The organism is Spirosoma pomorum (assembly GCF_054776615.1).
Map to the genome: position 1 here is coordinate 1 of NZ_BAAHBP010000035.1, position 53563 is coordinate 53563.

48 protein-coding genes are annotated in these 53563 nt (G+C 51.4%); 23 read left to right on the forward strand and 25 right to left on the reverse strand.

From position 1 onward, the window contains the following. Positions 1-290: 290 nt before the first annotated feature. The gene (locus tag ACYVAD_RS20820) at positions 291-1139 is read right to left on the reverse strand and encodes a hypothetical protein (RefSeq protein WP_461141467.1); all 849 of its coding nucleotides are present in this window, start codon (positions 1137-1139) and stop codon (positions 291-293) included. Between the two features lie 168 nt (positions 1140-1307). Continuing rightward, positions 1308-4442 (reverse strand): putative Ig domain-containing protein, encoded by a 3135-nt coding sequence (locus tag ACYVAD_RS20825; RefSeq protein ID WP_461141468.1) that lies wholly within the window; start codon positions 4440-4442, stop codon positions 1308-1310. Positions 4443-4676: 234 nt separating this feature from the next. On the opposite strand from ACYVAD_RS20825, the gene ACYVAD_RS20830 reads away from it, so the two are divergent. Beyond that, the gene (locus ACYVAD_RS20830) at positions 4677-4904 is read left to right on the forward strand and encodes a FeoA family protein (RefSeq protein ID WP_461141469.1); all 228 of its coding nucleotides are present in this window, start codon (positions 4677-4679) and stop codon (positions 4902-4904) included. 69 nt (positions 4905-4973) lie between these two features. Next, the gene (gene feoB / locus ACYVAD_RS20835; RefSeq protein WP_461141470.1) at positions 4974-7088 is read left to right on the forward strand and encodes a ferrous iron transport protein B; all 2115 of its coding nucleotides are present in this window, start codon (positions 4974-4976) and stop codon (positions 7086-7088) included. A gap of 466 nt (positions 7089-7554) precedes the next feature. On the opposite strand, the gene ACYVAD_RS20840 is transcribed toward feoB, so the two are convergent. Continuing rightward, positions 7555-9057 (reverse strand): NAD(P)H-hydrate dehydratase, encoded by a 1503-nt coding sequence (locus tag ACYVAD_RS20840; RefSeq protein WP_461141471.1) that lies wholly within the window; start codon positions 9055-9057, stop codon positions 7555-7557. 115 nt (positions 9058-9172) lie between these two features. Here ACYVAD_RS20840 and rplS point away from each other — a divergent pair, with 115 nt between their 5' ends. The 3 genes from rplS (at position 9173) to ACYVAD_RS20855 (ending at position 11435) form a co-directional block, all read left to right on the forward strand. Then, the gene (rplS, locus tag ACYVAD_RS20845) at positions 9173-9547 is read left to right on the forward strand and encodes a 50S ribosomal protein L19 (RefSeq protein WP_461141472.1); all 375 of its coding nucleotides are present in this window, start codon (positions 9173-9175) and stop codon (positions 9545-9547) included. A 126-nt stretch (positions 9548-9673) separates the two neighbouring features. Then, positions 9674-10453, forward strand: a complete 780-nt coding sequence (gene dapF, locus ACYVAD_RS20850; RefSeq protein ID WP_461141473.1) for a diaminopimelate epimerase — start codon at positions 9674-9676, stop codon at positions 10451-10453. 61 nt (positions 10454-10514) lie between these two features. Continuing rightward, a complete protein-coding gene (locus ACYVAD_RS20855) occupies positions 10515-11435 on the forward strand; it encodes a bestrophin family protein (protein WP_461141474.1) in 921 nt (306 codons plus the stop codon). A 4-nt stretch (positions 11436-11439) separates the two neighbouring features. On the opposite strand, the gene ACYVAD_RS20860 is transcribed toward ACYVAD_RS20855, so the two are convergent. Continuing rightward, on the reverse strand, positions 11440-11748 hold the full coding sequence (locus ACYVAD_RS20860) for a rhodanese-like domain-containing protein (RefSeq protein ID WP_461141475.1): 309 nt from the start codon (positions 11746-11748) through the stop codon (positions 11440-11442). Positions 11749-11800: 52 nt separating this feature from the next. Further along, positions 11801-12172 (reverse strand): hypothetical protein, encoded by a 372-nt coding sequence (locus ACYVAD_RS20865; protein WP_461141476.1) that lies wholly within the window; start codon positions 12170-12172, stop codon positions 11801-11803. Between the two features lie 154 nt (positions 12173-12326). On the opposite strand from ACYVAD_RS20865, the gene htpG reads away from it, so the two are divergent. Continuing rightward, positions 12327-14156, forward strand: a complete 1830-nt coding sequence (htpG, locus tag ACYVAD_RS20870; RefSeq protein WP_461141477.1) for a molecular chaperone HtpG — start codon at positions 12327-12329, stop codon at positions 14154-14156. A 100-nt stretch (positions 14157-14256) separates the two neighbouring features. Here htpG and ACYVAD_RS20875 read toward each other — a convergent pair whose 3' ends face one another. Together ACYVAD_RS20875 and ACYVAD_RS20880 are read right to left on the reverse strand one after the other, a co-directional pair. Then, positions 14257-14889 (reverse strand): DUF4126 domain-containing protein, encoded by a 633-nt coding sequence (locus tag ACYVAD_RS20875; protein ID WP_461141478.1) that lies wholly within the window; start codon positions 14887-14889, stop codon positions 14257-14259. A gap of 52 nt (positions 14890-14941) precedes the next feature. Then, complete coding sequence (locus ACYVAD_RS20880) at positions 14942-16441, reverse strand: ATP-dependent DNA helicase (protein ID WP_461141479.1); 1500 nt, start codon at positions 16439-16441, stop codon at positions 14942-14944. A gap of 144 nt (positions 16442-16585) precedes the next feature. On the opposite strand from ACYVAD_RS20880, the gene ACYVAD_RS20885 reads away from it, so the two are divergent. The 4 genes from ACYVAD_RS20885 to coaD all read left to right on the forward strand — a co-directional run bounded on the left by ACYVAD_RS20885 (position 16586) and on the right by coaD (position 19173). After that, positions 16586-17023 carry a CBS domain-containing protein gene (locus ACYVAD_RS20885; RefSeq protein WP_461141480.1) on the forward strand — a complete coding sequence of 146 codons (438 nt, stop codon included), beginning with the start codon at positions 16586-16588 and terminating at the stop codon, positions 17021-17023. A gap of 127 nt (positions 17024-17150) precedes the next feature. Then, positions 17151-17651, forward strand: coding sequence for an NUDIX domain-containing protein (locus ACYVAD_RS20890; protein WP_461141481.1), 501 nt, complete (start codon positions 17151-17153; stop codon positions 17649-17651). A 68-nt stretch (positions 17652-17719) separates the two neighbouring features. After that, on the forward strand, positions 17720-18610 hold the full coding sequence (locus tag ACYVAD_RS20895) for a DUF3822 family protein (RefSeq protein ID WP_461141482.1): 891 nt from the start codon (positions 17720-17722) through the stop codon (positions 18608-18610). Positions 18611-18720: 110 nt separating this feature from the next. After that, a complete protein-coding gene (coaD, locus tag ACYVAD_RS20900; RefSeq protein WP_461141483.1) occupies positions 18721-19173 on the forward strand; it encodes a pantetheine-phosphate adenylyltransferase in 453 nt (150 codons plus the stop codon). 16 nt (positions 19174-19189) lie between these two features. Here the strand turns inward: coaD and ACYVAD_RS20905 are convergent, their stop codons facing one another. Further along, complete coding sequence (locus ACYVAD_RS20905) at positions 19190-19888, reverse strand: NUDIX hydrolase (RefSeq protein ID WP_461141484.1); 699 nt, start codon at positions 19886-19888, stop codon at positions 19190-19192. Between the two features lie 118 nt (positions 19889-20006). On the opposite strand from ACYVAD_RS20905, the gene ACYVAD_RS20910 reads away from it, so the two are divergent. Both ACYVAD_RS20910 and ACYVAD_RS20915 read left to right on the forward strand, forming a co-directional pair. After that, positions 20007-21293, forward strand: coding sequence for a hemolysin family protein (locus tag ACYVAD_RS20910; RefSeq protein WP_461141513.1), 1287 nt, complete (start codon positions 20007-20009; stop codon positions 21291-21293). Positions 21294-21358: 65 nt separating this feature from the next. Continuing rightward, entirely contained in the window at positions 21359-21682 is a 324-nt protein-coding gene (locus tag ACYVAD_RS20915) for a hypothetical protein (protein ID WP_461141485.1), read from the forward strand. 72 nt (positions 21683-21754) lie between these two features. Here ACYVAD_RS20915 and ACYVAD_RS20920 read toward each other — a convergent pair whose 3' ends face one another. The 3 genes from ACYVAD_RS20920 to metG form a co-directional block, all read right to left on the reverse strand. Then, positions 21755-23833, reverse strand: coding sequence for a glycoside hydrolase family 97 protein (locus ACYVAD_RS20920; RefSeq protein ID WP_461141486.1), 2079 nt, complete (start codon positions 23831-23833; stop codon positions 21755-21757). 143 nt (positions 23834-23976) lie between these two features. Beyond that, positions 23977-25752 carry an ABC transporter ATP-binding protein gene (locus tag ACYVAD_RS20925; protein WP_461141487.1) on the reverse strand — a complete coding sequence of 592 codons (1776 nt, stop codon included), beginning with the start codon at positions 25750-25752 and terminating at the stop codon, positions 23977-23979. 270 nt (positions 25753-26022) lie between these two features. Then, positions 26023-28089, reverse strand: coding sequence for a methionine--tRNA ligase (gene metG / locus ACYVAD_RS20930; protein WP_461141488.1), 2067 nt, complete (start codon positions 28087-28089; stop codon positions 26023-26025). 142 nt (positions 28090-28231) lie between these two features. On the opposite strand from metG, the gene ACYVAD_RS20935 reads away from it, so the two are divergent. From ACYVAD_RS20935 to ACYVAD_RS20950, 4 genes are all read left to right on the forward strand, one after another. Further along, positions 28232-29278 (forward strand): NAD-dependent epimerase/dehydratase family protein, encoded by a 1047-nt coding sequence (locus ACYVAD_RS20935; RefSeq protein WP_461141489.1) that lies wholly within the window; start codon positions 28232-28234, stop codon positions 29276-29278. Between the two features lie 119 nt (positions 29279-29397). Next, a complete protein-coding gene (locus tag ACYVAD_RS20940) occupies positions 29398-30801 on the forward strand; it encodes a tetratricopeptide repeat protein (RefSeq protein WP_461141490.1) in 1404 nt (467 codons plus the stop codon). 126 nt (positions 30802-30927) lie between these two features. Next, positions 30928-31293 (forward strand): DUF2200 domain-containing protein, encoded by a 366-nt coding sequence (locus ACYVAD_RS20945; protein ID WP_461141491.1) that lies wholly within the window; start codon positions 30928-30930, stop codon positions 31291-31293. A 181-nt stretch (positions 31294-31474) separates the two neighbouring features. Continuing rightward, positions 31475-31891: a hypothetical protein gene (locus tag ACYVAD_RS20950; RefSeq protein ID WP_461141492.1), complete on the forward strand. Its 417-nt coding sequence runs from the start codon at positions 31475-31477 to the stop codon at positions 31889-31891. Between the two features lie 32 nt (positions 31892-31923). Here ACYVAD_RS20950 and dnaE read toward each other — a convergent pair whose 3' ends face one another. Together dnaE and ACYVAD_RS20960 are read right to left on the reverse strand one after the other, a co-directional pair. Further along, complete coding sequence (gene dnaE, locus ACYVAD_RS20955) at positions 31924-35562, reverse strand: DNA polymerase III subunit alpha (RefSeq protein ID WP_461141493.1); 3639 nt, start codon at positions 35560-35562, stop codon at positions 31924-31926. A 213-nt stretch (positions 35563-35775) separates the two neighbouring features. Next, positions 35776-35973: a DUF4177 domain-containing protein gene (locus ACYVAD_RS20960; RefSeq protein WP_461141494.1), complete on the reverse strand. Its 198-nt coding sequence runs from the start codon at positions 35971-35973 to the stop codon at positions 35776-35778. Positions 35974-36490: 517 nt separating this feature from the next. Between ACYVAD_RS20960 and ACYVAD_RS20965 the strand changes: the two genes are divergently transcribed. Next, the gene (locus ACYVAD_RS20965; RefSeq protein ID WP_461141495.1) at positions 36491-37984 is read left to right on the forward strand and encodes a carbohydrate-binding domain-containing protein; all 1494 of its coding nucleotides are present in this window, start codon (positions 36491-36493) and stop codon (positions 37982-37984) included. An 80-nt stretch (positions 37985-38064) separates the two neighbouring features. Here ACYVAD_RS20965 and ACYVAD_RS20970 read toward each other — a convergent pair whose 3' ends face one another. After that, entirely contained in the window at positions 38065-38484 is a 420-nt protein-coding gene (locus tag ACYVAD_RS20970; RefSeq protein WP_461141496.1) for a hypothetical protein, read from the reverse strand. A gap of 74 nt (positions 38485-38558) precedes the next feature. Between ACYVAD_RS20970 and ACYVAD_RS20975 the strand changes: the two genes are divergently transcribed. Then, a complete protein-coding gene (locus tag ACYVAD_RS20975; protein WP_461141497.1) occupies positions 38559-38681 on the forward strand; it encodes a hypothetical protein in 123 nt (40 codons plus the stop codon). Here ACYVAD_RS20975 and ACYVAD_RS20980 read toward each other — a convergent pair. From ACYVAD_RS20980 to ACYVAD_RS21010, 7 genes are all read right to left on the reverse strand, one after another. Further along, positions 38674-39660 carry an amidohydrolase family protein gene (locus tag ACYVAD_RS20980; protein ID WP_461141498.1) on the reverse strand — a complete coding sequence of 329 codons (987 nt, stop codon included), beginning with the start codon at positions 39658-39660 and terminating at the stop codon, positions 38674-38676. The two genes, ACYVAD_RS20975 and ACYVAD_RS20980, sit on opposite strands and share 8 nt — an antisense overlap. A gap of 29 nt (positions 39661-39689) precedes the next feature. Beyond that, entirely contained in the window at positions 39690-40001 is a 312-nt protein-coding gene (locus ACYVAD_RS20985; RefSeq protein WP_461141499.1) for an AtuA-related protein, read from the reverse strand. After that, entirely contained in the window at positions 39998-41323 is a 1326-nt protein-coding gene (locus ACYVAD_RS20990) for an acyclic terpene utilization AtuA family protein (protein ID WP_461141500.1), read from the reverse strand. Before ACYVAD_RS20990 ends, ACYVAD_RS20985 begins: the two co-directional genes overlap by 4 nt. A gap of 43 nt (positions 41324-41366) precedes the next feature. After that, positions 41367-42662, reverse strand: coding sequence for a CitMHS family transporter (locus ACYVAD_RS20995; protein ID WP_461141501.1), 1296 nt, complete (start codon positions 42660-42662; stop codon positions 41367-41369). A 12-nt stretch (positions 42663-42674) separates the two neighbouring features. Then, the gene (locus tag ACYVAD_RS21000; RefSeq protein WP_461141502.1) at positions 42675-44804 is read right to left on the reverse strand and encodes an alpha/beta hydrolase domain-containing protein; all 2130 of its coding nucleotides are present in this window, start codon (positions 44802-44804) and stop codon (positions 42675-42677) included. Between the two features lie 75 nt (positions 44805-44879). Further along, a complete protein-coding gene (gene modA, locus ACYVAD_RS21005; protein ID WP_461141503.1) occupies positions 44880-45614 on the reverse strand; it encodes a molybdate ABC transporter substrate-binding protein in 735 nt (244 codons plus the stop codon). 175 nt (positions 45615-45789) lie between these two features. Further along, positions 45790-46386 (reverse strand): molybdopterin-dependent oxidoreductase, encoded by a 597-nt coding sequence (locus tag ACYVAD_RS21010; protein ID WP_461141504.1) that lies wholly within the window; start codon positions 46384-46386, stop codon positions 45790-45792. A 261-nt stretch (positions 46387-46647) separates the two neighbouring features. Here ACYVAD_RS21010 and ACYVAD_RS21015 point away from each other — a divergent pair, with 261 nt between their 5' ends. The 3 genes from ACYVAD_RS21015 to ACYVAD_RS21025 all read left to right on the forward strand — a co-directional run bounded on the left by ACYVAD_RS21015 (position 46648) and on the right by ACYVAD_RS21025 (position 49026). Beyond that, a complete protein-coding gene (locus ACYVAD_RS21015) occupies positions 46648-47142 on the forward strand; it encodes a hypothetical protein (protein WP_461141505.1) in 495 nt (164 codons plus the stop codon). Positions 47143-47176: 34 nt separating this feature from the next. Next, positions 47177-48496, forward strand: coding sequence for a serine hydrolase domain-containing protein (locus tag ACYVAD_RS21020; protein WP_461141506.1), 1320 nt, complete (start codon positions 47177-47179; stop codon positions 48494-48496). Between the two features lie 62 nt (positions 48497-48558). Beyond that, the gene (locus ACYVAD_RS21025; RefSeq protein ID WP_461141507.1) at positions 48559-49026 is read left to right on the forward strand and encodes a nuclear transport factor 2 family protein; all 468 of its coding nucleotides are present in this window, start codon (positions 48559-48561) and stop codon (positions 49024-49026) included. A gap of 96 nt (positions 49027-49122) precedes the next feature. Here ACYVAD_RS21025 and ACYVAD_RS21030 read toward each other — a convergent pair whose 3' ends face one another. Further along, on the reverse strand, positions 49123-49653 hold the full coding sequence (locus ACYVAD_RS21030; protein WP_461141508.1) for an acyl-CoA thioesterase: 531 nt from the start codon (positions 49651-49653) through the stop codon (positions 49123-49125). A 64-nt stretch (positions 49654-49717) separates the two neighbouring features. On the opposite strand from ACYVAD_RS21030, the gene ACYVAD_RS21035 reads away from it, so the two are divergent. Then, positions 49718-50137 (forward strand): recombinase family protein, encoded by a 420-nt coding sequence (locus tag ACYVAD_RS21035; RefSeq protein ID WP_461141514.1) that lies wholly within the window; start codon positions 49718-49720, stop codon positions 50135-50137. Between the two features lie 349 nt (positions 50138-50486). Next, on the forward strand, positions 50487-51023 hold the full coding sequence (locus tag ACYVAD_RS21040; RefSeq protein WP_461141509.1) for a hypothetical protein: 537 nt from the start codon (positions 50487-50489) through the stop codon (positions 51021-51023). A gap of 13 nt (positions 51024-51036) precedes the next feature. Here ACYVAD_RS21040 and ACYVAD_RS21045 read toward each other — a convergent pair whose 3' ends face one another. From ACYVAD_RS21045 to ACYVAD_RS21055, 3 genes are all read right to left on the reverse strand, one after another. Then, the gene (locus ACYVAD_RS21045) at positions 51037-51573 is read right to left on the reverse strand and encodes a hypothetical protein (RefSeq protein ID WP_461141510.1); all 537 of its coding nucleotides are present in this window, start codon (positions 51571-51573) and stop codon (positions 51037-51039) included. A gap of 86 nt (positions 51574-51659) precedes the next feature. Continuing rightward, entirely contained in the window at positions 51660-52589 is a 930-nt protein-coding gene (locus ACYVAD_RS21050; RefSeq protein WP_461141511.1) for a hypothetical protein, read from the reverse strand. Positions 52590-52629: 40 nt separating this feature from the next. Beyond that, entirely contained in the window at positions 52630-53100 is a 471-nt protein-coding gene (locus tag ACYVAD_RS21055) for a DUF6932 family protein (RefSeq protein WP_461141512.1), read from the reverse strand. Between the last annotated feature and the right edge of the window lie 463 nt (positions 53101-53563).

Genomic DNA, 53563 nt, shown 5'->3' on the forward strand with positions numbered 1-53563 from the left:
TTAGCCAACATTCAGATTATGTTACAACGTGGTCAGGCTCAGCACCAAACATAATTCCCCAACACGTTCTTAACATAAAAACTCTTATACAACTTGGCTGAGAAAAGTACTATTTATTATTAGCTGATAGATTCATGTAGTGGTCCCACAACACCTCTCAATTTGACCTTTACTTCTTAAGAAGAGTTGACTTGCTTTTACTTTGAGTAGCCATGCTAACTCTACTTAGCCATGTGGGCCTTCTCGCCAAAAGCTCCCAACTGAGACCAGTGTGCCTTAACAGATTAGCTTTATTGATCCGTTTTGGGATTACGATTGGCTAAGTTCAACAAATTAAGCGCCATCAAATAGGGCATGATGAAAGGAAAAGCAGGGATAGACACTAAGTAGGTGACAATCCCGATCGGTTCAAACGAAAACGATGGTAGCACACTCAGTAAAGCGCCGACTAGACTGAAAACCACATACAGACGACAAGCCGTTGACTTCAACCAGCCAACTGATCGTAAGGCTAACCCAAACGCAGCCGTAGCCAAATATAAAAGAGCTACCTCCACACCGCTAATCCAGCTAAAAAGCGCACGTATGGACAAGTACCAATCGGGTCGTTTCGCTACCGAAGCTGCCGAAAAGTTGGTGAACGATTCGACTAAAAAGCTACCCCAATAGGCCATGTTGAGGATAAATAAAGGCAGGGCGATGACCAACGCCAGTAATCCAAGTAACCAGTATTGCTTTTCCCCACTCTGGCGGAGTTTGTTAGCCAGCAGGGCTAACCCGACCGTGATCAGCATTCCCCCCGCGATCAATAGGGCATAGCGGATCTGTTGTTCGGTAGCCGTCTCGACCCATTCGGGTATAGAAGTAGGGGGAGGTCCCATACCCGCAAAAAGGGTAAACCCGATCCAGGGAATGATGACCAACAGAGCAATGGTGCCGAGTTGCCTTTGCTCAGGATGGGCACTGGTGAAACAGTTCTTTCCCAACCGCCAAACAGCGAATGCCATCAGGAGTGCATGGGCCAGCCAGATGGGTAGATAGAGTTGAGGTTTGCTATGTCCGATGCCTAAAGCCACAGCAGCGGCTAAAAAAGGAACCAGGGTAAGGTAGAAGCGGCTGAGTGCTGGTGGGTTGGTCATCAGGATGTGGATTGGCAAAACTACGCACTACTCAGCAAGCTACTACAAACGAAGTTTTCTCACCAAAAGGCTCCTTCAGAGAAGCATAAATCATCCCGAACGATTGTCGTCCACTCACGGAGACAAAAATCGGGGTGACTTACTTTTTTGAATAACGGATATGTGACCTTACTGCCGAATGATCTTCACCGTTTTCTGCTGGGTACTGGTCCCAACATTCAGTAGGTAGAGACCGGGTGAACGGCCTATCGAAACCCGTTGATGACTGGTGCTTTCGTTTGTCTGTACTCGCTGGTCGCTGATTAACACCCCCCGGCTATCCAGCACGCGAAGTTGTAGCGATGGCCCCTCTATACCCGTTGCGTTCAGCTCGACGAACTCGCCCGCTGTTGGGTTTTCCAGGACGATAACCTGCAACGTGGCCTCGCTTGCGGCTAGTCGGGCACCAGCTGAGCACGGGGTCGGGCGTACCCACTCCAGTGTTACTTCCGACGCTGGTTCGCCGACGTAACGGGCGCGCAGGATGAATGGCTTTACGTCGCCCGCCGTGCGCAGATCACTGTCGAACTGGTGGGTTGGATTGGTAGTCCATCCGGTAATGCCGGGTACGGAATAGTATTCTACGGTTTTACCCGGCGCTACGTTAGCTACCCGGAACGTAAAGAGGCCAGTAGCACAGCTGTAAGCCGGTTCGATCAGCCTGAAATTGGCAACCGTTGAACCGCAGGCGCCCGGTAAATCGAAGGTGTAGCTAACCGTTACGCCACTCTGCGTCGCCTGGATGACGATGGGTTTCGGATCGGCCCGCAGCTCAGCTTCAACAGTACCCGAAGCATCCGTTGGGGCATTGCGGGCAATACCAATGGCGAAATACATAATAGGTGAGCCGTCACCTTCGACGGTGCGAAACGTAATGGCACCCGTTCCACAGTCGTACAAGGGCGCAACCAGCGCCAGTGGTCGCGTGGTGCCGTTGGGCGCAACAGTCAGGGTAAACTGGGCCCGTGCCGATAACGTACCGGGATCGGTAGCCACGATGGTTACGGGGAACGTACCCGCCTGACTGGGCGTGCCGCTGATTCGGCGGTTGGCCGTATCAAACGTCAGGCCGTCGGGCAGACCAGTCGCCGTGTACGTCAGAGCATCATTGTTCGGATCGGAAAACGTATTGGCTGGAAACTGAAACGCGAAATAAGCCCCGCGTTGCGCAAACTGATTTTCGATCGGTATGGCCAGTACAGGAGGCTGATTTCCGTTACTGCCCTGGCAATACGCCCGAAAATCGAACAGATACGTTACTTCGCGACCGCTCTGCCGTGCTTTCAACAATACTGTTTTTGAGTTCTGATCGGCCAGGACGGGTGCGTCCAGAAACTGGTTCGGGTTCGGATTCCAGTCGGTAATGCCAATCCCTTGATATTCGATGCGGGAACCATCTCCGCCCGTCGTCTGGAACGTAATGGCACCGGTCCGGCAGTTGAACAGGGGTTGTACCAGCGCCAACGGTTGCCCTGTCGCTACTGACCGGACTGCCCGGTCGGCTTGCACGAAGCCGTACCCCGTCCGGTAATCGAAACCTAGGTCGAAACCGGGCGTGAGCGGGTCGTCCATGTCCAGTGCCGTTTCTTCCAGCAGGCTGAGTACACTACTGGGAGCGAGGCTATTACCCGCGCGTTCCTGCATCAGCGCAGCAACGGCCGCTACGTGTGGGGCGGAGGCCGATGTGCCGAAGAAATTAGGAAAACCATCGCCCTCGAAATCGTCACCAAAGAAAGTATTATTGCCGCCATTAGGCCCCGTGAGTTCCGGTTTTGGCCGGGTTATCCCCGTGACGCCGTTGATACGGGTGCCAGCCGTGGTGAATAACGTTGGTGTGCCGCCCGCCGACGAGAAATCTTCGACGAGGGCTGTCGTGAGCGAGGGGTTGAAAGCGGGAGTATTTGTGTAGCGGGCGGCCGCTACGGCGATGGCGCGGGCGGCATTACTGTGACCAAACGTGGTTGAACTCTGCGTATCGTATTCAATGCTAACGGGCGTGCCGAAGTTGATCCATTTGATGAGGCCAGGGTCGGGACCTTCGTATTTGATCAGCACCAGATCCAGACTGATTGGGGCATTTGAGGTATTCGCGTAACCAGAAATCTCAACCGGATCACCTCCGATGTTGGCGTTTGCTGAGGACAGAAACGGGATCTGTATGCCGTTGTAGTACACCAGCAGATCCATATCGGTACGAGCCCCGGCTCCACCACTGACTGACGCAAAAGGATCATCCCACTGAAAGCCAATGATCACCTGCCCCCCCGGCGGGATGGTAATTCGCTGGTAGATATCCCCTCCGCCGAAGTCATGGGCATAGCCCTGAAAGCCGTAGGTTGGGTGAACCAACGGACCACCGTTTCGGTAGGAGCTTTGGTAAGACGATCGGCCGGAATTGCCCGCCGAAGAAAAGTAGGTGACATTGTTGTTCGTGACCACTTCGTCGACGGCCTGCGCGATGACCCCGTCCTGAAAAAACGGTTCGGCGAAGTAGCTGACATCGTCGACGATGATGTTACAACCCGCTGCGGCCAGGTTTTTAATGCCCTGCGCAAAACCAGCCTGCCCCGTAAAAGCGGTATTGAACGCCATCGACGCGCCCGGTGCTACGTCGTGCACAATTTCGGCCATTGCCCGACCTTCGTCGCTGGCCCCTGGCTCCCGGTATTCTTCCAAGACCTGGACGTTCGCTGGCAGATCGCCCGAGGCAACCCCCGCAGCCGCGCCCCCCAGCGCATTATACGAATCAGAGAGGATGCCAACTTTTGACCGCGCCCCCGTCACCCCATACGTCTGACGGGCGAGATCTGCTTTAAACGCTTTGTCCCCCTGCGATGTAACGCGTCCCGCGCTATGGACGGGTTTATAAGCGGGCCGGGCGAAACGTAACGAAGGGACGTCTTTGAGCGCGTTTAGCTGGCTGACAGGCAGGTAGCCGAAAATAAGCTGCCCATAGGCCCGGCCATCTGTCAGTCCCCGACTCTGTAAAGCCTGCAACAGCGTATTGGCATCCCAATTGGGGGCTGCTGCCGCTTCAATGGCAATTTGATCGCCCCGCATCTGGAAACGGGTTAGCTTTTCGAGCCCCCTTACTTCGGACGAAGTCGAGGCTGCGTTGCCGTTGGGCAGGGTTAATAAATCGGTTGTTATTCGGGCTGCCCGGGCTGCTTCTTTGCCGGGACTTTGCGCCTGAATAGTGCCCGCTCGGGTAGTGAGCAGAAGGATAAACGAGAACAGGAAAAGCCGTTGTAGTTGTTGTGGCATAAGCAGATAGCAACGTGTATCTATCCGGAATGGAATAGACCGCAAAAGTAATCGGAAAAGGAGACTAGAGAAGGAGTATCGGGCCAGAGCAGTAGTACAACTAGCCAACGGGCTAACCTGACCGCCTTTTTTGCGCAAATGTTTGCTCCAGCAAATTTTCTGGCGTAATCTTGCGTTAATTAAATTGAATCTAAATAAGGCGCGGATCGAGGTCTGCCGGTCAGAAGCCAGTATATGAGTAAGCGTAGTGTAGCTGATTTGAAAATTGGAGAACGAGCCACTATTCAGTCGTTCAGCGATCAGGTTATGTCCTTGAAATTGCTGGAGATGGGTTGTCTGCCCGGGGCTGAAATCTGCCTGCAATGCAAAGCTCCGCTGGGAGACCCCATCTGCCTGAACGTGTCGGGCTACTGCCTGTCGATGCGTAAATCAGAAGCCGCTACGATTCTGATTGAGAGCTAACCGTTTGCTGTTGTGCTGTTTGCTGCAGTTTCGAACCGGTAAATGGTACGCTGTAAACCTTGAAGTATTTTGAAAGCGTCGCCTACTATTGCCCTCATTGGTAATCCTAATGCAGGGAAATCGTCATTATTTAATCAACTGACGGGCCTGCGTCAGAAGACGGGAAACTTTCCCGGTGTCACCATGGATCGCAAATCCGGTACGTGGTCACTGGATGCGAAGACAAATACGACCGTCGTTGATTTCCCCGGTATCTATTCCATCTACCCCAAATCGCTGGACGAACAACTTGTTACCGATATCCTGGCTAATCCGTCCCATCCTGATTACCCAGATGTGGTTATCGTTGTCGTCGATGCGTCAAACCTGCACCGAAATCTGTTGCTGTTTACCCAGGTTGCCGATCTGGGCGTACCGGCAGTACTGGCGCTGAACATGCTTGATGTGGCCCAGGAGCAGGAGAAAGAAGTCAACGCGACTCGCCTGGCTATGCGGTTGGGCGTACCGGTTGTCCGAATTAATGCTCGCACGGGAGAAGGGGTTGAGTCACTGAAAAAAGCAGTCCAGAAACAATTAAGCGAACCATTCCAAGCCGAAAAGCTTTTTTTTGATCCGGCCGACGAAGCCCGTTCGCTGATTGACGAAACCCGTGAAGCGTATCAACTGAGCAACAATTATCTGACACTGCAATACCTGATTCAGCATGATGGCTTTACGTTCCTGGATCAACAACAGCGTGAAGGGTTGGACGTGCTCATTGATCGGCATCAGTTCAAGGAAACTCCGTTTCAGGCCAACGAAACCATTACGCGGTATAAACGCATTGCCACCGTGGTAGCTGAGGCCGTCACGGAGAAAAGGCCCCGGCATCAGGTGACCTGGACGCAGAAGCTGGATCGGATTTTTCTGCACCCAGTCTGGGGCTATGCAATCTTTGCTTTGATTCTGCTGCTGATCTTTCAGGCCATATTTGCCTGGGCGGAGCCGTTTATGGATGCCATCGATTCGGGCGTGGCCTGGCTGAACGGTGAACTGAAAGCCCGGCTTCCCGATGGGCCGCTGACCGATCTCTTAACGGACGGTATTTTGGCGGGGATAGGCGGCATTCTGGTGTTTATTCCGCAGATCGCTTTTTTGTTTCTGCTGGTTTCTTTGCTTGAAGAGTCCGGATATATGTCACGGGTAATGGTGATTATGGACCGGATCATGCGCAAGTTCGGCCTGAATGGCCGTAGCGTGGTACCCCTGATCTCGGGCGTTGCCTGCGCTGTACCCGCTATCATGACAACCCGGAGCATCGGTACCCGGCGTGATCGGCTCATTACGATTCTGGTTACGCCACTGATGAGCTGTTCGGCCCGGCTGCCAATCTATACCATTTTTATCGCGCTGGTAGTACCCAATCATCGAATACTGGGTGTCTTTAACCTACAGGGATTAGCCCTGATGGGTCTGTATTTGCTGGGACTCATCAGCGCCCTGTTGTCGGCGGCCGTCCTGAAACTAATCCTTCGTACCAAAGAACGGAGCTTCTTCATTATGGAGTTGCCCACGTTTAAACTACCGCGCTGGAACCACGTGGGAATAACGGTCTGGGATAGCGTTCGCTCGTTTGTCTGGGAGGCTGGCCGGGTTATTCTGGCCATTTCGATCGTGCTGTGGGTACTCGCCAGCTACGGCCCCGGCGATTCAATGCAGCAGGCAGAAGACCGGGTACGTCAGGAAAATACAACCCTGTCTGATGAAGACATGCAGAATCGTATCGCGTCGGAGCGATTAGAATCGTCTTACGCAGGCCGCTTTGGCCATTTTATCGAGCCAGCTATCAGACCACTCGGTTACGACTGGAAAATTGGCATTGCCCTGCTCAGTTCCTTTGCTGCCCGCGAAGTCTTCGTTGGTACGATGTCTACTATTTATAGCATTGGCGACGGCGATGAGGGGGGCGTAACCATCCGCGAGCGGCTCCGGCAGGAACGTAACCCGGCTACCGGTGGGCCAATGTACACTACGGCTGTTGCCTGGTCGCTGCTGATTTTCTACGTTTTTGCGATGATGTGTATGAGTACACTGGCCGCTACTCAGCGCGAAACCCGTAGCTGGACCTGGCCGGCTGTACAGTTGGCCTTTATGATGGTTCTGGCTTACGTATCTGCTTTCGCTACGTACCAGATTCTGAGTTAGTTCTTGCTCACTATAAAACAAAAGCCCCGCTGGTTCTTAACCAGCGGGGCTTCGTTGTTAAATAAGATATGATTGACTCTACCACAGAAGTCCTTTGGAAATGAGCGGATAAATAAAGTGGTAGACAATATAAGTTAACAAGGCAATCGTTAGGCCACCAATTACAGATGTTTGATCGACGCTAAGACGATTTTGACGAGACGATCGGACAGTACGCCAATCCCGTTGAGCGGTAGGTTTCATAAGGTACGTTAAGAACAGGAAGAGTCTACTTAACGCCTAAACAAATTTGAGGCCGCGTTACGGTTGTCGCCGTTTAATAAACATCTTGTTGTCGAGAGGCTGTCTAAGTGTTTGCTTTACCATTTACGTTTACGTAAGCACTGAAAACAGCTGGAAAATAGTAGTGTAAAAATTCAACAAAAGTGTGGCGAAATAGCTACACTACAGTTATAGAGATGGTGTACTAATTCCACCGGAGTGCGTCGACAATGTCTGATGCAGTCATTCCAATCTGACCATGCTGACTAGCCACCCGGTCTCCCGCTAGGCCATGAGCGTACACACCCAACACTGCCGCTTCGACAGGATCGTAGCCCTGCGCTAATAAAGCCGTAAGCACCCCCGTTAGCACGTCTCCGGTGCCACCGGTGCTTAGCCCAGGATTGCCTGTGCAGTTGAAATGTACTTCGCCCCCCGGCGTGGCTACGGCCGTGTGCGCACCTTTCAGTACAACCACGACTTTGTATTTTTGGGCAAACTCCCGCAGCATCGACAGCTTCTGGTAATCGTCAGTCCAGGAGCTGGTCAGACGTTCAAATTCCTTGGGATGGGGCGTCAGGATGCTGTTATGCGGAATCTGTTCCAGCAATTCCCGCTTCCTAGCCAACAGATTCAGCGCATCGGCGTCGATAACCATGGGTTTTTTCAGATTGGGTAGTAATTCTCGAAACATGGCCAGCGTTTCATCGGCGGTTCCTATACCAGGGCCGATGCCCACGGTCGTGTAATCGGCTGGGGGCGGGTTGTCCACGTTACTGGCCCCCGTCAATACGTGTTCGTTCGTGTCGGGGCGGCACATGGCTTCCGGAACGGCCGTTTGTAACACGGTGTAACCGCAACCCGGCGTCTGAACAGTGAGCAGCCCCACACCCGAGCGCAGGCAGGCACGGGCAGCGAGAACGGCCGCCCCGATCTTGCCGTAACTTCCCACAAAAAGTAAGGCTTTCCCGAATGATCCTTTGTTCGAATACCGGTCACGTTTGTGGAGCAACAGTCTGGCTTCGTGGGGCTGTGTATAGAAATAGGGGGTGGGAGCCAGGTCGATGTAGCGTTTATGCAGGCGAATATCGACTGTGTGCCAATCGCCAACGTATTTGCCGTTCGACGGAAGAAGGAAAGCTAATTTGGGGAGCTGGAACGTAACGGTATGATCCGGTTCGATGATCACATCGCCTTTCGCGTTGGGTTTGTCGGCGTACAGGCCACTGGCAATATCGACCGACACGACCGTGGCCGGAGCCCGGTTAATGGCCTCAATGGTGTACTTGACGATTCCTTCGGTGGGGCGCGACAAACCAGAACCCAGAATTGCATCGATGATAACGTCGTTGTGACGTATAGGGGGAATGTCACGTGAGTACTCCAGGTAGTGGATGTTTTCCGTGATGAGTTTCAGCCGTCGATGGTTATGCATGAAATCGTCGGACTCGCGTGGGGCGTAACGAACCACAAAAACCTCGACCGGATACTCGCGCTCCAGCAGCAGACGGGCAATCGCCAGTCCATCTCCCCCGTTATTCCCCAGGCCACAGAAGATTTTGGTAGTCGTTGAACTAGGGAAGGTACTAACGAACCAATCAACAAAAGCGAGAGCCGCCCGCTCCATCAGATTGAGCGGAGCAATGGGTTCGTTTTTGATAGTCGATTGATCGAGCGCGTTGATTTGGTCGATATTCAGGATTTTCATACGGGGAAGCGCGATTTACATAACGTAATTTTGCAAAAGTATTTTCTCCCACCGAGAAGTTTGCTATCTTTGCGGCTCATTTCGCAAATAGTTTTCCGGCGATATATATAAGGTCATGAGCGAGTTAATTAAATTAGTGGAGGCAGACAACGCGCAGCGTCGCGCCGAACTGCCTAGTTTCCGGGCGGGCGATACGGTGAACGTTCACGTCAAAATCCGCGAAGGAAATAAAGAGCGTATCCAGGTATTTACGGGCACGGTTATTCAGCGCCGGAACCCAAGCAGCGGTGGCGAAACGTTCACCGTGCGGAAAGTATCAAACGGTGTTGGTGTCGAGCGGATTTTCCCGCTGCTGTCGCCAAACGTTGACAAAGTTGAAGTCGTACGGATGGGTAAAGTTCGCCGGGCTCGGTTGTTCTTCCTACGTGGCCGTCAGGGTAAAGCTGCTCGTCTGAAAGAGCGTAAGCCAAAAGCAGTAGCAGCGGCTTAATCGCCCGTACCCAGAAAAATCGAAAAGCTGTCTGTGAAGGCGGCTTTTTTTTTGGTTTTTTGTGTTGCTGACTTGTATAAGGACTAACTAGTATCGTCTACCGGCCTTGAAAAAAGGCATCTTTCCATGACTACCGATTTCTTCAAATACCAGGGGACTGGCAACGATTTCATCATGATTGATGATCGGGAGAACCGTTTTCCGGCTAATAACCAGGCCCTGATCGAACGGTTGTGCCATCGTCGATTTGGTATCGGGGCCGACGGCCTGATTCTGTTACGTAATGATCCGGATTACGATTTCCGGATGATTTACTTCAACGCCGATGGGGCAGAGGGCAGTATGTGTGGAAATGGAGGACGATGCATTGTTCGGTTCGCGCACGATCTGGGCCTGTTTTCGAAGAAGACACGCTTTATCGCCGTTGATGGAGAGCATACCGCGACGGTTTCTGACGATGAGGTTTTCCTGAAAATGAGCGACGTAAATGGGATAATTGACCGCAGCGGGAAGACGTTTCTCAATACAGGATCGCCCCACGTAGTGGAATTTGTCAGCGATCTGGATTCGCTGGACGTGGTTAAGGAAGGGCGGGCAATCCGGTACAGCGATACGTTCGCGCCGAGCGGCACCAACGTCAATTTCGTCGAGCCGCTTTCGGACGGTACACTGTACGTCAGAACCTACGAGCGGGGCGTTGAGGATGAAACGTACTCCTGCGGAACGGGGGTAACGGCCGTCGCGCTGGCTGCCAGTCAGCAATTGGCTGTGTCAGGACCGGTCGCCATCAAAACGATTGGTGGTAATCTGCGGGTATCGTTTGTCCCGTTGACCGATACGCAGTTCAATGACATTGATTTAATTGGCCCAGCCAAACGGGTATTTGCGGGGCAAATAGACCTGTAGAGCAGCCGTTTTTTTAATCTACACAGAATTCTGTCCTCGGGAGTTGCCTTGACCTTTTTTCATGATCACCTACAGAAAGACCGACTGGATTAAAGCGATCTGGTACTTCCATACCGGCGAGACGATTATCGCGCTGCTGAAACGGCTGCTGATTGTTCTCGTGTATGTCTCGTTCGTCACCGTATTCGAAATTTCGTATCTGCATCAGCGGTTGACCAATACCCCCACGGAATTCTTCTCGGCCCTGGGTATTCTGTTAAGTCTGTTGCTCATCTTTCGTACGAATACGGCGTACGATCGTTTTTACGAAGGACGGACGGCCTGGGGGAGTCTGGTGAATAACTGCCGTAACCTGGCTATAGCTATTGACGCTATATTGCCAGCGGAACGCCAATCAGAGCGCTACTTTTTTACGAAGACAATCTCCAACTTCCCATTCGCGCTGAAAAATCACCTGCGCGATAATCGGATCATCGAAGAGCTCGAGGTTAATGATGGCTTCGACGAGATCAAACGCTTTGATCATCTACCCAACGCGGTGGTGATGCAAATGCGGAAACGGGTGGAAGGCTTGTACCGCGAAGGTGCCCTTACGGATGCGCAACTGATCAACCTCAATGATATGCTGATTACGTTCCTGAACGTAGCGGGTATCTGCGAACGGATCAAAAGCACCCCGATTCCGTTTTCGTACAGCTTCTTCATCAAGCTTTTCATCCTGATATTTGTTACGTTATTGCCGTTCTCGATCCTGGAAGTGTACGGATACATTACCATTCCAGCCGTACTGGTTATGTCGTACGTACTGATCGGGCTGGAAATGATCGGCGAAGAGATTGAAGAGCCCTTTGGCACCGAGCAGAACGATCTGCCACTGGACCAGATATCCCGAAACATACGGATCAACGTGCACGAAATCTTTAATGTTGCCCTGCCCAAACAGGACAAGGCTCCTCAGCGCAACTTTACGATCGTCACGTAGTCTGTCAGTCTTCGGCCTCGATGATCCCACCTCGTAGGTGATAGATAGTCTTGTGCTGCAGGATTGGCTGACGCAGGAAATCTTTAGCCGCTACCCGGCTCCGGACGCCATTCGTACAGATCGCGATCAGCGTATCATAGGGCTGTAATTCAGCGTTCCGATTTCGAATGTCAGCGAGCGGAATGTTCAGACCGCCGATGTTAAATTCCTCAAACTCCCATTCGTCGCGCACATCGATGACGACCGTATTGGGTTGCAAACGGAGTTGTTCCAGTTCCGGGAGTGAAATGTCGGTGTACGAATGCGTAGTCATGCATCGACGTAACAGCCAAGCGTTGCTCCCCGTTCAAGTGCTATTCTAGAAATCACCGCCGACTTATTTCCAGAACGCTGATTTCGGTAACGGTAGGACTCACCCAGCCGCAGGCGATGACACTCTTATTGGTCGTCTCCTGAAAACGAACGCTTACCGGCAAATCAACATGCTGTTTAGGATCAAGTGCAGCTTCTGTTAGTACGTGTCGCACAAGCGGCAACGAAGCCGATGTAAACTTGTACTGCGTCCCCGTATTGGGTGTCGTTCCTGAGTCCAGCCGCAAATGTAGCTCACACCCATCAACGTAGACATTACTTGCGTGGATGATGGCGTTGGCGCTACGTTCCGGGCCGATCACGTTGTCGTTGTCCGCCCGGCAGCCTAGCATAAAAACAAGTAATAAACAGCCGATTGATTTCATTTCGTGAGGAGGTATTTTACTACAAGAGTCTGCCGAAGCAGAAAATGTTGTAAACATCCGTTTCACTATTCCTGTCAATGTGTCAGCAACGAGCGATCTGGAACAGGATTTGACGAATGGCAGGCATAAACCAATTCCTTTCTAAGTCATAGCTATGGAAGCCGTACAAAGCGAAAAGGGCCAGATATCGATCCATACCGAGAATATCTTCCCGATCATTAAAAAATTCCTGTACTCAGATCACGAGATTTTCCTGCGTGAGCTAGTATCGAATGCAGTCGATGCTACGCAGAAATTACGTCAGTTGGCGTCATTTGGCGAGTTTAACGGCGAACTGGGCGATCTGAAAGTAACGGTTTCGCTCAATGAAGAAGCCAAAACAATTACGATCAGCGACAACGGGGTAGGGATGACGGCTGATGAAATCAAGAAGTACATCAACCAGATCGCCTTCTCCGGTGCTACCGATTTTCTGGAGAAGTACAAAGATAAAACCGACGATAAAGGTCAGATCATCGGCCACTTCGGACTGGGTTTCTACTCGGCGTTTATGGTGGCTAGCGAGGTAGAAATCATTACCAAATCGTACCGGGAAGGCGCTGAGGCCGCTCGCTGGGTGTGCGATGGGTCGACCGAGTTTGAACTGACGCCCGCCGAACGGAGCGAACGTGGTACGGACATTGTCCTGCACATTGCTGAGGATTCGGAAGAGTTTCTGAACAAGGCGCGGCTACGGGGTATTCTGGACAAGTATGCCCGGTTCCTGCCCGTATCGATTGAGTTCGACGGCGAAACGATCAATAACACGGCGCCCATCTGGACGAAGTCGCCCGCCGATCTGACGGACGAAGATTACAAAAACTTCTACCGGGAGCTGTACCCGATGAGCGAGGAGCCTCTGTTCTGGATTCATCTGAACGTGGACTATCCGTTTAATCTGACGGGTATTCTGTACTTCCCGCGCGTCAAAAACGAACTACGATTCCAGCGGGAAAAGATTCAGCTCTACAGCCGTCAGGTGTTCATTACCGACGAAGTGAAGGATGTGGTCCCCGACTTCCTGATGATGCTGCACGGCGTAATCGACTCGCCCGATATTCCGCTGAACGTATCGCGGAGCTTCCTGCAGGCGGATTCGAACGTGAAGAAAATTAATGGCTATATCACTCGGAAAGTCGCCGATAAGCTGAACGACCTGTTCAACCAGGATCGTAAAGCGTTCGAAGAGAAATTCGATGATATCGGCCTGTTCATCAAATACGGTATTCTGAGCGACGAGAAGTTTTGGGAGAAAGCGAAAAACTTCGTGCTGCTCAAAAACACGGAAGGCGAATTCAGCACGCTGGATGAGTACCGCGAAAAAACGCAGGCGAACCAGACCGACAAAAACGAAACGCTGACGCTGCTCTATACCACCGACCGGAAGCAGCAGGATGCCTACATTGAATCAGCGCGTCGTCGTGGTTATGATGTCCTGTTGATGGACAATGTAATTGACTCCCACTTCATCAACGCGCTCGAATCGAAGCTGGAGAAAGTTCGTTTCCAACGCGTCGATGCCGATACACTCGACAAACTCATCGACAAAGGTCTGGCGAACGAAAGTGTGTTATCGGAAGACGACAAAACTAAACTCAAAACGGTGTTTGACGAGGTGCTGAACGATAAAACGCTGACCGTAAGCGTCGAAGCGCAGCCGACCGACGAACTGCCCGTAACCATTACGTTGCCTGAGTTCATGCGCCGAATGAAGGATATGTCGGCGCTGTCGGGTGAGCAGTCGTTCTACGGAAATTTCCCGCTCGGGCATAATGTCGTCGTGAACGCCAATCATCCGCTGATTGCTAAAGTACTGGCCGAGCCAGACGTGGATACGCAGAAGGCCCTCGTGAAGCAGTTGTACGATCTGGCGCTGCTATCGCAGAATATGCTGACGGGATCAGACCTGACCGCCTTCGTACGCCGGACGGTATCTACGTTGTAGTCGTTAGCCGGTGTTATACACAAAAGCACCCCTGCCGGAGGTTTCGGTAGGGGTGCTTTTATTTTTTTGAGTAGCGCATTGACGGTCAATGCGAAAAGATTTAGTTCAAATTTGTCGGGCTGCGCGGCACATTTGTGAAGCTGGTACCTCGTTTGCCGGACGCTCGCGTGAACCAGACTTTACGTTTGGTAATTAGCTGACTGATGATAAGGGCTACCAGAATACCAATAACGGCGGCTGCAATGAGCGGCAGCAGCAGCGTTAGAATTGATAAAATGACCGAAGCCGCGTTCTCGCCCGTCGCCAGTACCGGGTTGGCTAGCCCTCCGGTTGTCGTCGTCGACCCTAGTCGCAGCAAGCTGGTTCCCGCCTGAACTATCCCGGCGGAACCACCCCCAACGATCAAACCCAAACCCCACTGGATAACGGGCGAATCGACAAATAGGAACGACGAACTAAGGATTGTTCCCGCTATGACCGCTGCGGGAGTTGCCAGTGTATCCAGAAAATTGTCGAACCAGGGGATGTAGTACGAGCCAATTTCGAAGATTGTTGCTACAGATAAGCCCACCAACGCTGGCCAGCCACTCAGCCACTCGAACCCCGCCATCGTGTGGACAATCCCCAGTTTGGTGGCAAGGCCTGCCAGCAGTAGCGGAACGAACACACGAAATCCACAGCAAGCTGCTAAACCGACGCCGATGCAGGCGCTCATGATCCAATCGATAGACATACCAGATGATTGTGTATAGTCTATTTCTAACTGGTTTTAATGGCCAACGGTTTTAACCAAAAAACTGCGGGTTAAAATTCATCAGGTACGCTTCGTCTGTAGCACGGGTTAGGGCGGTATACAGCCAGCGCACAAATTCATTATTGACCTGCCCCTCAGGAAGAAATCCTTGATCAATAAAGACCGCGTTCCACTGGCCGCCCTGGGCTTTGTGGCAGGTTAGCGCATAGGCGAATTTGACTTGCAGCGCATTCAGGTAAGGATCGCGCCGAAGGGCTTCCGTACGTTCTTTCTTGCTTTTGATGTAGAAATAATCCCGCTGCACGCTTTCATACAATGCTTTATACTGGTCCGATGTGAGGGACGGAACGGGCGAGTATAATGTATCCAGCAGGATCTTGGCGTCGAAGTCCGGTTGATCTTCGTAATCGACTAGGCGCAATGTAACGGTCGCAAACCGGAAGCCATGCATTTCTTCCTTATTCCTGATCTTCAGCACTTCGGCAAATTCTCCGTTGGCCAGAAAACCCGCGGGCGAATCATCGTCCAGAATGGTATAATTATTTCGGGCGATCATCAGCATGTCGCCCGTATCCAGTTCATCTTCGCACTGGTCAATCATGCGCCGGATAAACTGGTTGTACTGCACGGCCGTTTTGTTCGATCGACACAGAATGACCGTGTTTTCGCGCCCGTATTTGTTGTAAGCATACTGAATACCATCTTCCAGTTTGTTCAACGGCATTTTATAGATGTCATTGAAAGAACGGACGTTCAGCCGGATCTCCGGCGCGTCGAGCATCGGCGTCGATGGATTGTCGGTCAGCAGCGCATCGAAACCGACTGCTTTAGGCGTCGGTTCGTTACGTTCGGTATCGCCCAGCAGCACGCGTAATTCCGTAGCGTTGTATAAGATTCCCGACTCTTCATCCTGCCGCATTACCTCGGTCAGCTCCTGTTCGAACACCGTCATGTCGAACGAGCTAGCCAGAAAGCCACGGTCCAGGGCTGGACTTAGCTCGCGGCCCACGGGGGGTAACTGCGCGGTATCGCCCACCAGCATCAGTTTGTTGCCCGGATTCTCGAAGACGTAATCAATCAGATCCGTCAACAGCCCTTTGCCGCCAAAGTCGGCTTCGTCGGAGATCATGGAGGCCTCGTCGACAATAAAGAGCGTGTCCTCGTGGTAGTTTTTCTGCCGCTGGAAAGCCAGCGTACCCGAGCCTGGGTCAGCCACCTGGCGGTATATCTTGCGGTGGATCGTCTGGGCGGGTTTCTTGGCGTAGTTCGACATCACCTTAGCCGCCCGACCGGTGGGAGCCAGCAGGATGGATTTGTAGCCAAAGCGGGGCAGTACTTTAATGAGCGTACCCACCAGCGTCGTTTTACCCGTACCCGCGTACCCACGCAATAAGAAACAGTCCCGATAGCGTTCCTGCTCTTCCGGCGTAATGAACGTACTGATCTGATCGAAGAATTGTAACTGTCCGGAAGTGGGTTTAAAAGGGAAGCGTTTAGCCAGCAACTGAGCTGCCGATTGGGTATCGTTCATGCATCTAAGTTACGAAAAAAGGGGTAGAATACGAAGTGGTTCTATGGCCCTTATAGATGACTCCGGAGCAATAAAAAAAGCAACTTTCTCTGTTTTTTTATTTTGTTTTTTCTATTTTCAACCCCACTAAATATTTAATAATCAATGAATATCCGTCAAATTCTACAGACAAAGACCGTAAATGCCCTCTATTCGGTATCGTCGCAAGAGACGGTGCTGGCCGCGCTCGAACTGATGGCCGACAAAAACATCGGTGCCGTATTGGTTGTCGACGACGGTAAGCTAAGCGGAATCTTTTCCGAACGTGATTACGCGCGAAAAGTAATCCTGAAAGGACGCCACTCGAACGATACGCTGGTCGAGGACGTAATGACCCGCCAGGTAATTACCATTGAGCCCGAGCAGCAGCTGGAAGAATGCATGGTGATTATGTCCGAGAAGCATATCCGCCACCTGCCCGTTATGAAAGAGGGTGAATTGACGGGAATTATTTCCATCAATGACGTTGTGGCGGCCATCATCCGGAATCAAAAAAACCGGATTGAATCGCTGGAAAGCTACATTTCAGGAAGTCCTTACTGATCAAACGACTGTAGTCTGTACTTTTTTCTAGAAGTCAGAACTTTTGCCACGCAGCCGAATACACGATCACCCATACACCAAACGTCGTAAAACCCCTACCTTTGCAGTTCTAACTAGTGGAGTGACTGTGACGAAAGTACTTGACAAGCCCCGACAAGAGGTGTTAAAACTGTATGGTAATCGGCTTCGGCTGCGTGTGTGCGGTCTTTACTGTGAAGACGACAAACTACTGATGGTACGCCATCGGGGCATCAATTCGTCTGACACATTCTGGTGTCCGCCAGGGGGCGGGGCTCAGTTCGGAGAAAAAGCCCCCGATGCCCTGATTCGTGAGTTTTCCGAAGAAACGGGACTGGATGTTGAAGTTGGGGAGATGCTTTTCGTGAATGAGTTCATGCTGCCACCTCTGCATGCGTTAGAACTGTTCTTTACGGTTCGGGCTGTTGGCGGATTATTGCGGTTGGGTCAAGATCCCGAAATGGGCGTAGACGAACAGATCATTGAAGAAGTACGGTTAATGACCTTTGATGAGATCAAGCAGATGCCGTCCGACGAGGTACATGCCCTGTTTCAGTATTGTAACTCACTGGAAGACGTGTTTCAGTTGCGGGGTTACCTGGGACAGTAATTCGTTTCGTCGTTTCTGCTTTTTGAGTAGCTTGCCTGCTTCGAAAATTCATCCCCTACCGCCGAGCCGTGAAAACCGCTGACATGCTCACACCTACCCTAACAATTCGTGCTGATTCCTTTGGACTAACCCAGGTTAACCAGTCAGTGCTATGCCTGGAAATAGGGCGCGACCGATTGCGGTTCATGGTGCAGAACAAACAGCGGGAGATTGGCTATCTGGAAGAATACACGTTCCCCTCAATGCTGGCCGAACGGCCGCTAAGCGAAGTATTGCCCGACGTTTTCCTGAACCATCCTGTATTGACGGCTGGCCCCTGGCAGGAAATTCGGATTTCACTGAATTCGCCCTCGTTTACGTTGGTTCCTCAGCCACTGTACCGGAAAGAATACGCTGGTAGCTATCTGGCGCTGATGCGGGGAAGCGCGTTACCCGCCCACGAATTCGCCCAGGCGTATCTGCACGAAAGCGAAGGGTTTCTGTCCGTTTTTAACCTGTCACACCCGCTGGCTGACTATTTCGCAGAAATGTACCCATTGCAGTCGATACGGTTTGTCCACCAGACCAGCGCCCTGCTACAGGCAACGGCGGACATGGACAAACGTTCACTGACTCCGCAGGGCGTATGGCTGTATTTTGAAGATGAGTTTGTAACGGTGATCTGTCGTCAGGATCATCAGTTGCGGTTTTGTAACCGGTTTGGCTACAAAAATCCGCAGGATCTGACTTACTATGTTCTGTACGTGCTGGACGAGCAGCGCATGGACCCTACAGAGGTGCCCGTTACGTTATACGGCGAGATAACCCCCTTTGCGGATTCTTTCACCGAACTAAGTCGTTTTCTGGCGCACCTGTCATTTGGGCACGTACCGCCCAGTCTGCACCTAGCCGATGAATTTGACGATGCCCCCGAACATCGGTACTTGAGTTTGTACGGGTTAACGTTGCTCAGTACGTAGTCGATAAGAGAGAAAAGCCCGATTACGGCAGACAACTCCCAAAAGATGCCGCTGTTTGTTGCGGGTTACGTTTATTCTCTGCCTTTCTTTGTGCTTCCTTTATCAGCTCAATGAAAAGAATTGCCCTGTTTCCCGGCTCATTCGACCCGTTTACGAAAGGTCACGAAGATATTGTCCTGCGTGGATTAAAGCTGTTCGATGAAGTCGTTATTGGCGTTGGTCGGAACGCACGCAAGGAACGCTATTTTCCACTGGAGCAAATGATGGAACTCATCGAAGGGGCCTTTCAGGCTTACCCGTCGGTACGGGTGATCAGCTACGAAGACCTGACCGCCCGGGTTGCCCGTAATGAAGGCGCGAAATTCCTGCTGCGGGGATTACGTAATACCACCGATTTTGAATACGAGAACGGCATCTCCCAGGTTAACCGTTACGTATACGACGAAATAGAAACCGTTTTTCTAATTACGTCCCCCGATTTGGCTCCCATCAGTTCCAGCATCGTCCGCGACCTGCACCGCTACGGGCAGCCCGTTGATACGTTCCTGCCTTACAAGCTTTGAGCCAACAAACTCACGGCTAAGCGATGAGTTTGTTGGTCTCGTCAATGACGTAGCGAATAGAGCTGAACGAATTGGTCAGTGCTTTTTTGGTCTGACGCTGATCCAGCCAGGCAAGTTGCTCGATGTCTTCGTCCTCCTGGGGGGCCATGTTCCGGTCGTCCAAGACGCTCATCAGGTACCATTTGGTACGCTTCAGGATCCGGTTACCGTTCATTTTGTAGGTATGCCAGGTCGTGCAGACCCGCTCCCCAACGGCCACCCGGACGCCGGTTTCTTCTTCCACTTCCCGGGCGGCTCCCTGTCGTGATGACTCGCCATCGTCCAGTTTACCTTTGGGTAGGTCCCAGACACCCCGGCGGAACATCAGCAACATTTTTTTATTCTTGATCACAACGCCACCGGCCGCTTTGATGATTTTGAACGGTTTTTTGATGGCCGTTTTGCAATCACTTTTGTTGAGGCAGGAGAGCGTAACCGAGAGCAAATCATTGATCGTGTCCGCTTGCAAAAGCGTCAGCAGCTTAGCGATCAGGGCAGGGGTTGAGTTTAAAATCAAAAGGTGTCCCTGCAGCGATTCAGCCTTCAGTGTTTCCAGACGAGCGTCGATAATGTGATCGTAATCACTCAGTGGTTTGCTGCTTGCCGAAGCCTCTGCCTGTGTAGCGGTTTTGGCGCCAACGAGCCGAATGGGACGGTCGTTTAGAAAAACAATCATTGGAACAGAAACGGTTCGAACTGTAAAAGTAATGAAACCGGCGTTTTGCACCACGGATGATTCAGTAGGAAACCTGACCGGTTTCTTTATTTTTGCGAAGGACAACCTCATTTCCTTTGTGGAGATACTTATAATTTTAGTGTTGACATTGCTGAATGGAGTCTTTTCCATGTCAGAAATTGCACTGGTTTCATCACGTCGTTCCAAACTTGAAACAGCTGCCAAAAACGGTGACCGGCGGGCGCAGGTAGCCCTCGATCTAGCAAATTCCCCCAACCGCTTCCTGTCGACCGTGCAGATTGGTATTACGCTCATCGGTATTTTACTGGGTATTTTTTCCGGTGATAAGCTGACCGATGACGCCCAGAACATGGTAGCGCAGGTGGACATATTCCGTCCCTACGCGCACTCGATTGCCGTCGTGCTGGTCCTGTTGCTGCTGACTTATCTTTCGCTGGTACTGGGGGAACTGGTGCCTAAACGGATTGGTCTATCCAATCCTGAAGGTATTGCCAAGACGGTAGCGGCTCCCATGATTCTGTTGTCGAAAGTGACCTCGCCATTTATTACGTTGCTGACGTTTTCCAGCGATCTGCTGCTCAAAATCTTACAGATTCGCCCGAACGAGAGCGCGGTTACAGAAGAGGAAATCAAGAGTATGATTCAGGAGGGTACCACCGGAGGTACCATCGAAGAAATTGAGCAGGAAATCGTTCAAAACGTATTCCAACTCGGCGACCGGCGCATTACGTCGCTGATGACCAATCGGCAGGAGATTGTGTATCTGGATCTGGACGACGACCCTGCCGAAAACCGGGAAAAGATACTGGAATATAAGCACTCCGTTTTTCCGCTTTGCCGGGATGGCATCGACGATGTGGTTGGGCTGATTTACTCGAAAGATTTTCTGGGAAAAGACCTCGATACTGAGCTGCAGCGCCTGATGGAGATCAAGCGGGATGCGTTATTCATTCCTGAAAATAATCGGGCGTATCAGGTACTGGAACGGTTCCGGGAGCGAAGAATGTACGTGGGAATCATCGTTGACGAATACGGAGGGATTCTGGGTATGGTTACGCTGAACGACATCCTGGACGTGCTGGTCGGGGATATTACCGATGATGCTGACGATGAGCACGAAATCGTTACTCGTGAGGATGGCAGCTACCTGATCGATGCGCAGTTGCCCTTTGATGAGTTTGTCTCGTATTTTAACATTACTATCAGCGTCGAAAATCGTCGGAATCTAACGGGCTTTGATACGTTGGGGGGATTTGCCCTGCACATTCTGCAGGATATTCCACAAACCGGCGAAACGTTTGTGTGGCAGCAGTTCAAATTTGAGATTATTGACATGGACAAAAGCCGGATTGATAAAATTCTGGTGCGCCGGCTGGACGAGTAGCAAGATTCTCCGAACAGGAAGGCTCCTCCGTTAGTTATTGATGCAGAACTAAACTCAATGTACTCATGCGCTTCTTTGATCCAGATTCCAGCGACTTGACAAGTGGTAGTTCTCGTAATGCCGATACCGGTATGGACTCCGATCCAACCGCCGATGAGGAAGTAATCAACCAACAGGCAGGGGAGAAGTACCCTAAACCAGTAGAGAAACCCGCGAAAATTACACCTGAGGATCTCTCGGAATCAATTGCCTACGCACTGGATGGTAGTGGCCCTGGTCCTACTAAATGCGCTCCCCAAGCAGAAGGCCATAAAGTAATCTCCGAAGGCATCACCGGTGCCAATCTGGAGGAAGAGGAGGAAGCACTGTGGGGCAAGAAGTCGAAATAAGCAGTATATAAATAACAAGGGGCACAAGCCGACGGGTTTGTGCCCCTTGTTGTTCTGAACAGGTTTATTTACTTACTTCTGCCGAACAAACTGGATGGCGCAGCCGCCCCCTTTAGCCAAGTGTAGCGGTAATTTCGTCTTCGCCGTAACCATTTTCTTTTCGATGACGTACGATTCTGGATTCGTGTCCCAGTCGGCGTTGGGGCCGTCGCGGTAAATGATAGCCTGATAGGTTTGTCCAGCTGGTAAGAAGTCTAATGTCAGCGGTAAATCCCGACTGTTTTCGTCGGTAATAGCTCCCAAAAACCATGTATCAGTTCCTTTTGCCTTGCGCGCCACCAAGATATAGTCGCCTGGCTCCGCGGCAACAATCTTTGTATCGTCCCAGTCTACCGCTACGTCACGGATGAACTGAAAAGCGTCCAGGTGCCTTTCGTAATTTTCGGGTAGATCCGCTACCATCTGTAACGGGCTGTACATGGTTATGTACAAGGCAAGCTGCTTCGCCAGCGTCGTACGAACGCGGGTCGTACGAGTGCTGTCAAACTGATTCAGCCGGAAACGAAACAGACCAGGTGTAAAATCCATTGGGCCACCCAGTAGCCGCGTGAACGGCAGGATGGTAGTATGTTCGGGCGTAATGCCTAAGGTGGGCGCGTTATTGAATTCACTGCCCCGGGCGGCTTCACTGGCCATCCAGTTGGGGTAGGTTCGATGCAGGCCGGTGGGATGCGCCGATTCGTGCGAGTCAACCATGATCTTGTACTGAGCGGCTTTTTCGGCCACGCGTTGGTAGTGTTTGATCATCCATTGGCTGTCGTGGTGTTCGCCCCGGGGAATGATCCGCCCGACGTAACCCGTTTTGACGGTGTTGATATCGTGATCAACCATGTACTGGAAAGCCGCATCCATCCGCCGTTCGTAGTTCGTAACCGAGCCGGACGTTTCGTGGTGCATAATGATCCGTACCCCTTTGCTGTGAGCGTAAGCCGTTAGTGAGTCCAGATTGTAGTCGGGGTAGGGCGTAACGAAATCAAACACGTCTTCTTTCCAGTTGCCAAACCAATCCTCCCAACCTTCATTCCACCCTTCGACCAATACGCCATCGAAACCGTATTTGGCGGCAAAGTCGATGTACTTTTTAACGTTTTGCGTATTCGCGCCATGTTTTCCGCCCGCCCGTTCCCAGGTGGCTTTTCCGATGTGCATCTCCCACCACATCCCCACAAATTTCTGCGGTTTGATCCAGGACGTATCGCCAATTTTTGAGGGCTCGTTCAGGTTCAGAATCATCTTCGACGCCAGCAAATCGGTCGCCTTATCGCTAATCAGGACGGTACGCCAGGGCGTCTGCGCCGGGGTTTGTAAATACGCCTTGTTGCCCACCGCATCGGGTGTCAGCTGAGCGGTCAGGGTATTGGTCTGTTTGTTGAGCTGCAGGTGCAGAACTGGATAATTCAGAAGGGCTGCCTCGTATAGGCTGATGTACACACCCTGATCAGTTTTAAGCAGCAGGGGCGTTTGTACAGCGTTGGGGCCAATGACGGTTTTGAGCGCCGTGTCCTTCTCTCGATCCGACGCTTTGACGGCGTCGACTTCTGACAATCTGGTTGTGTTGTAGAGGTACTCGTTAGAGTCGTAGTCGCCGGGCTGCCAGAAGGTTTTATGGTTGGCGGTGAAGGCAAACTGAGTCAGCTCATCGTCGACGACGAAATGCGTCAGCGCTTTCTGTTCCGGAAATTCGTACCGAAAGCCAAGACCGTCATCGAACACCCGAAAACGAACGCGGACTTGAATGCCCGAACTGCTTTTGTCCTGTAACGTAACGGCCAGTTCTTTGTACTGATCCCGTATGGTTTTCGTTTCCCCCCAGACCGGTTGCCACGTATCGTCATGGGCCGATGAATCCATCGCAACGATATTGAACTGGGAGAGCGAAACCTTGGGCTTACTGAACACAAAGCCGAGCCCGGAAGGAGCCAGAATGGGCTGGCCCTTGTAATTCACTTGATACGTTACCGATCCTGAGGCTGCCTGGCGCACCATTACGGCAATCGATCGATTGGGCGATGTCGTCGAAACGACCCGCTGGGCTTGAAGAGACAGACCGAAAGCATTGAAGAATAGTAACGTAAGTAATTGTTTTGTCATCGGTGAGGGGTTACTAGATAGAAATGCAGCAGGCTAATTTATGAATTGATTTTTAGATAAATAGCCGGGCTTGTCAACGGATATAAAAAAAACGATCACCTACTAAAAGTGATCGTTTAATGTCAAGCGGGAAGAGTAAGTGCTTAGACTACTTCCTTGTACTGCATCCGGTAGAGATTGGCGTAGAAACCTTCCTGCTGAATAAGCTCTTCGTGATTGCCCTGTTCGACAATCTGGCCTTTGTCTACCACAATAATCTTATTCGCTTTCTGAATCGTTGACAACCGGTGAGCAATCACAACGGCTGTACGTCCCTTCATCAGCTTACTGATGGCGTCCTGAATCATTTCTTCCGTTTCCGTATCGACCGACGAGGTCGCTTCGTCCAGCACAATGATACGTGGGTTCTGAACCATAGCCCGAACGAATGAAATCAACTGCCGCTGCCCCACTGAAATGGTGGCGCCCCGTTCCATCACGTTGTAACTATACCCGCCGGGAAGCCGCTCGATGAAATCGTGGACACCAACGAGCTTGGCGGCTTCAACGATCTTCTCCCGGGTGATGCTCTGATCGCCCAGCGTAATATTGTTCTCAATGGTATCGGAAAACAGAAAAACGTCCTGTAACACAACACCGATATTCCGGCGGAGGTGACCCAGCTCGTAGTCATGGATGTCGATACCATCGACCTTGATTTCTCCTTTGTTGATATCGTAGAAACGACTGAGGAGATTGATGATCGATGACTTACCCGCACCAGTTGCCCCTACGAAAGCTACTGTTTCACCCGCTTTGACGTTGAACGAAATATCGCGCAGGACGTAATTTTCTTCGTTGTAGGCAAACCAGACGTGATCGAACGTTACGTCTCCCCGGATGGTTTCGGGCGCGTAGCTGCCGTTGTTGACGGTGTATTCATCGCTATCCAGTAACTTCAGGATTCGGTCGGTGCTGACAATGCCCATCTGGAGCGTGTTGAACCGGTCGGCCAGCATCCGGATGGGTCGGAAGAACAGGTTAATGAACATCACAAAAGCGGTGATCGTACCAAACGTTACGTTCGAGTCGACCACTTGCTGCGCGCCATACCAAACGACCAAACCAACGGCCACCGCCGAGATGATATCCGCTACGGGGTAATAAATCGAGTAGTACCAGATCGACCGGATGTTCGCCTGACGATGTTCATCGTTGATAGTCTGGAATTTCTCCGCTTCGATTTTTTCGCTACCGAAAATCTGGACAATGTTCATGCCCGTAATGTGTTCCTGAACAAACGAATTCAGGTTAGCAACGGCCGTACGAACTTCGTTAAACGAATGCTTAATCTTTTCCTTGAACACGTACGTACTGAACAGCATCAACGGAATCGTAGACAGGCTGATTGCCGACAAGCGCCAGTCGGTATAAAACATTACCGCAATGATCAGAACCAGTTGCAGGATGTCGCCAGCAATGGCTGCCATGCCTTCGCTGAATACGTCGGCCAGGGTTTCAACATCGGAGATAGAACGGGTAACGAGTCGGCCAATCGGTGTGTTGTCGAAGAATTTCAGCCGTAGGTTAATAATTTTCTGGTAAAGCTGCACCCGAATATCCCGGATAATATGCTGCCCCAACCAGCCTGATAAGTACGTATTAGAAAACTGGACGACGGCCTGCACGACCAGCACGCTAATCATGATGATCAGCATCTGCGTGAGTCGCGCGTAGTCGCCTATGGCGATCACATTATCGATGGTGTAGCGAATCAGCAGGGGGGAAAGGGGGGCCAGGCAGGCTGACAGCAAAATGATGCTGACCAGCAGATAGAAGCGCCCCTGATATGGCCGTATAAAGTCATACAGCCGACGCAGGATTACCCAGTCGAAAATGCGTCCGGACGGCGATCCGTCGCTTTTTTGTTCTTGGCTCACGAGGAAATTTAATAATGACGAGTCTGAAAACGTAACAGGATTTTTCCGGCGAACGTTTCAGCACAGGCAGAATCGGCAAATAAGAACGAGTATCGGGCTGTGTGCTACGAGGGATGATGCGTAACCAGTTCACTTTTGCGAGCGAATGCGCGACGTGAGGATGGCGAAGGAAACCAGAATCTGGCCGCTGTGAGGGCTGTTGCTACGTGGAATGAGAAAGAGCCGGTAAGCATGGCTTCCGGCTCCTGTATTTGATAGATGTTACGTCAATTACGACACCGTGCCGCCGTTCCAGACGTTGTCGCCGGGGGCGATGAGTGCCAGTTTACCGTCGCGGTCTTCGGCCATCAGGATCATACCCTGCGACTCGTGGCCCATCATCTTACGGGGAGCCAGATTCGCCAGGAACGTAACCTGCTTGTTGATCAATTCTTCGGGCGAGAAATGTTTGGCAATACCGCTCAGAATCTGCCGACCGCCCATCCCATCGTCAACTTTCAGTTTCAGCAGTTTATCGCTTTTTGGTACGCGCTCGGCTTCGACGATCGTACCAATCCGAATATCCATTTTGGCGAAGTCGTCGTACGTAATTTCAGACCGTAACTCAGGTACGGTCTTGGTAGCTAGTTCATTCATGCGTTTAGCGTCCAGTAGTTTCTGGATTTGCTTGTTAATCTCGTCGTCTTCGATTTTGGCGAACAGCAGTTCCCCTTTTCCCAGTTTGTGGCCTTCGACCAGCAGGTCGGCCCGACCCGCGTCTATCCAAGTGAAATTGTCGGTAATGTTGAGCTGGCTACGCAGTTTTTCCGCCGTGAACGGCAGGAATGGTTCGCAAACGATACTCAGGTTTGCTGAGATCTGTAGCGCCAGATTCAAGATCGTGTTCGCGCGTAATGGATCGGTCTTAACAACTTTCCAGGGCTCTGTTTCGGCCAGATACTTATTTCCTAGTCGAGCCAGATCCATCAGGTGGCCCAGGGATTCCCGGAATTTGTACTGGCTGATGGACTGTCCGATCCGGTCGGGGAAGAGCGCCAGTTCATCAATCACCTGAAGATCATAATCCGTGTGCTCACCAATGCTTGGAACGTGGCCATCACAGAACTTCTGCGTCAACACTACTGCCCGGTTTACGAAGTTGCCAAAGATACCCACCAGTTCCGCGTTGTTGCGGGTTTGGAAATCCTTCCAGGTAAACTCGCTGTCTTTGGTTTCGGGCGCGTTGGCTGCCAGGACGTAACGTAATACATCTTCTTTGCCGGGCAATTCTTCCAGATACTCGTGCAGCCAGACCGCCCAGTTTCGCGACGTGCTGATCTTGTCGCCTTCCAGGTTCATGAACTCGTTAGCCGGTACGTTATCGGCCAGGATGTACGGAGAAGCAGAACCTGCTCCTTCAGCCATCAGCATTGCCGGGAAGATGATGCAGTGGAAAACGATGTTGTCCTTGCCGATAAAGTGCACCAGCTTTGTTTGCTCATCGCGCCAGTACAGTTCCCAGTCGCGGCCCTGTTGCTCAGCCCACTCTTTGGTCATCGAAATGTACCCAACGGGCGCGTCGAACCAGACGTAAAGTACTTTGCCTTCGGCATCGGGCAGGGGTACTTTGATGCCCCAGTCGAGGTCGCGGGTCATGGCGCGGGGACGTAGCCCTTCTTTCAGCCAAGACTGGCACTGACCAAACACGTTCGTTTTCCACTCGGTATGGCTGTTAACGTATTTTTCGATCTCGGGTTGCATCCGGTCGAGTGGCAGGAACCAGTTCTTAGTCGATCGCATAACAGGTTTCGAGCCGGACAGCGTGGAGTGAGGCTCAATCAGCTCCGTTGGGCTGAGTGCCGTACCACAGCGTTCGCACTGGTCACCGTAGGCGTTGGGGTTGCCGCAAACCGGGCACGTACCAACGATGTACCGGTCGGCCAGGAATTGGTTCGCAACCTCGTCGTAATACTGCTCGGTCACTTCTTCGATGAAGCCGCCTTTGTCGTAAATCTTCGTAAAAAACTCCTGTGATGTTTCGTGGTGTACAGGATTAGAGGTGCGGGAGTAGATGTCGAACGAAATGCCGAAGTCGCTGAACGACTGCTTGATCTGCGTGTAGTATTTATCGACAACCTCCTGGGGCGTGATGCCTTCCTTCTTGGCCTTGATCGTAATGGGGACGCCGTGCTCATCGGTACCGCTGATGAAGGCAACATCCTTGCCCGTCGAGCGGAGGTAACGAACGTAAATATCGGCGGGCAGGTAACAACCCGCCAGGTGACCGATATGGATCGGTCCGTTGGCGTAGATGAGTGCCGCCGTAACGGTATAGCGTTGGGGATTTTCTAAAGACATGGTCCGGTAATTGGAACGCAAAATTAGTAATTCAGACCCGAAGGTTGTTATGTTTACACAAACAGCTGCGTCAGGTTATGATGGAGAACAACACACCCGCTACGAATAATTTCCTGAACTGGGTCGAAATCAAGAATATACAGTGACCTCATCACTACCTAAATCCGTTTTCATTACCGGCGCGACCGGCTTCATTGGGTCGCATATTGCCCGGCGTTACCTGGCCGAAGGGTATACCGTGTCGGCGCTGAAACGGCCGGAAAGCAGCTACGGCATGCTGACCGATGTAGCCGACCAGATCACCTGGCACGAGGGTGACGTACTGGATATTCCCTCGCTTGAAATGGCCATTCTACCTGGCGAATCCACACCGGTCATGGACGTCATCCATACGGCGGCTATTGTGTCGTTTGTACCGAAAGACCGGCGGCAAATGGAGCGGATCAATATCGAAGGAACGGCCAATGTCGTCAACGTTTGCCTGAAAGCAGGCATCCGTAAACTAGGCTATCTCAGTTCTGTAGCGGCACTGGGCCGACCGGTGTCGAAACGAGAGAAGCCGACAAACGGAACGCCGGTGATTATTGACGAAAATCAAAAATGGGAAGAGTCGCCCAATAACTCAGCCTACGCGCAAACGAAGTACCGGGCCGAGCTGGAGGTCTGGCGGGGTATTGCTGAGGGACTGAATGCCGTTATGGTCAATCCGTCTATCGTATTGGGTGCGGGCGACTGGAGCCGTAGTAGCCTGCAACTTCTCAAATACGCTTACGACGAAAAACCGTTCTACCCCGCTGGGCTGATGAACTACGTTGATGTACTCGACGTAACCGACGCCCTGTTTCGGCTTATGGAAAGCAACGTAACGGCGCAGCGCTATATCCTGAACGGGGGCACCATTCCGTACCAATCTTTGTTAAAACAGGTAGCTGGAGTACTGGGCAAACGCCCGCCGTCCATTCAGGTGCCGCCCCTGCTGACGCAGGTGTTGTGGCCATTGGAAGCGGTGCGGTCCTGGTTAACCGGCAAAGCTCCCCTGATAACCCGTGAAACGGCCCGGTCGGCCAGCTCGTTGTACCAGTTCAACGGGCACAAGATAGAGCAGTTGCCTGGTTTTCAATACCGACCGCTAAACGAGACATTACAGCGGGTTGCCGACGCCTTTAATCGGTCGCCAGCGGTAGCATAAAAAGTTGGGTTGGGGGTTGGAGTTCTGTTTTTTTAGGTTTACATTTCTATCAAAGAAGGATAAACCGCGTCAGTTGATGCGGCCCCTATCCGCCCTACAATTTTCGTAAAGGAGACAGCATGGAGCAAGAGTTCGAAGAACGAGAAGGCGATATAAAAGAAGCAATCCAGCGCTTTGAACAGATGTTGGACCAGCAGCAAAGTCAGTTTTTCGACCTGGATGTCTATGAGCAGTTAGTTGAGCATTACCTCAACCGTGGTGATCTGGACAAAGCCTTAAAGGCGAGCGAAGCCGGTCTGGAAAGCTTTCCGAACGCGCTGGAACTGATGCTGGATAAAGCGCAGATTCTGGCTAATTATCAGCGTTTCGATGAAGCGCTGGATTTATTAGAACAAGCCTATTTATTTAACCCCGGCGATCTGGACGTACCCTTTATGCAGGGTTCTGTTCTTAGTATGGCTGGGCGCTATGAAGAGTCGGTACAGGTACTGGAGGAATTACTCGAACGCGCTGAAGAGAAAGACGATATTTTGTTTCAACTTGGGCAGAGTTACCAGAACTGGGGTAAGTACGACGAAGCCATTACACAGTACAAGAAGTCGATTGCGCTCAACATCAATAACGAGAACGCGCTGTATGAACTGGCGTTCTGTCTGGACGTAACGGGTGAACTGGAGAACAGTTTGTCGTATTACCAGCAGTTGATTGATCAGGAGCCGTACTCGTATAATGCCTGGTATAACATCGGTATTGCTTACAGCAAGCTGGGGCGCTACGCCGAAGCCGCCGAAGCGTACGACTACGCCATCATTATCAAAGAGGATTTTGCGTCGGCCCATTTCAACCTGGGTAACACGTACATGAACCTGGGGCTGTTCGAGAAAGCCGAAGCCTGTTACCGCGAGACGCTGAAGTACGAAGAAGCTACGGCCGACACATACTGTCATCTGGGCGCCAGCCTGGAGAAGCAGGACAAGATGACTGAAGCCATCCATGAGTACCGCGAAGCGATTCGACTGGATACGATGTGGGACGAAGCCTGGTACGGCATTGGCGTTTGCCTGAGCACATCGGGGAAATGGTATGAGGCCCTGCCGTTTTTGCAAAAGGCTGTCAAGCTGAACGACCAGAACGGCGAGTACTACCTTGCTGTGGCCGAAACGGAATACAAGATCGGGAACGTATTGTCCAGCATAGAAGCGTTTGAGAAAGCCGCTGAAGTGGATAGCCACAATCCTGATGTGTATCTGACTTGGTCGCTGGTTGCCTTCGATCAGGGCGACTACATGCGCGCCAACGACGTCATTCAGATGGGGTTAGAGGATATGCCGAAAGAAGCGGATCTGTACTATCGCTCGGCTATTTATCTGATTCACGCTGGGCAGTATCGTCAATCGTTGATTCAACTGGAAGCTGCGCTTATGCTTGACTACGATGCGCACGTACAACTGTTCGAGTTCTTCCCCGAACTGGAAAAGCAGAAAGCACTGTACAAAATCATTCAGCAGTACAAAAAAGATTAGTTAGATATTTTAATAGTCTTACTTGAGAAGCCGCTGCCTATATTGGTAGTGGCTTTTTGCTTATACTGCAGAGGCTGAAGTAGTACGGAAAATACCGAGATTGATATCCAGATTACTTTTATAGATATGAACGATTCAGATAAGCACAATGAACGTATGGCAATGCTGAAATTTTCCTCAGTATATCCCGCCTATCTGTCGAAAGTGGAAAAGAAAGGTAGAACGAAAGCAGAATTGCAGCAGGTCATCGAATGGTTAACTGGTTTCGATGAAAATAAACAGCAGGCACTGATTGATGAACAAGTTACGTTCAAAACGTTTTTTCAACAGGCTACATTGAACCCTAATGCACAACTCATCAGTGGTGTAATCTGTGGTTATAGGTTGGAAGATATCGAAAACTCATTGACACGACAGGTGAGGTATTTGGACAAACTGGTCGATGAGTTAGCGAAAGGCCGTAAAATGGAAAAGATATTGCGAACTGAATAGCACCAGCATTACTGACTATCTCAATTCTATAAACTCTAATTCGGATGGGGGCAGGCCACACGATCGTGACGGTTGCTTATGATTTGGGATGAAGTCGTAGATAACAAATTATTCGAATGAAAACAGCGCACGTTGTTAGCGAGTTAACGGCTTTAGTTCAGTCATAGAGAAGCCAATTCGTATGATAAAACCCGTGTCAGCAAAAATGGGTATCAGGGCAGGGGCGCGTACCCTACTAGTTAACGCTCCTGGTGAGGCTATTGACGCCATTGAGTTACCTACCCTAACTGTAGAGACGAGCCGTGATGGTGTGTTTGAATATATTCATCTCTTTGTGACAAAACAGGCTGACATGCACGAGCACTTTCCCGCTCTGATGAACTGTCTGGCCAAAACCGGCGCACTCTGGCTATCCTGGCCCAAAGGCGGCAAGATGAATACCGATCTCACCCTACCCACGGTCATAAAAATCGGGTATGATTATGGTTTGGTTGAAAGCAAAACATTGAGCATCAACGAAACCTGGTCTGCTATAAAGTTTACGTGGCCAAGGGAAGGGAAAATATATCAAAACAGCTTCGGGAAACTCAAATCATGAGATTCCCGAAGCTGTTTTGGTACGTTTGGTGATTAAGCCACTTTATAGCTGACGCCTTCCAGACTATCCAGACCACGTAACAATGTGTTAGCGGGCGAGACTTTGAGCGTGCGCGACTGCAAACTAATTTCCAGCCGTTCATCGGGGTCGACTACGTTCAGTGATAGGGTACAGGTGCCAGGGTGAGCGTTGATCAGGTCATTGATCTGACTGACCAGTTGGGCACTCAAGGCGTCGAGGGTAAGCGAGACGCGTACCTCCTTACACATTTTCTCGCGCATCTCATTAAGTAGTCGGATCGACGCGGGTTTGAATTCCAGCTGATCGGAGTTCCACTTGTTCTGCGTTTTACCCGTGATGTGCAGGAAGCGCCCCACATCGACGTATTGCCCCAGCCGCACGTAATCGTCACCGAACAGCGCTAGCTCGACCGAGGTGTTATAATCTTCCAGCTTGAAAATACAGAACGGATTGCCGGTCTTGGTAATCCGCACCTGCATCGACGACACGATACCGGCTACCTTGATCTCAGGCGCCTTGGTTTCGTAGAGTTTGTCGAGTGTACAGTTGCAGAAACCTTCCATCTCAAGCCGGAACTCATCAAGCGGGTGGCCGGTGATGTAGAACCCGACGACTTCTTTCTCGAACTTAAGTTTCTCGATCTGATTCCAGCTCGGCACCGTGGGCGGTTTAGGCCGGGCCAGCATCGGTTCGCCCCCCATCATCGCGCCGAATAGCGACTGCTGCGCGGCTGCTTTCTCCGCGTGGTAGTTGTTACCGTACCGAATAATTTTTTCCAAGAACGGGCTGGTTTCAGTCGGCGGCACATCGAAATACTGAGCCCGGTGATAATCGGGTTCCAGCGCGTCGAAAGCCCCGGCATACGCCAGCGATTCAAGTGTTTTCTTGTTCACCGTCCGCAGGTTGACCCGGATGATGAAATCGAAGACGTCTTTGTATTCGCCCCCGGCGGTTCGCTCGTCGATGATGGCTTCTACAGCCGCGTCACCCGCGCCCTTGATACCGGCCAGACCAAAGCGAATTTCGCCCTTTTTATTTACCCCGAACACCCGCTCCGATTCGTTGACGTCGGGGCCGAGTACGGGAATACCGATATTCTTACACTCTTCGAGGAAGAAGGTAATTTTTTCGATGTTGCCCAGGCAACTCGTCAAAACGGCCGCCATGTATTCCGACTTGTAATACGTTTTGAGGTAGGCCGTCTGGTACGCTACAAACGCGTAACAGGTCGAGTGCGACTTGTTGAAGGCGTACGACGCGAAGGCTTCCCAGTCGGTCCAGATTTTCTCGCAGATCTTCGCGTTCAGCTTATTGGCCGCGCAACCGTCCATGAACTTGCCCTTCATCTTGTCGAGCGTCGCGCGGTCTTTCTTACCCATCGCCTTCCGCAGGACGTCGGCGTCGCCTTTGGTGAAGTTACCGAGCTTCTGCGACAGCAACATCAACTGCTCCTGATATACCGTAATGCCGTACGTATCTGCCAGATACTCCTCCATCTCGGGCAGGTCGTACTTGACTTCCTCCCGACCGTGTTTCCGGTTGATGAAGGTGGGGATGTACTGAATCGGGCCCGGACGGTACAGGGCGTTCATCGCAATCAGGTCCTCGAAGCGGTCAGGCTTGAGGTCCTTCATGTACTTCTTCATCCCGTCGGATTCGAACTGGAAGATAGCGTTGGTTTCCCCGCGCTGAAACAGTTCGTAGGCTTTCGGGTCGTCGAGCGGAATGTCGTCGATGTCGGTTTCGACACCGTTGATGATCAGACCGCCGTGGTTTTGCTTGATGAGCCGCAGACATTCCTTGATGATCGTGAGGTTACGCAACCCCAGAAAGTCCATCTTGATAACCCCCGCGTCCTCGATTACTTTACCCTCATACTGGGTGATAATGAGGTTGGTATCTTTTGACGTCGAGACGGGAACGATATTCGACAGATCGTCGGGAGCAATGATGATACCGGCCGCGTGAACGCCCGTGTTCCGCACCGTACCTTCCAGCCGTCGCGCCTGTTGCAGCACGTTCTGCACTTTCTCGGTATCGATGAGTTTCATCGTCCGACCCACGCTTTGGTCGCCCAGTTCAAGCGCTCGCATCCGCCGGACATTCTCGACCTCTTCCGGCTGAATCACGTTCGCCAGCCCGCCGGGCCCTTCGATCGGATCTTCGAAAATCCGGCGCAGGGTCATGTTGTACGTCGGCTTATCCGGCACCAGCTTGGCAAGGGCGTTGGCATCGGACAAGGGCAAATCCATCACCCGCGACACGTCTTTGATCGCTGATTTAGCCGCCATCGTACCGTAGGTCACGATAGCCGCTACCTGCTGCTTACCGTACTTCTGCACGACGTAATCGATTACCTTCTGCCGGCCTTCATCATCGAAGTCCGTGTCGATATCGGGCATCGATTTCCGGTCGGGATTGAGGAAGCGCTCAAACAGCAAGTCGTACTTGATGGGGTCGATGTTGGTAATTCCGATGCAATACGCCACCGCCGACCCAGCCGCCGAACCCCGCCCGGGTCCCACCATCACGCCCAGGTCGCGACCGGCCTGAATAAAGTCAGCCACGATCAAAAAGTAACCGGCGAAACCCATCGTCTTGATGGTAAACAACTCGAAGTCAAGTCGTTCCTGTACGTGGCTTTCGATCTCTCCGTAGCGTTTCCGGGCCCCTTCGTAGGTCAGGTGCTTCAAAAACTCCCATTGGTTAGCGACGTCGTCGGTGTGCAGCTGGAATTCGCTGGGAATCGGGAAGTTAGGCAGCAGAATATCGCGTTTCAGCTTCAGCGTCTCGACCTTGCCAACGATCTCATTGGTGTTGTCGATCGCTTCGGGCATGTCGGCAAACAGCGTCGTCATCTCCTGCGTGTTCTTGAAATAAAACTGATCGGAGAAGAAGGCGAAGCGCGTGTTTTTAGGCATCGCTTCTTCGTCGTTGAATTCCTTCATTGACGGCGTACTCTGCTTTTCGCCCGTGTTTACACACAACAGAATATCGTGCGCTACCCAGTCGTCGCGATCGACGTAGTGCGAATCGTTCGACGCGATGATTTTGACGTTGTATTTCCGGGCGAACTTGACCAGTACCTCGTTGGCCTTGATCTGGTCGGGAATTTCGTGCCGCTGCAACTCAACGTAATAGTCGTCGCCAAAGCGGTCGAGCCACCACTTGAACTCAATTTCGGCAGCTTCCTCACCTTTTTTCAGAATCGTTTTCGGCACAATAGCCCCGATGCAGCAGGTCGTCGCGATCAGCCCTTCCTTGTATTTGTCGATCAGCTCTTTCGTGACGCGCGGGTACTTGCCATACAGTCCCTCCATGTAGCCCAGCGAGCACAGTTTCGCCAGGTTTTTATAGCCCTGCGGGTTCTTCGCCAGCAGCAGTTGGTGATAGCGAATATCCTTCTGCTCCTTGGTAAACTGCTTGCGGGTGTGGTCGTCAACCACGTAAAATTCACATCCGACGATAGGCTTGATGCCTTGCTTGCTGGCTTCAGCCACAAACTCAAACACCCCGAACATATTGCCGTGATCAGTGATCGCGACGGCGGGCATGTTATCACCTTTAGCCTTCTTTATCAGCTTCTTGATGTCGGCCTGCCCGTCGAGCAGTGAGTACTGGGTGTGCGTATGGAGGTGGGAAAACTGCATGTAGTACTGTTGTCTGAACCGGATTCTGTCGAATTTTCTGATTGCTCAGATGACAGTTACTCCGGATGATTAGCTGGATTCACGTTGATAAAAATAGCTGAATCCGACGGGTCAACGGGTATGCGGTAGTCAGAAAATTTATACCCGTCTCGCAACCGGTTGATTCTATATGAGTTGACGCTTCTGGCGTGTGGCACCCGCAAAGGCCACTGGCTACGGCAGTTCGCGTTTCAGGACAAACATCAATGCTTTCACCCCACTCCCGGAAATATCGGTATCGACTGCCGACACGACTTCCCATCCTTGGCGCCCTAGCTCATTAAGCGTATCGGTTAATTGCTGGGCATCAATCTTGACGCTCCAGATACTGTCTGGCGTAACGTGCAGAATACGGTGTTCGAACTTTCTCATATATATTTTTAGTAATGTATGGACGTTACGTCTGAGTGGCGTCCTAGAACGCGTGAGGCTTTTATGCCCCGTAGTTTATACCCTCTCCCGTAGCGAAGTGGGCGTTTGGCTCATCATCCAGCGTTCGTATAGCTACGTCCCGAAATACTGTTACGTTCAATGACCACTATGGCATTTGTTAGATTTTCTAAGGAATCTGTTTGTAAGCTGCTTGGTACGTCTGCATTCGCATTGATAAAAATAGCTGAATCAAGCGGGAGGCCCGTACGCCGGCACGATAATAGTTGAATTCGCTCCGCAATCGACTGAATGTGAAAGTGGGGCAGTCGAGAATTAAAAAGAGCTTAAGAAAATAAGTCAACGTCGCAACAGCGACAAACGATCAGGCGTATTGGGGGATACAACTGATACCAATATGCTATTCGATTCGTCCACTAGGCGCCTGTCTTACCGCGCAGGTCAGACTGCTACTCATTTAGGGTTCCATCACTTGCTGGTAGTTGCTCTTACTGGGGTATTGATAACACTGCTCGCGGCTTGCTCAAAAAATACAGACGTAACGCCATCCGGTACGACTGGAACCGGTAGTACAACCACAACTACCGGTTCCGCGGGTGTGGTCATCAGCAACATTGCCAGCACAACATCGGTGCCGGAGGGCAGCACGGCCACGGCGGCCAACTCAGAAGACCTGCTGGTCAATTCGACCTTTTCATCAACGGTGACCATTGGTATGGGCGCTACGGCTACCATCTCGAATCCGCTGGCGGGCAATGGCGTAACGATCACCCAAAGCAACGGTGATGTGATCATTACCGCCACAGCAACGGGGGTGGCTTACGTACTGACTGGGACGACCACCAATGGTTCGGTGAAGATTTACAGTGACAAGAAATTTCTGCTGACGCTCAACGGCGTAAACATCACCAACAACGACGGTCCGGCCATCAATATCCAGTCGGGTAAGCGGGCCTTCGTCGTACTGGCCGACAACACGACAAATTCGCTGACGGACGCAGCCACCTACACCGCCAGCGGCACGGAAGACCAGAAAGGGACTCTGTTCAGCGAGGGGCAGCTGATTTTTAGCGGCAGCGGTACGCTGAATGTGAAGGGGAATAATAAACACGCCATTTGTAGCGACGACTACGTCCGGATCATCAGCGGCACTATCAATATTACTGGGGCGGCTTCGGACGGCATCCACACAAACGACGCGTTCATTGCCGATGGGGGAACCGTAATCTTAGCGGCTTCTAACGACGGTATTCAGTGTGAGGAAGGATATGTTGTTATCAACAACGGTACGTTCACCATCAACGTGGCCGATAAGGGTATTGCTGCTTCGTACGATACGGATACAACCATTGATCCGTACCTGACCATCAACGGTGGGGTCATTAGCATTACGTCGACGGCGGGCGAGGGGATCGAAAGCAAGAGCGTACTGACGATTAATAAGGGTACGATTACGTTACGTACCTACGACGATGGCATCAACGCTGGTACGTTTATCTACATTAATGGCGGCACGATTTACGCTTATAGCAGCAACAATGACGGTATTGATTCGAACGGTAAACTGACCGTAACGGGCGGACAAGTTATTTCGGCAGGCGCGGGTGGACCGGAAGAAGGCTTTGATTGCGACCGGAATACGTTCAAAATTACGGGTGGCGTTATGATCGGAATTGGTGGGGCTACCAGCACGCCAACAGCCAGTATCAGTACGCAGCCATCAGTTATTTTGGGATCGGGTACGGCTAACCAATTGTTTCACATTGAAGCTAACGACGGCACCGAAACCGTTACGTTCCTGATTCCAAGGTCTTATGCAACGATGCTGTTTTCCAGCCCCAATCTCAGAACCGGTACAACATATAAAGTCTATACAGGAGGAAGCGTAACGGGTGGGGCGTTGTCGAATGGGCTGTACACGAGTGGTACGTACGTGCTCGGGACGCAGTCTAAAACATTTACGACCAGTACTATGGTAACCACCAGCCGGTAAGAGGCTGTCTGGAGGAGGACTGATGCAGAATCAAGGGGTGAGATCACGGCTACCAAGTAGCGGTGATCTCACCCCTTGATTTATTTGATCTTTCGCTCAATGGCGTTTGCTAGTTTTCGTGCTGCGGCCTTCTTGGCGTTGAAGCCGTTGGTGCCGTTCGGGCTTGCTTTGTACGTATCGGACTCCCAGACAACGGCGTCGTTTTTGTCGTAAATTTTTGCGCTACAGTCAACCGACGTGCCACCCCAGGAGGTTAGCCTTATTCCTTTGCTCGTTTCGACATCCAGCTTAATGACGTAGTTAGCCTGCTGCTTACTGGATGTGACCGTCCAGAGCCCAGATTCACGAAGATGGGCCACAAAAGCCTGTTCGGTTTCCTGAACATTGGGGTTTTTGGATGATGATTCCACGTAAACAGAATTCCCCTTTTTGAATAAATCGCTCGATTGAGCCAATAAATAGGAAGGCGCAAAGAGCAGCAAGAAAGCGAGTAGTTTCATCAGCTTGAACAGAGTGGTTGTGTGGGTAAGAACCTCTTCAACAGGTAAATGTTGCGCACGTAACGCTTCTGTAGATGATCGTTGCGTTAGGCAATGAGGGCTTTAGCGCATGGCTTAAACACCAGCGGGGACGGGGACCGATTCAGAATCGATCCCCGTCCCCGCTGGCAGTCGATGATTTCGAGCTATTTATTTGAACTTACTGGCATCCAGCCGGAAAAAACGCACGGCGTTATTGAACATTATATCCCGTTTCTGATCGAACGACAGATAGTCGGCGTTCTCGATGATGCTGATTGACGTTTCAAAGAGTTTGGGCCAGACCATAAAATCGGTGCCGTATAAAATTCGTTTACCAAAGCCCGCCTGCACCAGCCGTTTGAGGTACGCGTGAATTTCGGCTTGAGGGTAGCTCCAGATGAAACCCGCCAGATCCACGTAGACGTATGCGTTAGCCCCCATTAGCGCAATCATTTCGTCCGCCATGGGGTAGCCTGCGTGCATCACCCAGACTTTCAGCTTAGGATGTTTAGCGAGTAAATCTTCCAGCAGGAATGGCCGCCCCAGCGACGCCCGGTATTTAGCCTGGGTGAGGTTCGCCATCCCATTACCACCCGTCCCCATGTGGATACCCACCGGAATGTTTAGTTTTTCGGCTGCGGCAAAATACCCATCGAGGGAGGGATCACTCGGCGACAAGCCCTGGTATTGAGGAGCGACCTCGCCCATAACTTTGTAAAAACCGGACGACAGCGAATCCGTAAAGGCTTTCACGCTCATTTCATTCGGCGAGCTGACACCAATGCCGGGAATAACCCGGTCTGGAGCCGCTTTCTTCCACTGACGTAAAATTGTTGGGTCGCCGTAGGCCACAATGGTCATGTTTAGGCGTTCCATGGTTGCCAGCACGGCTTCCTGCATTTCCTTGTCGGATTTGGCCGGTTGCAGTGGATCGACGCACTCGGTGTTCAGGAACGCCCGCATCTGCTGGTTCGGGTCGCTACCGGGCATATCCCGCAGAAACCACGGGCACATTTCGATCGAAAAACTTGGATTGACTTTCATGGCGTGCACATGCACGTCGATTATGGGTAGCGGTCGGCGGGGTGGTTCGGTCTGGGCCAGGGCCGTAGCCGATAGAAACAGACCAGCCGCTAGCGTAGCGAGTGTTTTCATAGAAACAGGTTGGGTAAGAGATTAGTAATTCAGCGGGTAATTGGCATTTCCAGCAGGGCGTAGCTCAGACTTTTACCATGCGTGTCCATTGTCAGAGAAGTTGTTACGCCCCCCATCAGCGCCTGCTGACATACGAATTGAAGGGCGGGTAGATTTGGTAATTCGTAGCGTGTTATCTCGCCCGCTACAATAGCCTGAAGGTGCTGTTTAACGGCTTCGGCCGTGACCTGACGTCTAAGCAGTTCGTAGTCGTCGGCATTGTACGGAATCAGCGACAGCGTCAGCGTATTGCCTTTGTCGCCCGCCCGGCTGTGGGCAATGTCATAGAGCTTGATTGTCATGATTGGAAGACCGTAACGTGGGGAGTTAATTGATGGCGATCAATGAGGGTCGAAACGATTCCGACAACTTCATGGACGTATTTTCGGGCACCTCCGCCACCCGCCGGGCCGTTGGTATAGAGGGCTTCCACTTCTTCGCCAACGAGGGCTGCAAGTTGTGCTGACGTAGCGCGACCCGCAACCCGCAGCCGGATTTCGTACGGGGCTGGAGGATTGCCAAAATTGCTTCGGTGGACGGACGTACTGCCGATGTAATCGACGCGGAGGTCGCTGAATCGATCCTGAAGCCGTTCCTGAATGATGGCTCCGGCCAGTTGAGCCCGTCCCAGAGCGTTCGCGCCCGCATACGAGATTTCGCCCTCGCCAATATAACCGCCATCGTAGCCGACGCTGACCTTCAGTGTATCAGGACGAGTACCACCACGCCCACCGGCAGCCTGAACCTTGTCAGGGCCAACTTCAGTCAGCGATACCTGTGTAAAATCCGCTATTACGTCGGGGGTGATGTAGCGACTCGGGTCCATGACTTCGTACAGCAACTGCTCTTTTGCCGTCGCTACGTTCAGGCGTCCGCCCGTACCCGCCACTTTACCGAATGTAGCTCGCCCATCTGCCGAAACATCGGCGAAAGGATGCCCCAGGTGCGCCATATTCGGGATGGCTTTTGGGCCAGCGGAATCGGCGAAATAGCCGCCGGTGAGTTGCCCGGCACACTCCAGCAAATGCCCAATAACCGTTCCCTGACCGATCAAATCCGCATCGTCCAGCGACCAGCCGAACTCATGCACGAGCGGAGCCACGAACAGCGACGGATCGGCGACGCGGCCGGTAATGACGATGTTTGCGCCCGTAGCCAGAGCGGGGAGGATGGCGTCAATACCCAGGTACGCGTTGGCTGAAATGAGCGTGCCGGACGCCGAAAGAGGGTTTCCCGTTTCCAGCGCGGCTTCGCTGCCTGTCAGCTGCGTAAATACGTCATCACCCGTAACAACGGCTACTTTGATGGTGAGACTCAGTCGCTGAGCAATCTCAATGATCTTTTGCCCCGCGGCCAGCGGGGTCGCGGCTCCCATATTCGTAATTAACCGAACGTTATTCGTAATCAGATGGGGAAGTAACAACTCAATCCGGCGTTCAATCAGCGGGTCATACCCCAGCTCCGGATTTTGTCGCTTCCGCTTCTGCGCCAGGGCAATCGTTCGCTCAGCCAGACACTCCAATACCAGATAATCCAGGTTGCCTTTCTGCGCCAGAATAACGGCTGGTTCAAGTCGATCACCGGAAAACCCAGCCCCGCAACCAATGCGAATCGTTTCTTTCATAGTCGGTAACGGCCATCGGTTAAGCCAAAATGACCGGGAGGGATTACAGATGAATGGATCCAGTGAGCAGAGCCGCTAGGGTCATGACCAGCGTCGTGCCAAATGCCCACTTGAGAATAAATCGCTGGTGGTCGCCGAGGTCTACTTCAGCTAGGCCTACCAGCAAAAATGTGGAGGCCGTTAGCGGGCTGACCGGAAAGCCAACTGTCATCTGGCCCAGCAAGGCAGCCCGTCCAATCTCCAGCGGATCGATGCCAAACTGCGTAGCCGTCTGGCTCAAAATCGGCACGACGCCAAAATAATACGCGTCGGGTGTAAACAACAGACTCGCGGGCATACTTGTTACGGCCGTAAGCGTGGGCAACCAGGCCGCGTGTTGTTCGGGAATGAGCGACACCAGTGAAGTGGCCATGGCGTCGATCATCTTGGCACCGGTCAGAATGCCCGAGAAAACACCGGCGGCAAAGATCATACTCGATACCAGGAAGATATTGTTGCCATGGCCTCGCAGGACTTTCTGCTGGTCGGGTAACTTCGGATAGTTAATCAGCAGCGCGATCACAGCCGCCACGATAAACAGTGCCGGGGCTGGTACCCAGCCCTTCATCAACGTAACGATGAGCCCAATGGTCAGAATAGCGTTGATCCAGAATAGTTTAGGGCGACGTAACGTCCGCTGTTGCTCGGTCAGGCTCTCGTGATGGGCGTAGTTCAGGTCCACAATACCCAACCGTTTCCGCTCCTGACGCCCTAACCAGTAAGCCACAAAAAGTACCCAGGCGATACCCGCCAGAATAGCTGGAATGTTCGGATTGAACAACTGCGTCGCATCAGTTTTCAGGGTCGAAATTGCCCGCGCCGACGTACCGGACCAGGGCACGAGGTGCAGTGGTCCAACGCTAAGCGCGACGATGCCCGGCAGGATTAACCGATTGATGTTTAGCTGTCGATAAATGGGCAGAAAGGCCGACATAACAATCATGAACGTAGCGGTGCCGTCGCCGTCGAGGTGCACGATCATCGTCAGGATGGCGGTACCCATAATCACTTTCAGCGGATCGCCCTTGACGTACCGGATGATACCGACGACGATGGGGTCGAATAGCCCGGCATCGAGCATGGTGGCGAAATACAAGACCGCAAACATGAGCAGAATGCCCGTTGGGGCTACCTGCTTGATCCCCGCCAGAATCATGTCCCCCAGTTCTTTGGGACCGAAACCGGCCAGTAGCCCCATCACTACTGGCACCAGGACCAGGGCCGTGATGACCGACAGCCGCTTAGTGATAATCAGGATGAGGAACAGACCGATGGTGGCAAATCCCAGAATTGACAGCATAACGTACGGTGGTTAGTTCAGGATATCACTTTTTCGGGCATTCTCAACATCCGCTCTGGCGTCTTCGGGGAGGAGAAAGCCCTCCTGGACGAGTGCATCGGCAGCTTTACGGACGGCTTCCACGTAGGCTGCGTGAGTGCCGTAACGTTCTTCAAGTGAGAGACGCGGATCGCCAGCGGCTACTCGTTCTGCCTTCGTTTTTTTGAAGGGAATGAACATACCATTCAGTGAAGCCAGGTCCCCCTGGCCGTAGCCCGCTCGCCGAACAGCCCAGCCGGTATAGGTGCCCAGCGGAACGCGGATGGCGGTATTCCGGATGCCAGCGACCTCGTTGCCGTCCTGATCCACTTTGGGCACCAGGACCGCGTACACGTTTTCCCGGATCGGCTGCGGTGGTTCTTCCGTGACGATGCCCGTTACGTGGTGCATGTCGTAGGCAGGGCCAAAGTTGAGCAGCGGTACGTTGTTGAACTGTCCGTTGTAAACTACGCCCGGAATAGCGGGCCAGCCCACACTTTTCTGATCCGGGAGCACGAGCGTTTCGGTCTTGATGGTTGGGTACACGCTGGCGGGCGGCTGTTTATCGGCCAGTACCCACTGCTCCAGAGCGATGAGTAACGCCCGTAATCCCGGCTGATATGGGTTGTGGTTCATGGAAAACCCCGTTGTTGGGTCCAGGGCACCGTTAGGCGTATGCTGCGTCCCGGCGAACAGATAAATCCGCACGTTATCGGGGATGTCCAGATCCTGTTTCCCCGCTGGATCGGTCGTGGGCAGCGACGCCCGAATCTGCCGGTATTCAGACGAACTAAGCGTCTGCATGATCTTAGGGCAATTACCGTCGGGCGAACAGGCTTCCAGGATGCCGCCGGTTATGCCCGAAACGGGGTCTTTCGTTACCTGCCAGGTAAACGGGGGCTCATTGCTCGGATACAGATGGTCCTCCCGTTGTAGCCCACCACCGCCGGGCCGGCCAAAGCGGACGTTCAGGGAAATGCGTCGGGTGGCGATGTGAGCATTGATGCCGTCGAAGACTCGTTTACCGGCTTCGTCCTTGTTAAAGCCTAACTGCAAAAATGTTCGGGTGAAATTGCTGCACTGCGAAACACCCTGCATGATAGCCGCCCGGACAGGTACAGTTGCTGCGCCGACTGTCAGTGGATTGCGGTTACCCGCTTCGTCGGTTGCGTTGCTCCGCAGAAACGACGTAATGTCCCGGATGGCCGCAAACCCTAAGCCCAGTACCAGCGGATCTTTGGCGGTATAGACCAGTTCGTAAATGTAGTTTGGATCAAAGCCGTCTTTAAGTGAGAGTTTTGTCGTGCTTGGCGTACCAGGAAATGGTTTGTTCGTACAGTCTGAAAAGGCCCAGTCGCTATTGGGGATAGGTTCTCGTGGGTCGGCTTCGTGCACGCGTCGAGTCAGAACTAGGCCCGCGTTGTCGAGTGAAACGGTTTCGTAACTATGATGCGTTGCGCCACTGAAAGGCCCACTGCTCAATAGTTGCGTTTTGGCCGGAGTTGTTACCTGAAATTCAGCGCGGAGTTTTCCCGTAATTGGTTGGCCGTTTTCCGTAGCCACCGGTACCTTGATCGTCAGGCGAGGCCAGCCCGACCAGGATTCTCCGGGAAGCACGTCGCCCTGCCAGGCCCCCCAGACATACACGTATCCCCGCTTAAGCAATGCCGTGTCGGCAGGAAAGGGATTACCCCGATTGGGTAGACTCAGAAACAGCAATCCGTTGCTTTTTCCCATGTCTTTTGGGCGCAGGATGACAAAGTCTGATACATATTCTACCATACCCCGAACGTTACGTGGGGCCAGACGAAGATCCTGAATAATTCGATTCTGAGGCAAATTGTGATCTACTTCGCCAAACGCCTGCCCCGACACGCGCTCGTAAGTACCCGCATTGCCGAATGAGCGCCCATTGGCAAACGGCTCGGTTCTCTGCACAACCAGCCGAACGATTTTGGCCTGGGTTGTTAGAGAGAAGAGGGTAAAGACTAAGAGAAGGTAAGACCGAATACAACTAGCCGCTTTTGTACTCGAGAAAGGAGTAGCGGAAACAAAAACTTCTTGTAAAAACTCGCTGGTGGCGTAGGGAAAAAGGTTAGGACGTGATAGCTCAGTGGCTAACATACAGATGTGGATTTAGTAGCTATATCGGCAATATAGATAAAGCCCTCTGTATGGCGCAAAATACTCTAATTCTATCTAGGCCCGATACCCAAACTGCTGCAAGATGCGTTTCGCCGTGGCGCTGCGTAGGAACTGAATGAATTGTTGGGCGGCTTTGGGTTGTTGAGTGCGTTTCAGAATAACGACGCCCTGGGCGATAGGGGAGTAGCCCGGCGGGGGAAGGTCGATCCAATGACCGCGTTGCTTCAGGCTGGGGTCAAGTACAACGGATTTGGCCGTAATACCGACTTCTGCCGCGCCGGTTAATACGTATTGGTTAACCTGCGAAATACTCTCCCCGTACACAATACGAGACTGCACCGGATCAAATACGTTCTTGTATTTCAACAACGAAACGGCCGCTTCGCCATAGGGAGCTGTGGCTGGATTGGCGATGGCAATATGCCGGACGACTGAGTTTTGTAAGATTTTCAAGTCAGCAGCCAGGGGAAGATTGCCCATTGTCCAGAGGACCAATGAGCCATAGGCATACACAATGGGTCCCTCAGTAGTAAATCCGCCTTTATACAACGTAGTAGGGTAGTCCATGTCAGCGGACAGGAAAATGTCATATGGCGCGCCCTGCTGGATCTGCGTCGTCAATTTACCCGACGAACTGACAATAGCTTCAACTTTAACGCCAGTTTGCTTCTGGAAAGCATCGCCCAACGATTGCATAACAAATTGAGCGTTGGCGGCAACGGCTACCCGGATAGACTGCGCCTGTAGGCCGGTTGAGCAAAGTAAGAGAAGTAGGATTTTCTTTAGCATAGTGATAAGGGATGCGCTGGGATTGGCTATTTAACCTCCTTTTGTCGTAGTAGATCAGCGAATTTTGGATGAATGAACACTCGTAGGCGCATATTTAGGAGGGAAAAGATAAAAGAAGAAAGACGCTGGACAGGTTTATAGTCACCGGCGGCCTGGCTGTAACGCTGCCCGCAACTTACTTCGCGAATCGAATCTCAATGGATTTGACTTCCCGAATCCAGCGGGCAGGTTTCTTCTCGCCCGGAACAACGACTCGGTAAGGACCTGTCCCGGACGCCAGGGCCGCCCCGTCAACACTGTCGGCCAGGATGATGGTGCGGGTAGCAAATTCCGGGTCAAGCTCGGGAAGCGCAAACACGACTTCGTAATTGTCGGCAGCTTTAACGACCACATACTTCGCCAGATCCTTGCCCCGCAGTTCACCCCCGACGCTAGTACCAGCTTGCCTGAGCAGATCGACGAGCGGAATACCCGCATAGGTATGTTCTTTTCCATCGCGGTCCTTAGCCGTTACGTTCGTATGAGGAATAGCCTTCAGGTCGACGACCTGTAAGGTTAGTGGCTTGGTCACCTCGCCGGAGATCGTAATCGTCTGAGCATAGCAGCTGGCAGTCAGAAGAAGAATTGACAGCAAAACAAAAAATCGGTTCACGTCGAGATAGATTACAAGGTAGACAAGATTGACAAAGAAATTTCGGCCGGGTTCGGGGAAGCCTTCGGCCAGTGCGTAATTGCGATCGAACAGAGGTTGTTGCCCCCCTTCCAGACTCACGGACTTGTATACCTGTACGGAGCCTCTTCCGTGCCTGATAGTAAGATCGTAGCAGCTCGTCGTGTTAAAGAGTGGGGCATTCAGTAGGTCGTTATTTTCTTGTAAATATAACGATAGGTCGACTTAGTGATTCTGCTCTGCCGAAAATGCAAGGGAGTGGTGTCGCATATGCGGGGAAATTAACCTTTTATTGTACGTTTATACGTCTGGAAGCGCTTTACGCGTTTTGTAGACGTAAAGCATCACTACTGAATACTACCCATGACAACTAAACCTTATCTAGTCTCATTTTTTAATGCATTCATTGCCCTTCTCGTGATTGGCTCGCTGGCGGCAGGCTGTAAACGGCTGGGTTCGGAAAGTGATGTTGATCCGCGCGAGCAGTATCTGGGATCTTACACCGGTGGCGCTCAGATTACAACCAATGTGGGTGGGTTTGAGTACACGCCAGAATCAGCTACGGTGGTTGTCACCGTCACGAAGGCTGCCAACGACAACGAAGTGTATCTGGACAAGAACTATAACAACGGTGCCTACACCGAACGCGTAACCGCGCAGCTGAGCGGTACCACATTCAAGATAATCGATAAAACACGGGGGATCATTCGGGTAAACGCTATCACCCAGGTGGAGGGTGATTACAGTTCGCAGGGGGTGCTGCAGAATAATACGATTGCAATGACCTCCGTTACTGAAGCCCGCCAGTCGGGGGCGGTGGTGCGATTGGTCGAGTCAGTTAATGCAAGCAGAAAATAGCGTACTTTAGTTGCGGCTATAGACCCTGTCCTTCATGAAAAGAGTTTTCCTGACCGGCCTTCTGGCCGGTCTTTTTGTTACGGCCCTGGCGCAATCCCCAAGTTCGTCGGTCGTAAATTCCAATGCCCAAACTATGCTGCAGGCGGCACCGGCCGAAAGCGTGGGCATGAGTACCGAACGGCTCCAACGAATGGACGCTGTCATCAACGAGTACATTGCCAAAGGAAGACAGGCTGGGGTGAGCGTATTCATCGCCCGTCATGGTAAGGTTGTCTACCAGAAAGCGTACGGCCAGGACGATATTGAGGCAAAAACGTCGTTCCGCACTGACGCTATCGTGCGCGTTGCTTCGCAGACAAAAGCAATTACGAGTATCGGCGCGATGATGCTGTTTGAGGAGGGGAAATTTCTGCTCGACGATCCGGTATCGAAATACATTCCAGCCTTCAAGAAACCAAGTGTGCTCGATAAATTCGACCCTAACGATTCGAGTTACACGACGGTGCCAGCCAAGAGTGAGATCACGATTCGGCAATTATTGACGCATACGTCGGGGATCAACTATCCGGGTATTGGAAGTCGTGAGATGAAAGCCATCTACGCTAAAAACAACATTCCCAGCGGTATTGGTACGCCCAACGGAAAATTATCGGACGCGATGAACCGGTTGGCCACCTTACCACTGACGCATCAACCTGGCGAGCGCTGGACATACGGACTCAGTGTTGATGTATTGGGGTATCTGATTGAAATCTGGTCGGGGCAGTCGCTCGATCAGTTTCTACGAACGCGCTTGTTCGACCCGCTCGCTATGAACGATACGTACTTCTATCTCCCATCGGCCAAGCAGGACCGGCTGGCCGTTCTTTATACAGAAGATACGGATGGAACCTTACGTCGGCAAACAGGGAAGGCTGGTTTTGCGCCCGACTACCCTAAAGCCGCTGGTACGTATTTTTCGGGCGGAGCAGGCTTGTCATCCACGCTGGCTGATTACGCCAGATTCCTGCAGATGCTGCTCAATGGCGGGGCGTACGGTGGGAAACGGCTGCTTAGTCCGACAACGATCAAACTTATTACCTCTAACCAGATTGGCGGCCTGAATCAGGGACCAAACAAATTCGGTCTGGGTTTCGGTATCATTGCCGAGCATGGTGCAACGGGATTACTCATGACGCCGGGGACCTATGAGTGGGGGGGCTTTTTCGGTACCAGCTACTGGGTCGACCCCACCGAAGATCTCGTTGCTTTGATGTACACGCAGAAATCTCCCAATCGTTATGGCGATCTGCTCGATAAATTCAGAGTGCTGGTGTACCAGTCGATCACCCAGATGAACAAGTCCGGACGGTAGAAGGGGAGGAGACACTGCTTTGCTATCCAATACCTTCGCGCCTTAATCAGACTTTATTACGTATGAAATCAATCCTGACCCTTGGTTTATTGCTGTCGTTTTATGCCGTTCGAGCCCAGACCGCCGTGGCGCCTTCCGCGGGGATGAGCACGTCCATGCAGGCCGACGAAAACGCCGTAAAAAAAGCAGAACAGCAACGTTTCGAGGCCCAGGTGAAAAAGGACTATGCTGCTCTGGAGCGACTATTAGCCGATGATATGGTATACGTTCACTCCAGTGGCAACACCGACACAAAGCAGTCGTATATCCAGTCGATTAAAGATGGAAAATCAAAATACGATGCTATTGAGGCCGGGGAAATGAACGTGCGCATCTACGGCGGTACGGCTGTGATCAATGGCACCTGTACGGTTAAAGCCATGAACAATGGTACTACGATTGACACAAAACTACGGTACACTAACGTCTACGTCCGCAAAGGAAACCAGTGGCAGATGGTAGCGTGGCAATCGTTAAAGATGGCGCAATAATAAGGAGGAGAGGGAGGAAGGAGGAAAGGAATCAGAATAGGATAAGCTAATGCAGCTTTCCTCCTCTTGTCCCTTTCCTCCTTCCTCCCTCCTTTGTTACTCCTTTTCTACCCCCACGTTCAAATACTCTCGTAATTCAGTCGCATCGTGAGGGTTCATGCGCCCGGCGAGGACCAGCCGCAGCTGACGCCGACGCAGGGCGCTGACGTAACGCTCTTTCTCTTCGTCTGTTTCGGGGGTAACAGCTGGTACCTCAATGGGGCGACCGCTCTGATCAACGGCAACGAAGGTGTAATACGCGCTGTTGGTGCTGACCCGAATGCCAGCCGGAATATCCTCGGCCCAGACTTCAATGTAAACCTCCATCGATGAGTTAAAGGCGCGCGTTACCTGCGCTTTCATCGTGACAATATTCCCCAATCGAATTGGTTCAGCGAAGGACACATTGTCGACCGAGGCCGTGACGACAAGACGGTTGGAGTGCTTTTGCGCGGCAATGGCAGCCGCAATGTCCATGAAGTGCAGTAACCGCCCACCCATCAGGTTATTCAATGTATTCGTATCATTGGGCAACACCATTTCAGTCATAACCGTCATGGAGTCGCGGGCGTGTTTGGATTTTGGCATTGATGACGTAATAAAGGCAGATCGCTAACGAATAAAGCGTAAAAATACAGATATATCCTCGTTTATCTTTACGCTCAGGGACTCGGGCGTACAATTCCAGTGCGTCGATATGCCGGATGCCAATACGCTAACAATCGGGATCTTTGCAACGCTGGCACAGCACGAAAGGGAATTGATCTCCGGGCGAACCAGGGCAGCACTAGCCGCCAAGATCGCCCAGGGCGCTACGCTAGGCAATCCGCAGAACCTAACCGCAGACGCTCAACGGAAAGGCGTAGCGGGCAACCAACGGCGGGCTGCGCTGAATGAGAATAACCGGCGGGCCTCCTCAATGGCAGATATGATGCACAAGGGCGGTAAGACCTATACGGCAATAGCTGCGGAGCTGAACCGGGCAGGGTTTCGAACTTCTCAGGGATGCGAGTTTCAGGCTACCCAGGTTATGCGTCTACTAAAGCGAAAGGCTGCAATTGTGGTGCAGTAGACAGAAAATCAACAGTTAAGCAACAATTAATCATGCTCTTCGTGTTATGTTTGTGAAACACAGGGAAACAAAAAGAAATGGTTCTCTGGCAGCAGGAAACATCAACTGGTTCAAAGAGGCTGAATCATGAAGAAAGCACAAACAAGTCTAGGAAGCCGGTCTAACGCCCAGCGCTCGTTCAGCGCCGTGCCACAAGTAAGTAGCGCGTCTTCTGTACTGAAAGTGGCTGCGGGTGTGTCAGTTAAGAGAAGCGCTGGAGCAATGAATACAATTGACTTTCGCCAATTAGCTAAAGCGGCCGCGGCTATTCACTGTCAGAAGGCGAACCAAAGTAAAACGAGTGCATCAAGTGGAGGACGAATTATCAAGCCTAGCGGCTTATTCAATCGTTGAGCTCGTCAAGGATAAGGACTTCTCGTTCACCACAGCTAACGGTATAGAGTACTTAGTTTATTTTACTGAAGCGGATGGCTACGCGCCATCCGCTTCGTTTGCTTCTGAGCTCAAGATGTTTGGCTTCACGCCGATCAAAGAGACCAGGCCAGCCGGTAGGCTACCTAAAGACGATTTGGTTAGTCAGACGGTATTCGAGGTTATCTATTACTACTTCTCTCAGCACCCGGAGACCGTCCTAGTTTACGTTTGTGACGAGTCAAGCGTATGGGATCCGGACAATGTGAAGAAGCCTGTTTTTGCTAAAAAGCGACATGCCGCGTTTACTGAGTGGTTTAACCGCTGGCAGCTAACGGGTGTAATGCCGGCGGTTAAGATTGACTACGTCTATTATGACCAACTTTACTGCTCTTGTTTGTTCCGTGAGGGTAATTCTAATGAAGAAGAGATTCGAGAGGTGATCAGGCAAACTATTCTCCAAAAGGAGCAATAGAAACTCTGCTATTCTAAAGGTGGCTTATCACCTGTTTAAAGCTGATCGGCTCCTCGGTGCCGGTCAAGCTTTTGGCCATCTGCTTTCTATCAGTGCCGAATTTCTTGGCCGCGAACTCCATTGCCTCCAGTATTAAGACAAATGACTCTTCTGTTAACCCTGCGGTAGTGGCTTTGTAATTCTTATTTTTTACCCGCGAGTTGTGATTGCCAAAATAGAAAGAGACAGTCCGATCTGCTTTTTGTTTTAGGCTCACAACACGTCCACGATAGATGTGAGACATAATGCCGTTTACCACAGCCGAATTGTTGTTGATGTTTTCAAGAGCTTCGTCAAAGGCTCGCTCATCTGATTCATTTGTCTCTGGATTTACCCCCATCGATCGTAGAGTCATTTCCTTTACATCCAGTATATGCTTACTCATCTCGCCATATCTTATTAGCAGATCGCTATACTGCTTTCTCATTTCTGAGATCTCATTTTTCATATCATCGACCATCTTCTTATAGATGCTCTCCATTGATTCCGGCTCTGTCGATTGTTTTGCCATGGGACGAAGGGTGTTTGCTATATCTGCTGGGGCGCGTTGATTCCGGCGAATGTGAAAAGCCGGACTCTTGCGGGTCCGGCTTCAATTTAGAACAAAGACTGTTGTGTAGGAGGCTTTTCTTTATCAATTACCTCAATACTTCTTAGTTCGTAGAAATTTTTATTATTTCCAGTGCTTTGATTTTGCACAACCGTTTGCATGACAGTTGCCCTACAATATTTCCCAAGTCCGATTTGAATAAATTGTGGTAAAGCATATAAAGGAACTGTCCCAGCGATAGTAAGATTTTGGTCGGTTATTATTTCAAACTTTCCTTGGCCTTTTAAACTTTGAGTTACTAATTCACCTTCAATTATTATTTCGAAAGGGTCAACTTGGGTTATTGATTCTAAAGCGCTGTGAATACGTTGTATTGTTGTCCTTTTTCCTTCCCAGATCAATTCAGTATCAATAGGAGTTTGCCAGTTCAAGTCAACTTCAAGATTGAAATCTAGAAGAGACTTTAAAAATCTGTTTAAAGTTCTTAGGGCTGGACTACCAACTTTCATTGATGTTTCAACTAGTTCTTCCGTTGAGTCAATTCGTAAAACATCGAAGGTACGACTTAGACAAACTTCGGATAAACTACTTCCAAATATATCTGGATTAGATTCCACAGAAACAAACATTCTTGTTGAACCTGTAGCTAAACTTCGAAGCTTGACATCTAATTCCTTTCTCGTTTCTGAGTGAGCTTGCTTACGCTTCTTTGTTCCGTACTTCGCGTACTTCCCTATTTCTACCAGCGTTTCTTCGAAGGCTAGCGATAATGAACCAATCATATGTAGCGGCAATGTACCATGCTGCGCATCGACCCCCTTCAATCGAATTTCAATAATCTCGTTTTCTCGTTCCCGCTTTAGCTCAATTAGTGATTTAGTCAATTCATCTAAGTGAGCTTTAGAAGAACGCACAAACATACTTCTTGCTTTGCTATTGGGCTGTTTTGATAGCGCTTCTTCATGGCTGGCAAGCACAAGCTGAGCGCTACGCTACAACTCTTCAGTTCTGGCTATGCTAAACATGATTGATCAGAATTTTAAATATACCCTTATAACGAATGGAGTAATGCCCTTGGCTAAACTGATTGACCCACTTATCAATATCTAAAGGGTTATCTTTATCGACTAAGTAAACGTCAATGTAATAACGGGCTCTTGTTAAATCTCTATCTAAAACTAGCCTATCCAGTGCATTAACAGTAATATCAGGCATTTGCTCGATATCCGCAAATGAAGCAAGAACTGCTATATCAATATCCTCAGGATCAGGCTTTAGGGTTGTAAATGGCCCATCTAGCCACACCTCCATTGGTATCTCAAACTTCCTTAGCTCTTGCAAATATGAGCGCAATTTTTTGATTAAAAATGACCGATGGCTAGGGTCATGGATAGTATTTTGAAATGGCTCCAAGAAGAATTTATCCAGTTGCCACTCTCCAATGACCTGAAAGCCAGAAGTAATTATAGGTGTCGCATCTAGCTTCATAACCGATTTATTAGGTGTGGTTTTATTATTCTTTATAGTTATATGGGTAAGTCGCCCATCCCTTCACCGGGGTGGGCTTTTTTGTTGGCTCTACCTTTAAAACAATGGCCGGAGCGAGCCACCCCGACCATTCGCTATTAACTCAAGAAATAAACGCTGATAAATCAGAAGCCTGGTTCAAAACCAGCCCGCCAGGACACCCAGCGGGCGGTTCGCCTTTAACCTCTCTACATTCGTACACATGTAGAAGCACGAATAATAGGGATTTGAGAGTGGAATGGCAAGGCAAGGTTAACATGCATTAGTCAATAGCTATGCGGCTAGACTTACTTACCAGAAGCCATTAATTGACCGACGTACCCCAATCCCTTTCCCATCGGTTAGCTTGTCGACTGAGATGGTCTAATAAATCGGGACACTGCAAGTGCTTAACTTCGCAGAGTCGTGAAAGAGCAAAAAAACA

Excerpts from the sequence above, each read along its gene's own strand:
- modA (WP_461141503.1), bottom strand. The coding sequence starts at position 45,614 with ATGCTAAAGAAAATCCTACTTCTCTTACTTTGCTCAACCGGCCTACAG.
- ACYVAD_RS20995 (WP_461141501.1), bottom strand. The coding sequence starts at position 42,662 with ATGCTGTCAATTCTGGGATTTGCCACCATCGGTCTGTTCCTCATCCTG.
- ACYVAD_RS20875 (WP_461141478.1), bottom strand. The coding sequence starts at position 14,889 with ATGTCTATCGATTGGATCATGAGCGCCTGCATCGGCGTCGGTTTAGCA.
- ACYVAD_RS21015 (WP_461141505.1), top strand. The coding sequence starts at position 46,648 with ATGACAACTAAACCTTATCTAGTCTCATTTTTTAATGCATTCATTGCC.
- ACYVAD_RS20970 (WP_461141496.1), bottom strand. The coding sequence starts at position 38,484 with ATGAAACTACTCGCTTTCTTGCTGCTCTTTGCGCCTTCCTATTTATTG.
- rplS (WP_461141472.1), top strand. The coding sequence starts at position 9,173 with ATGAGCGAGTTAATTAAATTAGTGGAGGCAGACAACGCGCAGCGTCGC.
- ACYVAD_RS20830 (WP_461141469.1), top strand. The coding sequence starts at position 4,677 with ATGAGTAAGCGTAGTGTAGCTGATTTGAAAATTGGAGAACGAGCCACT.
- coaD (WP_461141483.1), top strand. The coding sequence starts at position 18,721 with ATGAAAAGAATTGCCCTGTTTCCCGGCTCATTCGACCCGTTTACGAAA.
- ACYVAD_RS20940 (WP_461141490.1), top strand. The coding sequence starts at position 29,398 with ATGGAGCAAGAGTTCGAAGAACGAGAAGGCGATATAAAAGAAGCAATC.
- ACYVAD_RS20905 (WP_461141484.1), bottom strand. The coding sequence starts at position 19,888 with ATGATTGTTTTTCTAAACGACCGTCCCATTCGGCTCGTTGGCGCCAAA.
- ACYVAD_RS21000 (WP_461141502.1), bottom strand. The coding sequence starts at position 44,804 with ATGTTAGCCACTGAGCTATCACGTCCTAACCTTTTTCCCTACGCCACC.
- ACYVAD_RS20840 (WP_461141471.1), bottom strand. The coding sequence starts at position 9,057 with ATGAAAATCCTGAATATCGACCAAATCAACGCGCTCGATCAATCGACT.
- ACYVAD_RS20865 (WP_461141476.1), bottom strand. The coding sequence starts at position 12,172 with ATGAAATCAATCGGCTGTTTATTACTTGTTTTTATGCTAGGCTGCCGG.
- ACYVAD_RS20860 (WP_461141475.1), bottom strand. The coding sequence starts at position 11,748 with ATGACTACGCATTCGTACACCGACATTTCACTCCCGGAACTGGAACAA.
- ACYVAD_RS21045 (WP_461141510.1), bottom strand. The coding sequence starts at position 51,573 with ATGGCAAAACAATCGACAGAGCCGGAATCAATGGAGAGCATCTATAAG.
- ACYVAD_RS21020 (WP_461141506.1), top strand. The coding sequence starts at position 47,177 with ATGAAAAGAGTTTTCCTGACCGGCCTTCTGGCCGGTCTTTTTGTTACG.
- ACYVAD_RS20820 (WP_461141467.1), bottom strand. The coding sequence starts at position 1,139 with ATGACCAACCCACCAGCACTCAGCCGCTTCTACCTTACCCTGGTTCCT.
- ACYVAD_RS20880 (WP_461141479.1), bottom strand. The coding sequence starts at position 16,441 with ATGAACGATACCCAATCGGCAGCTCAGTTGCTGGCTAAACGCTTCCCT.
- ACYVAD_RS20945 (WP_461141491.1), top strand. The coding sequence starts at position 30,928 with ATGAACGATTCAGATAAGCACAATGAACGTATGGCAATGCTGAAATTT.
- ACYVAD_RS20990 (WP_461141500.1), bottom strand. The coding sequence starts at position 41,323 with ATGAAAGAAACGATTCGCATTGGTTGCGGGGCTGGGTTTTCCGGTGAT.
- ACYVAD_RS21030 (WP_461141508.1), bottom strand. The coding sequence starts at position 49,653 with ATGCCAAAATCCAAACACGCCCGCGACTCCATGACGGTTATGACTGAA.
- ACYVAD_RS21025 (WP_461141507.1), top strand. The coding sequence starts at position 48,559 with ATGAAATCAATCCTGACCCTTGGTTTATTGCTGTCGTTTTATGCCGTT.
- ACYVAD_RS20980 (WP_461141498.1), bottom strand. The coding sequence starts at position 39,660 with ATGAAAACACTCGCTACGCTAGCGGCTGGTCTGTTTCTATCGGCTACG.
- ACYVAD_RS20960 (WP_461141494.1), bottom strand. The coding sequence starts at position 35,973 with ATGAGAAAGTTCGAACACCGTATTCTGCACGTTACGCCAGACAGTATC.
- ACYVAD_RS20855 (WP_461141474.1), top strand. The coding sequence starts at position 10,515 with ATGATCACCTACAGAAAGACCGACTGGATTAAAGCGATCTGGTACTTC.
- ACYVAD_RS20975 (WP_461141497.1), top strand. The coding sequence starts at position 38,559 with ATGATCGTTGCGTTAGGCAATGAGGGCTTTAGCGCATGGCTTAAACAC.
- htpG (WP_461141477.1), top strand. The coding sequence starts at position 12,327 with ATGGAAGCCGTACAAAGCGAAAAGGGCCAGATATCGATCCATACCGAG.
- ACYVAD_RS20920 (WP_461141486.1), bottom strand. The coding sequence starts at position 23,833 with ATGACAAAACAATTACTTACGTTACTATTCTTCAATGCTTTCGGTCTG.
- ACYVAD_RS20950 (WP_461141492.1), top strand. The coding sequence starts at position 31,475 with ATGATAAAACCCGTGTCAGCAAAAATGGGTATCAGGGCAGGGGCGCGT.
- metG (WP_461141488.1), bottom strand. The coding sequence starts at position 28,089 with ATGTCTTTAGAAAATCCCCAACGCTATACCGTTACGGCGGCACTCATC.
- dapF (WP_461141473.1), top strand. The coding sequence starts at position 9,674 with ATGACTACCGATTTCTTCAAATACCAGGGGACTGGCAACGATTTCATC.
- ACYVAD_RS20915 (WP_461141485.1), top strand. The coding sequence starts at position 21,359 with ATGCGCTTCTTTGATCCAGATTCCAGCGACTTGACAAGTGGTAGTTCT.
- ACYVAD_RS21055 (WP_461141512.1), bottom strand. The coding sequence starts at position 53,100 with ATGAAGCTAGATGCGACACCTATAATTACTTCTGGCTTTCAGGTCATT.
- ACYVAD_RS20985 (WP_461141499.1), bottom strand. The coding sequence starts at position 40,001 with ATGACAATCAAGCTCTATGACATTGCCCACAGCCGGGCGGGCGACAAA.
- ACYVAD_RS20825 (WP_461141468.1), bottom strand. The coding sequence starts at position 4,442 with ATGCCACAACAACTACAACGGCTTTTCCTGTTCTCGTTTATCCTTCTG.
- dnaE (WP_461141493.1), bottom strand. The coding sequence starts at position 35,562 with ATGCAGTTTTCCCACCTCCATACGCACACCCAGTACTCACTGCTCGAC.
- ACYVAD_RS20885 (WP_461141480.1), top strand. The coding sequence starts at position 16,586 with ATGAATATCCGTCAAATTCTACAGACAAAGACCGTAAATGCCCTCTAT.